Origin of the sequence: Neisseria sp. HMSC068C12, from assembly GCF_001814095.1 — a bacterium.
Classification (GTDB): Bacteria; Pseudomonadota; Gammaproteobacteria; order Burkholderiales; family Neisseriaceae; genus Neisseria; species Neisseria perflava.
The window spans coordinates 1-57,671 of record NZ_KV814808.1 but is presented as its reverse complement, the minus strand read 5'-3'; the positions used below and the strand labels follow the sequence as shown (position 1 = coordinate 57,671).

48 protein-coding genes and 1 tRNA gene are annotated in these 57,671 nt (G+C 48.9%); 20 read left to right on the top strand and 29 right to left on the bottom strand.

The features are described 5' to 3' along the window. The first annotated feature begins 243 nt into the window (after window positions 1-243). The 6 genes from HMPREF2952_RS04110 to HMPREF2952_RS04080 all read left to right on the top strand — a co-directional run bounded on the left by HMPREF2952_RS04110 (window position 244) and on the right by HMPREF2952_RS04080 (window position 6,535). On the top strand, window positions 244-570 hold the full coding sequence (locus HMPREF2952_RS04110) for a hypothetical protein (RefSeq protein WP_070646041.1): 327 nt from the start codon (window positions 244-246) through the stop codon (window positions 568-570). A gap of 199 nt (window positions 571-769) precedes the next feature. Next, window positions 770-985: a hypothetical protein gene (locus HMPREF2952_RS04105; protein WP_049344711.1), complete on the top strand. Its 216-nt coding sequence runs from the start codon at window positions 770-772 to the stop codon at window positions 983-985. Continuing rightward, window positions 982-2,082 carry a DUF7146 domain-containing protein gene (locus HMPREF2952_RS04100; protein ID WP_070695311.1) on the top strand — a complete coding sequence of 367 codons (1,101 nt, stop codon included), beginning with the start codon at window positions 982-984 and terminating at the stop codon, window positions 2,080-2,082. Before HMPREF2952_RS04105 ends, HMPREF2952_RS04100 begins: the two co-directional genes overlap by 4 nt. After that, complete coding sequence (locus tag HMPREF2952_RS04095) at window positions 2,079-3,824, top strand: DUF927 domain-containing protein (RefSeq protein ID WP_070629772.1); 1,746 nt, start codon at window positions 2,079-2,081, stop codon at window positions 3,822-3,824. Before HMPREF2952_RS04100 ends, HMPREF2952_RS04095 begins: the two co-directional genes overlap by 4 nt. A 229-nt stretch (window positions 3,825-4,053) precedes the next feature. Then, window positions 4,054-4,428 (top strand): CopM family metallochaperone, encoded by a 375-nt coding sequence (locus tag HMPREF2952_RS04090; protein ID WP_070440423.1) that lies wholly within the window; start codon window positions 4,054-4,056, stop codon window positions 4,426-4,428. A 766-nt stretch (window positions 4,429-5,194) separates the two neighbouring features. Beyond that, window positions 5,195-6,535: a DUF2868 domain-containing protein gene (locus HMPREF2952_RS04080; protein ID WP_049336242.1), complete on the top strand. Its 1,341-nt coding sequence runs from the start codon at window positions 5,195-5,197 to the stop codon at window positions 6,533-6,535. Between the two features lie 73 nt (window positions 6,536-6,608). Here HMPREF2952_RS04080 and HMPREF2952_RS04075 read toward each other — a convergent pair whose 3' ends face one another. The 3 genes from HMPREF2952_RS04075 to grpE all read right to left on the bottom strand — a co-directional run bounded on the left by HMPREF2952_RS04075 (window position 6,609) and on the right by grpE (window position 9,889). Further along, on the bottom strand, window positions 6,609-6,827 hold the full coding sequence (locus HMPREF2952_RS04075) for a hypothetical protein (RefSeq protein WP_049336244.1): 219 nt from the start codon (window positions 6,825-6,827) through the stop codon (window positions 6,609-6,611). Between the two features lie 268 nt (window positions 6,828-7,095). Beyond that, window positions 7,096-9,024 (bottom strand): molecular chaperone DnaK, encoded by a 1,929-nt coding sequence (gene dnaK, locus HMPREF2952_RS04070; protein WP_049336246.1) that lies wholly within the window; start codon window positions 9,022-9,024, stop codon window positions 7,096-7,098. Between the two features lie 304 nt (window positions 9,025-9,328). Continuing rightward, complete coding sequence (grpE, locus tag HMPREF2952_RS04065) at window positions 9,329-9,889, bottom strand: nucleotide exchange factor GrpE (RefSeq protein WP_049336248.1); 561 nt, start codon at window positions 9,887-9,889, stop codon at window positions 9,329-9,331. A gap of 150 nt (window positions 9,890-10,039) precedes the next feature. Between grpE and cysE the strand changes: the two genes are divergently transcribed. After that, window positions 10,040-10,858 (top strand): serine O-acetyltransferase, encoded by an 819-nt coding sequence (gene cysE, locus HMPREF2952_RS04060; RefSeq protein ID WP_004520667.1) that lies wholly within the window; start codon window positions 10,040-10,042, stop codon window positions 10,856-10,858. A 73-nt stretch (window positions 10,859-10,931) separates the two neighbouring features. Here cysE and HMPREF2952_RS04055 read toward each other — a convergent pair whose 3' ends face one another. Then, window positions 10,932-11,522, bottom strand: a complete 591-nt coding sequence (locus HMPREF2952_RS04055; RefSeq protein WP_070695310.1) for a tyrosine-protein phosphatase — start codon at window positions 11,520-11,522, stop codon at window positions 10,932-10,934. A gap of 123 nt (window positions 11,523-11,645) precedes the next feature. Between HMPREF2952_RS04055 and mnmC the strand changes: the two genes are divergently transcribed. Further along, complete coding sequence (mnmC, locus tag HMPREF2952_RS04050) at window positions 11,646-13,256, top strand: FAD-dependent 5-carboxymethylaminomethyl-2-thiouridine(34) oxidoreductase MnmC1 (RefSeq protein WP_070695309.1); 1,611 nt, start codon at window positions 11,646-11,648, stop codon at window positions 13,254-13,256. A 77-nt stretch (window positions 13,257-13,333) separates the two neighbouring features. Here mnmC and HMPREF2952_RS04045 read toward each other — a convergent pair whose 3' ends face one another. Next, window positions 13,334-15,706 (bottom strand): TonB-dependent hemoglobin/transferrin/lactoferrin family receptor, encoded by a 2,373-nt coding sequence (locus HMPREF2952_RS04045; RefSeq protein ID WP_070695308.1) that lies wholly within the window; start codon window positions 15,704-15,706, stop codon window positions 13,334-13,336. Between the two features lie 169 nt (window positions 15,707-15,875). Continuing rightward, window positions 15,876-16,499: a biliverdin-producing heme oxygenase gene (locus HMPREF2952_RS04040; RefSeq protein WP_036493824.1), complete on the bottom strand. Its 624-nt coding sequence runs from the start codon at window positions 16,497-16,499 to the stop codon at window positions 15,876-15,878. A gap of 404 nt (window positions 16,500-16,903) precedes the next feature. On the opposite strand from HMPREF2952_RS04040, the gene HMPREF2952_RS04035 reads away from it, so the two are divergent. The 3 genes from HMPREF2952_RS04035 to HMPREF2952_RS04025 are packed head-to-tail and all read left to right on the top strand — an operon-like array spanning window position 16,904 to window position 20,390. Beyond that, the gene (locus HMPREF2952_RS04035; RefSeq protein ID WP_079453695.1) at window positions 16,904-18,214 is read left to right on the top strand and encodes a paraquat-inducible protein A; all 1,311 of its coding nucleotides are present in this window, start codon (window positions 16,904-16,906) and stop codon (window positions 18,212-18,214) included. After that, window positions 18,211-19,872: an intermembrane transport protein PqiB gene (pqiB, locus tag HMPREF2952_RS04030; RefSeq protein ID WP_049336255.1), complete on the top strand. Its 1,662-nt coding sequence runs from the start codon at window positions 18,211-18,213 to the stop codon at window positions 19,870-19,872. Before HMPREF2952_RS04035 ends, pqiB begins: the two co-directional genes overlap by 4 nt. Next, complete coding sequence (locus tag HMPREF2952_RS04025; RefSeq protein WP_070695307.1) at window positions 19,872-20,390, top strand: PqiC family protein; 519 nt, start codon at window positions 19,872-19,874, stop codon at window positions 20,388-20,390. Before pqiB ends, HMPREF2952_RS04025 begins: the two co-directional genes overlap by 1 nt. Before the next feature lie 54 nt (window positions 20,391-20,444). Here the strand turns inward: HMPREF2952_RS04025 and HMPREF2952_RS04020 are convergent, their stop codons facing one another. Then, window positions 20,445-21,155 carry a GrxB family glutaredoxin gene (locus HMPREF2952_RS04020; RefSeq protein WP_070695306.1) on the bottom strand — a complete coding sequence of 237 codons (711 nt, stop codon included), beginning with the start codon at window positions 21,153-21,155 and terminating at the stop codon, window positions 20,445-20,447. Between the two features lie 88 nt (window positions 21,156-21,243). Here HMPREF2952_RS04020 and HMPREF2952_RS04015 point away from each other — a divergent pair, with 88 nt between their 5' ends. From HMPREF2952_RS04015 to putA, 4 genes are all read left to right on the top strand, one after another. Next, the gene (locus HMPREF2952_RS04015) at window positions 21,244-23,457 is read left to right on the top strand and encodes a RelA/SpoT family protein (RefSeq protein WP_070695305.1); all 2,214 of its coding nucleotides are present in this window, start codon (window positions 21,244-21,246) and stop codon (window positions 23,455-23,457) included. A 198-nt stretch (window positions 23,458-23,655) separates the two neighbouring features. Beyond that, on the top strand, window positions 23,656-24,450 hold the full coding sequence (locus tag HMPREF2952_RS04010; RefSeq protein WP_004520655.1) for a formate/nitrite transporter family protein: 795 nt from the start codon (window positions 23,656-23,658) through the stop codon (window positions 24,448-24,450). 452 nt (window positions 24,451-24,902) lie between these two features. Continuing rightward, complete coding sequence (gene putP / locus HMPREF2952_RS04005; protein WP_049336262.1) at window positions 24,903-26,429, top strand: sodium/proline symporter PutP; 1,527 nt, start codon at window positions 24,903-24,905, stop codon at window positions 26,427-26,429. Window positions 26,430-26,652: 223 nt separating this feature from the next. Further along, a complete protein-coding gene (gene putA, locus HMPREF2952_RS04000; RefSeq protein ID WP_049344640.1) occupies window positions 26,653-30,258 on the top strand; it encodes a bifunctional proline dehydrogenase/L-glutamate gamma-semialdehyde dehydrogenase PutA in 3,606 nt (1,201 codons plus the stop codon). A 57-nt stretch (window positions 30,259-30,315) separates the two neighbouring features. Here the strand turns inward: putA and nth are convergent, their stop codons facing one another. The 4 genes from nth to HMPREF2952_RS03980 all read right to left on the bottom strand — a co-directional run bounded on the left by nth (window position 30,316) and on the right by HMPREF2952_RS03980 (window position 34,581). After that, window positions 30,316-30,945: an endonuclease III gene (gene nth, locus HMPREF2952_RS03995; RefSeq protein ID WP_070695304.1), complete on the bottom strand. Its 630-nt coding sequence runs from the start codon at window positions 30,943-30,945 to the stop codon at window positions 30,316-30,318. Between the two features lie 136 nt (window positions 30,946-31,081). Next, complete coding sequence (nhaC, locus tag HMPREF2952_RS03990; RefSeq protein WP_039862424.1) at window positions 31,082-32,461, bottom strand: Na+/H+ antiporter NhaC; 1,380 nt, start codon at window positions 32,459-32,461, stop codon at window positions 31,082-31,084. A 180-nt stretch (window positions 32,462-32,641) separates the two neighbouring features. Continuing rightward, window positions 32,642-33,265: an alpha/beta fold hydrolase gene (locus tag HMPREF2952_RS03985; RefSeq protein WP_004520649.1), complete on the bottom strand. Its 624-nt coding sequence runs from the start codon at window positions 33,263-33,265 to the stop codon at window positions 32,642-32,644. 92 nt (window positions 33,266-33,357) lie between these two features. After that, the gene (locus HMPREF2952_RS03980; protein ID WP_004520648.1) at window positions 33,358-34,581 is read right to left on the bottom strand and encodes a sugar MFS transporter; all 1,224 of its coding nucleotides are present in this window, start codon (window positions 34,579-34,581) and stop codon (window positions 33,358-33,360) included. A 274-nt stretch (window positions 34,582-34,855) separates the two neighbouring features. Between HMPREF2952_RS03980 and HMPREF2952_RS03975 the strand changes: the two genes are divergently transcribed. Beyond that, window positions 34,856-35,269 carry a YqaA family protein gene (locus HMPREF2952_RS03975; RefSeq protein WP_004520647.1) on the top strand — a complete coding sequence of 138 codons (414 nt, stop codon included), beginning with the start codon at window positions 34,856-34,858 and terminating at the stop codon, window positions 35,267-35,269. Window positions 35,270-35,334: 65 nt separating this feature from the next. Here the strand turns inward: HMPREF2952_RS03975 and HMPREF2952_RS03970 are convergent, their stop codons facing one another. The 4 genes from HMPREF2952_RS03970 to HMPREF2952_RS03955 form a co-directional block, all read right to left on the bottom strand. Continuing rightward, complete coding sequence (locus HMPREF2952_RS03970; protein ID WP_004520646.1) at window positions 35,335-36,528, bottom strand: amino acid aminotransferase; 1,194 nt, start codon at window positions 36,526-36,528, stop codon at window positions 35,335-35,337. Between the two features lie 97 nt (window positions 36,529-36,625). Beyond that, a complete protein-coding gene (locus tag HMPREF2952_RS03965) occupies window positions 36,626-37,276 on the bottom strand; it encodes an HAD family hydrolase (RefSeq protein WP_004520645.1) in 651 nt (216 codons plus the stop codon). Window positions 37,277-37,345: 69 nt separating this feature from the next. Further along, a complete protein-coding gene (locus tag HMPREF2952_RS03960) occupies window positions 37,346-38,290 on the bottom strand; it encodes a cation diffusion facilitator family transporter (RefSeq protein ID WP_070695303.1) in 945 nt (314 codons plus the stop codon). 15 nt (window positions 38,291-38,305) lie between these two features. Then, window positions 38,306-39,136 (bottom strand): ferritin-like domain-containing protein, encoded by an 831-nt coding sequence (locus HMPREF2952_RS03955; RefSeq protein ID WP_070624822.1) that lies wholly within the window; start codon window positions 39,134-39,136, stop codon window positions 38,306-38,308. A 289-nt stretch (window positions 39,137-39,425) separates the two neighbouring features. Between HMPREF2952_RS03955 and lolA the strand changes: the two genes are divergently transcribed. Further along, window positions 39,426-40,046, top strand: coding sequence for an outer membrane lipoprotein periplasmic chaperone LolA (gene lolA, locus HMPREF2952_RS03950; protein WP_004520641.1), 621 nt, complete (start codon window positions 39,426-39,428; stop codon window positions 40,044-40,046). 93 nt (window positions 40,047-40,139) lie between these two features. Here the strand turns inward: lolA and glmM are convergent, their stop codons facing one another. Then, complete coding sequence (glmM, locus tag HMPREF2952_RS03945; protein ID WP_004520640.1) at window positions 40,140-41,477, bottom strand: phosphoglucosamine mutase; 1,338 nt, start codon at window positions 41,475-41,477, stop codon at window positions 40,140-40,142. 216 nt (window positions 41,478-41,693) lie between these two features. Further along, window positions 41,694-42,560: a c-type cytochrome gene (locus tag HMPREF2952_RS03940; RefSeq protein WP_070624823.1), complete on the bottom strand. Its 867-nt coding sequence runs from the start codon at window positions 42,558-42,560 to the stop codon at window positions 41,694-41,696. 285 nt (window positions 42,561-42,845) lie between these two features. On the opposite strand from HMPREF2952_RS03940, the gene HMPREF2952_RS03935 reads away from it, so the two are divergent. Then, window positions 42,846-42,921 (top strand) — tRNA-Arg (locus HMPREF2952_RS03935). A gap of 94 nt (window positions 42,922-43,015) precedes the next feature. Here the strand turns inward: HMPREF2952_RS03935 and HMPREF2952_RS03930 are convergent. Next, the gene (locus tag HMPREF2952_RS03930; RefSeq protein WP_070695302.1) at window positions 43,016-44,206 is read right to left on the bottom strand and encodes an amino acid aminotransferase; all 1,191 of its coding nucleotides are present in this window, start codon (window positions 44,204-44,206) and stop codon (window positions 43,016-43,018) included. A gap of 110 nt (window positions 44,207-44,316) precedes the next feature. Then, complete coding sequence (locus HMPREF2952_RS03925) at window positions 44,317-45,090, bottom strand: FadR/GntR family transcriptional regulator (protein ID WP_004520637.1); 774 nt, start codon at window positions 45,088-45,090, stop codon at window positions 44,317-44,319. 339 nt (window positions 45,091-45,429) lie between these two features. Between HMPREF2952_RS03925 and HMPREF2952_RS03920 the strand changes: the two genes are divergently transcribed. Continuing rightward, window positions 45,430-47,406 (top strand): TonB-dependent copper receptor, encoded by a 1,977-nt coding sequence (locus tag HMPREF2952_RS03920; protein ID WP_004520636.1) that lies wholly within the window; start codon window positions 45,430-45,432, stop codon window positions 47,404-47,406. Between the two features lie 127 nt (window positions 47,407-47,533). On the opposite strand, the gene HMPREF2952_RS03915 is transcribed toward HMPREF2952_RS03920, so the two are convergent. From HMPREF2952_RS03915 to HMPREF2952_RS03900, 4 genes are all read right to left on the bottom strand, one after another. After that, window positions 47,534-48,871 carry a sodium-dependent transporter gene (locus HMPREF2952_RS03915; protein WP_049344650.1) on the bottom strand — a complete coding sequence of 446 codons (1,338 nt, stop codon included), beginning with the start codon at window positions 48,869-48,871 and terminating at the stop codon, window positions 47,534-47,536. 266 nt (window positions 48,872-49,137) lie between these two features. Further along, window positions 49,138-50,043 (bottom strand): metal ABC transporter solute-binding protein, Zn/Mn family, encoded by a 906-nt coding sequence (locus HMPREF2952_RS03910; RefSeq protein ID WP_049323129.1) that lies wholly within the window; start codon window positions 50,041-50,043, stop codon window positions 49,138-49,140. Between the two features lie 79 nt (window positions 50,044-50,122). Next, window positions 50,123-50,998, bottom strand: a complete 876-nt coding sequence (locus tag HMPREF2952_RS03905) for a metal ABC transporter permease (protein ID WP_003747573.1) — start codon at window positions 50,996-50,998, stop codon at window positions 50,123-50,125. Window positions 50,999-51,074: 76 nt separating this feature from the next. Beyond that, on the bottom strand, window positions 51,075-51,800 hold the full coding sequence (locus HMPREF2952_RS03900; protein ID WP_188208635.1) for a metal ABC transporter ATP-binding protein: 726 nt from the start codon (window positions 51,798-51,800) through the stop codon (window positions 51,075-51,077). Window positions 51,801-52,070: 270 nt separating this feature from the next. Here HMPREF2952_RS03900 and HMPREF2952_RS03895 point away from each other — a divergent pair, with 270 nt between their 5' ends. After that, window positions 52,071-52,367, top strand: coding sequence for a DUF2288 domain-containing protein (locus HMPREF2952_RS03895; protein WP_004520632.1), 297 nt, complete (start codon window positions 52,071-52,073; stop codon window positions 52,365-52,367). A 63-nt stretch (window positions 52,368-52,430) separates the two neighbouring features. Here the strand turns inward: HMPREF2952_RS03895 and apaG are convergent, their stop codons facing one another. The 6 genes from apaG to hpnD form a co-directional block, all read right to left on the bottom strand. Further along, window positions 52,431-52,799 (bottom strand): Co2+/Mg2+ efflux protein ApaG, encoded by a 369-nt coding sequence (gene apaG, locus HMPREF2952_RS03890; protein WP_004520630.1) that lies wholly within the window; start codon window positions 52,797-52,799, stop codon window positions 52,431-52,433. A 98-nt stretch (window positions 52,800-52,897) separates the two neighbouring features. Further along, window positions 52,898-53,386, bottom strand: coding sequence for a phosphatidylglycerophosphatase A family protein (locus tag HMPREF2952_RS03885; RefSeq protein ID WP_039862448.1), 489 nt, complete (start codon window positions 53,384-53,386; stop codon window positions 52,898-52,900). Beyond that, entirely contained in the window at window positions 53,379-54,335 is a 957-nt protein-coding gene (gene thiL / locus HMPREF2952_RS03880) for a thiamine-phosphate kinase (protein ID WP_004520628.1), read from the bottom strand. Before thiL ends, HMPREF2952_RS03885 begins: the two co-directional genes overlap by 8 nt. A 187-nt stretch (window positions 54,336-54,522) precedes the next feature. Next, the gene (locus HMPREF2952_RS03875; RefSeq protein WP_003682583.1) at window positions 54,523-55,242 is read right to left on the bottom strand and encodes an SDR family oxidoreductase; all 720 of its coding nucleotides are present in this window, start codon (window positions 55,240-55,242) and stop codon (window positions 54,523-54,525) included. A 95-nt stretch (window positions 55,243-55,337) separates the two neighbouring features. After that, window positions 55,338-56,645, bottom strand: coding sequence for a hydroxysqualene dehydroxylase HpnE (hpnE, locus tag HMPREF2952_RS03870; protein ID WP_070695300.1), 1,308 nt, complete (start codon window positions 56,643-56,645; stop codon window positions 55,338-55,340). Then, entirely contained in the window at window positions 56,642-57,490 is an 849-nt protein-coding gene (hpnD, locus tag HMPREF2952_RS03865; RefSeq protein ID WP_004520626.1) for a presqualene diphosphate synthase HpnD, read from the bottom strand. Before hpnD ends, hpnE begins: the two co-directional genes overlap by 4 nt. Window positions 57,491-57,671 lie beyond the last annotated feature (181 nt).

Below are 57,671 nucleotides of genomic sequence, written 5' to 3'. Positions count from 1 at the left end.
AGAAGCAGAATTTAGTTTCTCTCTCAAATACGATTAGCCCAAATCAGCAGGGTAAACGCTGATTTTTTATCGCCATTTTCCCCTATGGCGTTTGAAGCCTATCCACAGGCTTTGGACGGCGTATCAAAGTTTATGGCGGTGTGTGGTAACGGCAACGTCCACGCCTGACTAATCGCAGGAGAGAGCACCGCCCCCTATTTCGGGCATTTCTCAAATCTCACTTTACGATTAGGAGCATTTCAAATGCAATCTTGCACTTCTACCCAAATCCAAACCATTCAAAATCAAGCCCAAACGGTAACCATCCCCTTAGAGCTGGCAAACCGCATTATGAACGCGCTGTACTACGGCGGCGAATTTATCGCCAATACGGGCGCAATCATCGACACCATTTGCGACAACATGGCCGACCATTCCGTCCGCGACACCCCCATAAGTGCGAGCGGAAGCACGGCACGACTTGCCACAGTCATTCAAACCCTAGTCCCCCATGCGGAAAACTTGGAATCTTTCGATTTGTCATCCGAGCTTGCGGGATACATTCAAACTGACCCCGTCCCCGCGCCCTGACGATTCAGACGGCCTGAAAGAATGGGCTGCTTACAGCGTAACCCACGCCGGTTAAGCCCACCTATTCCCTGAAATTTACCCGCCTTTATGCCGCCTATTTCAGACGGCATAGGGCAAACTTCGCCCTAGTGTTTTTATAACTTATTGATTTTATTAGATTCACGTTTTGAAACACTGGAGGCATAGCAAAGGATAAACCATGAAACAGACCAATAAATCAGACCGTTTCCGCCGGTATTTAAACCGCGCCTTGCTGGTGTTTTGGGTGTTGCTTTTGGCTTTGGTAGTCCGAGCCTGTAACCAGCCCGCCCACGCCGACACGGAGCAACTAGAGCCGGAAACGCCCGCAATATGGGAAACAGACCCGACAGCCGGAATCGTTTTAGAACCTGTAACAGAGGAGGCAGAGCAATGAAGCCAACATATCAAGACATTAAAGCCGCCGCACAATACCACTGGCCGGAAATACACGCGGCATTAGGCATAGACACGCGATACCTGAAAAACAAACACCAGCCCTGCCCCGCGTGTGGAGGGAAAGACCGTTTCAGATATGACGACAAGGACGGAAACGGCACATTCATTTGCAGCCATTACAACAACGGCGCGGGCGATGGTTTCGGCTTGGTAATGCACTTTTTCGGGTGTGATTTTCAGACGGCCTTAAAGCAGGTTTCAGGCGTTTTAGGCATGGATAATGCAGACCCTTTGCCGATACCGCCCAAACACCCACAAGCGCAACCATGCCCCGAAAAAGACCAAATCGAGAAACTGGCCGAATTGTGGAGAAGCACAGAACCTATCCGCCCCGATTCCCCTGTTATCCAGTATTTGAAATCACGCGGTTTGGACATGGCGCATTTGCCCGAAAACGTCCGTTTTCTACCTGAAAAAGACTATTGGACAACGGGCGCGAATAAGCCGCTTTTGCTTGGCCGTTTCCCCTGTATGGTTTGCGCTATCCGCGATATGGACGAAGAGCTACAAGGCTTACACCTAACCTATTTACAGCCTAGCTATGACAAGCCATGCGGAGAGGACGGACTACACGCCCCACGCTATCAGAAACTAGCAATCAAAGACCCTGAAACGGGCGAAACATTACCGGCAAAGAAAATGAGAAGCCGTAAGAAAGGCAGCATATCGGGGCAAGCCGTCCACTTGTTCCCGATTCCTGAAAATGGCCGTCTTGTCATTGCAGAGGGCATAGAAACCGCCCTTGCCGCCCGTGAATTGTACAAGGCTTACGATTGGGGCTTATACGCAGCCTTAAGTACAAGCGGCATGACTAATTTTCACTTTCCGAACGGTATAAAAGAAATTGCGATTATTGCCGATAACGACACGCCCCGCCCTGTTGGTTACAGAGCCGCTTGTGACTTGGCAATGCGAGCCTTTAAGCAAGGGATCAGGGCAAAAGTATTGAAAAGCAAAACGCCCGGCTATGACGCATTAGACGAACTGAACGAGAAGAAGCAATCAGACAACCATTTCGGAGGACAGACAGCATGAAAAATACCGAAACAGCGAAGCAGGAAAGCACCAACGATTACAACCTTGAAAATGCCGAGCCATTCCGCCCACGCCCTCACTTTGAAATCGATAATCGGGGCGTATGGTGGGTAAACGTTAGAACCGACAAAGACGGCGATATTATCGAAGCAGAGCCGCTATTTCTTTCCGACCCTATCGACATTATAGGCACGGGGCAAGACAATGACGGCGCGTATTATCAGATTATCAAGTTTAAAGACAAAATCACACGCCGGCATAAAACCGCCGCCCTACCACAAGCAGAAATCGGCACAGTTCAAGGCTGGCAGCGTTTGCAGAATTTCGGCCTAGTCATCATGAGCGGGCGGGCAAAAAGGGAAAAACTGGCAGACTATTTGCAGAAAGAGGGAAGCCAGGCGGCCTTTACCATTACCGACCGCGCCGGGTGGAACGGGGAAGCCTACATACTGGCAGGCGGGGAAACCGTTAACGCAGACGGCACAAACATTCTATACAACGGAGACACCAGCCAAAAAGACGGTTACACAGAAAAAGGCAGCCTCAAGGAATGGCAGGATCAGGCCGCGCGATACGCAGAGAACAATAGCCGCCTATGCCTGGCGCTAGGATTAAGCATGGCCGCGCCATTCTTGGCACTTTTGAACGAAGAGGGCGGCGGCTTCCATTTGGCGGGCGATTCATCAAAAGGCAAAACAACCGCCGCGCGGCTTGCCTTGAGTGTATGGGGAGACCCTGAAACCACTAAAGGCAATTGGGACACTACCCCGCTTGGCTTACAGAATTTAGCTTTAGCCCGTAATGATGGCTTGCTAGTGTTAGATGAAATCGGGCAAACAGCCGACCCCCGAAAAATCCCGCAAATGGTTTACAGCGTTATCAACGGCGTTTCAAAAACACAGGGCGCAAAAGATGGCGGCAACCGCAGACAGAAAACATGGCGCAATCTGATACTTTCGACCGGCGAAATAAACCCGGAAAGCCTGATAGGAGACCGCGCCCAATGGAAAGCGGGTAACCATGTTAGATTGCCTGACATACAAGCAGAGGCAAGATATGGCATTTACGACACGTTACACGGCTTCGCAGATGGCGCGAAACTGTCGGAGCATATCAACCAAGCCACAGCCAAGCAACGAGGAACAGCAGGCCGCGCCCTTATCCGCCAAATCCTCAAAGATGGAAAAGAAGCCGCCGCCCAAGCCGTAGAAGCTAGCCGCGCCCGATTCCTTGAGACCTTACCACCAATGGAGGGACAGGCGCGAAGAATTGCCCGCCGCTTCGCCCTTTTGGCCGCCGTCTTGGAATATGCCGCCCCTATTACCGGCATGAGACAAGGAGCAGGAGAAGCAGGAGTAAGGCAGTGTTTCAATGAATGGCTTGAAGAAAACGGCACAGGAAACCGCGAAGACCGCCGAATCATTGAGCAAGTAACCGCCTTTATGGACGTTAACGCCCTATCTATGCGCTTTTCAGACTGGAACGCCCAAACCACAAACCAAAATCACGCAGGTTATCGGAAACAAGAGGGAAGCATAGATGAATATTGGATAATCCCCTTTACCTTTGAAAATGAAGTCTGTAAAGGATATAGCCTGCGTAAAGTGTGTGAAGTCCTACATGATCACGAATGGTTAAAAAAAGCCGATAACGGCAGATGGCAACACCAGCGCAAACGCAACGGCAGTGCAAGCCGATTCTATGTTTTGATGGGAGAAGCCCCGCCCGACTTTGACGAATAACCAAGAGCAAGCCCGCTATTACCGACAATGGCGGGCTTTTTTACGTCCAAACATTCAGGCAGACCAACCAAGAAAGCATAAAATCAACAGGAAGCCCCTAAATTTCAAAAATTAGGACTGTTTGCCCCTTTCCTTATACCAACCCTTGTGTATCGAAATAAATATTGACTTTAACCCTAGGTCAAAGTTTATGATTTGTGTTCCTTTAGTTATCACATAGGCGAAAAACATGAAAAAACTTATGACTTTTATCACACTTAGCGCTATTGCAATTTCAAATTATGCCCAAGCTAATGAGCAACCGCATCAAGCACACATGAATATGCAAATGTCGACAGGTTCTGCAATGCAACAAGAATTAATGCAAGGTATGGATCAAATGAATCAAGACATGATGGCAGCTGCGCAATATAAAGATCCTGATGTTGCTTTTGCAGCAGGTATGCTGCCACACCATATTGGCGCAGTAAAAATGGCGGAAGTTGAATTAAAATACGGAAAGGATCCTGAAATGCGTAAGCTTGCTGAGGATATTATTAACGCACAACAAGCGGAAATTGAACAAATGCAAAAATGGCTTAAAGCACACAACAAAAAAAAGTAAGCCGTAGCCTGCATCCTCGCTAACCGCGTTCTTTAAAACCAAGGTGTAGCAACTGTATTTTTCACCCCGTCTGGCAAAAATACAGTTGCTACCCAATCAATGAAACACGTTTACAGCGCAATTTTAGTCTATTTACGCCATATCTACCCAAAAGGCAGGCAGTGGAATAAATAATTTCGACACCAATACGCGCGCGCGCGTAATAACGCAGTCCCTAGATTTTTGCAAGTCCATGAAAAGAAAGCAAAAGGCGGCGGGTAACCACTTAACCGGCACTGGTAACCAATGACAAGAGCATAACTTGTTACCGCATTATCGTTGATTTATAAAGGTTTTTAGGGGCTGGTAACCAAGTAACCAGAGTAACCAGTGCATTTTGTATATATATATAGCGTTTTAAATTTGAGATGGAAGCCGCCGGCCTAATCACTCAAATAACAACACGCACCAAAAAAAGTTATAATGACCGGCACTAGACTGCTAAATTATTTTTTGACCTTTGCAAAATGTGGTGATATTTGTGGGGATATTTGAATTGCTTTATTATTTTTATAATATAAAACAATGAATTATCTCTTTAGTTCATGTCCCTCCGTCCGCACCACACTCAAAATGAGCAGCTTTCGGGCTGCTTTTTTTACATCTATTCCACTATATACCCTATTCAAAATCAAAACTGCTTTTAATTTTTTGACCTTTGCAAAAAAGGGGTTTATTTGGGGGTATAACAGACGTTTCCACTTATCTTTCAGACGGCCTATCATTTATGTTGAATCCATCGCAAAAACTTGTCGAATTGGTCCGTATCCTTGAAGAACGTGCCTATATTTTTCCGGGAGATCCCGTTCAGGCGACGGAAGCGTTGCGACATATTGATGGCGGCAACGAGGAAAAACTGATACACCGTGCCCAAATTATTGACCGCGACCAGCATTTGAAATATGTGTTGCAACAGGTGGAGACAGGCTCGTTTTGGCTTTGGATTGTTGCGGCGACGTTGTTGTTTACGGTCGGTTTTTCCAGTACTTATCTTTTGATGGACAATCAGGGGCTGAACTTTTTTCTGGTATTGGCCGGGATTTTGGGCATGAATACAGTCATGCTGCTGGTGTGGCTGGCGACTTTATTCCTGCATTTGAAAAATGTGCACTTTATCAGCAGTCCGGCAACTTGGTTCCGAGGCAAAGATCCTGTCAATCAGGCAATTTTGCGGCTTTATGTGGATGAATGGCGCAAACCGCAAACGCGTTGGCTGATTGGTGCAACTTCACACGGTCTGTGGCTATGCACGCTGTCGGGAATGTTGGTTTCTGTTTTGCTGCTGCTTTTGGTGCGTCAATATACGTTCAACTGGGAAAGTACGCTTTTAAGTAATACGGCATTGGTGAAAACGGTTGAGGCTTTGTCATGGCTGCCGGAACGTTTGGGCTTTCCTGTTCCCGACAGTCAGGCAGTAATTGCAGGCCGTCTGAACAATCATATCGAAGATGCACGCGCTTGGGCGGGTTTACTCATCGGCAGCATTATCTGCTATGGCATTCTGCCGCGCTTGCTTGCTTGGCTGGCTTGCAAGATTACTTTAAAAACCCTTCGCGAACGTTTGGATTTGAATCAGCCCTACTATCAAAACATCCTCCGCACATGGCAAACGAAAATTGTCGACGCCGATGATTTTCAGGAAAACATCGTTCCCGTTTCATCTAAAATTACGCTGAATAATGCGCCCAAATGGGCTGTTACACTGGAAACGGAATGGCCTGATCCGCTTTGGTTTTCCGGCGTTTTGGCGCAAGAATGGATAGACAAAGGCGTGGCCGCCGGCAGAAAAGATTTGGAACAATTAGAAGCCGAATTGAAACAAACTCCGGCGCAACTTCTCATCGGCGTACGCACGCAAACTGTTCCCGACCGCGGCATTTTGCGTCAAATCAGCCGCTTGGCCGAAGCTACGGACGGCGGCGTTATCATTCAGCTTTTGAATCAAGACAGTTTCTCTGAAGATTTGGATACCAAACTGGATTATTGGCGCGATGCGCTGGCAGAGAGAAACATTGCCTGGCTGGAGCCGACCCGTTTGGCACAAGAAAAACGGCAAAGCGCTATTTGACAGATAAACCGAAGGCCGTCTGAAAACTGATGTTTGGGTTTCAGACGGCCTTATTTATTGTTGAGGGTTCATCTTAATGATGTTCGTGGCGATGCTCTTGATGATGTTTGGGCTTGGCTGCGTGGTGTTTGGCTTTAGGTGCAGGTTTTTTCATTTTTTGCAGTTTGGCTTTTTCGTGCATACGCTCTTGTTTCGGATGCATTTCGTGTTTGCCGTGTGCAGAAGCGACAGGAGCAAATACCAAGCCGGCAGCCGCAACCATCAAAGAGGTCATTTGAATCAGTTTTTTCATATTTATCTTCTTTCAAGGAGTTGATTTGAGGTAAAAATAAGAATTTATTCGCACTCAAGCGATGGACAAATATTAATGGCTTTGACTGTCAGCTGCTGTCAGCATTCGGCGAAATCTGTTCAAAATTTGGCAATAGAAGTATGGCGACACAATGATGTAGCAAGGTTTTGAAAGTTTACCGTCAATTTTGACAAAACGTCTTTACACATTTCCCAAACGACAAAAAGCGCGAACCTTTCGATTCGCGCTTTTTTTCAGATGGCATCAATTATTTTTTGTCGTCTTTTACTTCTTCAAAGTCGGCATCTACAACGTCGTCGTCTTTCTTAACTGAAGACTCGGCTTGTGCGCCCTCGCCTGCTTGTGCTTCGGCTTGCGCTTGAGCGTAAACCATTTCGCCCAATTTTTGGCTGGCTGCGCCCAAAGCCTCGGCTTTGGCATCGATAGCGGCTTTGTCGTCGCCTTTAACTGCTTCTTCAGCTTCTTTCAACGCAGCTTCGATTTTTTCTTTCTCGGCAGCGTCGAGTTTGTCGCCGTAGTCAGCCAGAGATTTTTTCACAGAGTGAATCAGAGCTTCGGCTTGGTTGCGGGAAGCGACCAATTCAGTCAGTTTTTTATCTTCTTCAGCGTTGGCCTCGGCATCTTTTACCATGCGTTCGATTTCCTCTTCGCTCAAACCTGAAGAACCTTGGATGGTAATGTTGGCTGCTTTGCCAGTACCTTTGTCTTTGGCAGAAACGTGCAAGATACCGTTGGCGTCGATGTCGAAAGTAACTTCAATTTGTGGCATACCGCGTGGTGCAGGTGCGATGTCGGTCAAGTTGAACTGACCCAAAGATTTGTTGGCAGAAGCGCGTTCGCGTTCGCCTTGCAGTACGTGGATGGTTACTGCGCTTTGGTTGTCTTCGGCAGTAGAGAACACTTGAGACGCTTTAGTCGGAATAGTAGTGTTCTTTTGAATCAGCTTGGTCATCACACCGCCCATGGTTTCGATACCCAAAGACAGAGGAGTTACGTCCAGCAGCAATACGTCGCTACGGCCGCCGCTCAATACTTCGCCTTGAATCGCTGCACCTACGGCAACAGCTTCGTCAGGGTTCACGTCTTTACGAGGCTCTTTACCGAAGAAGGCTTTAACGGCTTCTTGTACTTTCGGCATACGGCTTTGACCGCCGACCAAAATCACGTCGTCGATGTCGCTGGTGCTCAAGCCGGCATCTTTCAATGCAACTTTACAAGGCTCGATAGAACGTTGGATCAAGTCTTCAACCAGGCTTTCGAATTTGGCGCGGGTAATTTTCATGGCCAAGTGTTTCGGACCGGTTGCGTCCATAGTGATGTATGGCAGGTTGATTTCAGTTTGCTGACCGCTGGACAATTCGATTTTAGCTTTCTCAGCAGCTTCTTTCAGACGTTGCAGAGCCATTACGTCTTGTTTCAAATCAATGCCTTGTTCTTTTTTGAACTCGTCAATGATGTAGTCGATCAAGCGTTGGTCGAAGTCTTCACCGCCCAAGAAAGTATCGCCGTTGGTAGCCAATACTTCAAATTGTTTGTCGCCGTCGAGGTTGGCGATTTCGATGATGGAGATATCGAAAGTACCGCCACCCAAGTCATATACGGCTACTTTGCGGTCTTTGTTGTCGCCTTTGTCCATACCGAATGCCAAAGCGGCAGCGGTCGGCTCGTTGATGATGCGTTTTACGTCCAAACCTGCGATGCGACCTGCGTCTTTAGTCGCTTGACGTTGACTGTCGTTGAAGTAGGCAGGAACGGTAATCACGGCTTCGGTGACTTTCTCACCCAAGTAAGCTTCAGCGGCTTCTTTCATTTTGCGCAGGACCTCTGCGGAAACTTGCGGCGGAGACAACTCTTTGCCTTGCGCTTTCACCCATGCGTCACCGTTGTTGGCTTTGATGATTTCGAAAGGCATGGATTCGATGTCGCGTTGGACTTCTTTGTCTTCAAATTTATGACCGATCAAACGTTTTACAGCGTAGATGGTGTTTTTAGCGTTGGTTACGGCTTGGCGTTTTGCCGGTGCGCCGACGAGGACTTCGCCGCCGTCCAAATAAGCGATAACGGAAGGAGTGGTGCGTGCACCTTCTGCATTTTCGATGACTTTGGTTTGACCGTTTTCAGAAATGGCCAAACAAGAGTTGGTTGTACCTAAGTCAATACCGATTACTTTTGCCATATTATGTTGCTCCTAATAAATAAACTTTTCTAAATTAATAATCCTGTGGAACATTTCGTTCCGATGGCTTGTAAATAAGGTTGCTTCATTTTTTTTCAAGGCTTAATTTGAATTTTTTTTTAAATTAAATTCAAGTATTTGATTTATTTATCCACAAGCCGTTTATTCTTTTTTCAGATGGCCGGCTTTAATTTTCCGATTCCGGTTTATCGGAATGATTTTCCAATAGCGGAACATCAGGCTTTAAAACCAGATAAGGCCGTCTGAAGATTTTATGCTTGATAAACTTTATCAAGCGGTGCCTTCAATCTTCTTTTTTCGCCACGACAACCATCGCAGGACGCAGCACACGGTCAGATAGTGTGTAGCCTTTTTTCATCACGCTGACGATGGTATTCGGCTCTTGCTCGCTGACGACTGCCTGCATCGCTTGATGTTGGTGCGGATCGAGTTTGTCACCCGGCTGTGGGTTGATTTCTTTAATGTGTGTGGCATCAAATGCTTTTTGCAGCTCGTTCAAAGTCATTTGCACGCCCATTTTCAGGGCATCGAAATTACCGCTTTGGTCGAGCAGCGCCATTTCAAGATAGTCTTTGACAGGCAGCATTTCGGCCGCAAATTTTTGTCCGGCGAATTTATGGGTATCGGCAATTTCTTGCTGATGGCGGCGGCGCAGGTTTTGCTCGTTTGCCAAACCGCGCAACTCGCTGTCTTTGAGTTGGCCTTCCAACTCGGTGACACGCGCCTGAAGCTCTTCGTAAGTCGGTTCTGCTTGTTCGGTTTCAACGGTTTCGGCAGTTTCTACGGCTGCCGCTTCTTCTGCTTCGTGTTGATGTTGTTCGTTATGCTCCGTCATTTCTGACATCCTTTTAGCGTGTTGATATTCGATGTTTCATATATAAGGCCGTCTGAAAAAACTTCAAGCATTTGAACGTCGATTATCAAATGCCTTGTTAAAAGACGTTGGAAAACGGTAAGATAGCCATCTGATTTTATTCTTCAGACGGCCTCGAATATGAAAAAAGACCATTTGAATTCAACCGATTTTAATCTGTGGCACACCATCCGCGAAGAAACCGAAGCTGCCGCCGCGGCCGAACCGATGCTGGCAAGCTTCCTGCATCAAACCGTGTTGCGCCACGATTCGCTCGATTCGGTACTTGCCTACCATCTTTCCAGCAAGCTCGGCAGCCCGATTATGGATGTGCGCGCGCTGTTTGAAATTTATCAGCAGGCTTTGAGCGTGGACACCCGTATCAGCAAATGTGTCGAGGCCGACTTGAAAGCCATTTACGAGCGCGATCCGGCTTGTGACGAATATTCGCTGCCGCTGTTGTATTTCAAAGGCTTCCACGCCGTACAGGCACACCGCATCAACCACTGGCTCTATCAAAACGGCCGTAAAACGCTGGCGTATTTCCTGCAAAACCGCATGTCGGAAGTCTTCGGTGTCGACATTCACCCGGCCGCCCGTTTCGGTCACGGTTTAATGCTCGACCATGCCACCGGTTTTGTGGCCGGCGAAACCGCCGTCTTGGGCAACAATATTTCCATCCTCCACGGCGTAACGCTGGGCGGTTCGGGCAAAGAAAGCGGCGACCGCCACCCAAAAATCGGCAATGGCGTGATGATTGGTGCGAACGCTTCGATTCTGGGCAACATCCGCATCGGCGAAAATGCCAAAATCGGCGCAGGCAGCGTGGTGGTTGCCGACGTGCCGTCTTCGATTACCGTTGTCGGCGTACCGGCCAAACCGGTCGGCCGCTCTTCCAAAACTCCGTCTGCCGATATGGATCAAAGCATTCAATTATCGACTACGGATTTTGTAATTTAAGCAATCTGCCATTTAAAAGGCCGTCTGAAAGATTTGTTCTTTCAGACGGCCTTTTATGATTTAAATCTTAGTGTCAACCGCGTTTGCGCAAGGCTTCCAAATGCGTTTTAACCTGCTTGACTTTCTCTTCGGTAAACAGCTTGGCAATGTTTTTCCAAATGCTGTGATAACCGTAAGGACCATGTTGCATTTCGGCTTTTGCTTCTTCCACCGGCCAGCCTTGATAGATGATGCGGTACATTCCGGCAATCAAACCGGTGCGGTCCGCGCCGTGATAACAATGGATAAGTACCGCGCCATTTTGCTGTTGTTTTTCAATCAGGTATAGGATTTCCGCAATCTCTTTCGGCTTAATGCTCCATGACAGCAACGGACGGTTTAGCAAGGTTAAACCATACGCCTTCAAATGGTCGTCATCGTTGCGGTCGAAAAAGCGCAGGTTGATCACGCTTTGAATGCCCAGCTTGACAATGGCTTCGCCATCTTCGGCAACGGGCTGCTCGCTGCGGTAAAGCTTGTCATCGATGCGATAAAGGTTGGCATCGTGTTTGACGGGCGTTGCCCAACGTGCGGACTGAACGGCTTTGCTGCCGTTATCCGGCGGCGCGGACGAGCAAACAACGGGCAAGCCGGAAGCGAGAAGGCACAATAAAAGACGGCGCATAAAATTCCTGTATGAAAATCAATGGGAAAACAAATATCGAAAGATTTTATCAAAACCCATCCGGATATTCTATCCGCGCAAACCGCGTTACAATAAAGCCTCTTTTTCAGACGGCCTTTCATCATGACCTGCCTTGCTTGGAACACCACACCCACCCTTGCCGACCTTTGCCGCGCCATCGAACACCATACCGCGCCGCTTTATTTGATTGTCTGCCTGCCTGAAAACCATATTCCCGATTTTCCATTATCGAATCAGCCATCCGAGCTTGAAGGCCGTCTGAACAACCGCCTCGTTCAAGCCATGAAATGCCTTCAGTTCAACAGCGTCAATGTTTTGGAAAACCTATTGCCTGACGTGCACCTTTGGCTGGTTCCGCCACACCGCGCCGACCGCTTACACGAACATTTCCCTCATATCGAATGGCAAACCGAAGCCATACCCCAATCCACCCCCATTACTCTAAAACCTTGGTTCAGACGGCCTGAACATCAAGCCGCACCCGAACACGTCCTGATCATCGGCGCAGGCATTGCTGGCGCAGCGACCGCGCGCAAACTGGCGGAGCACGGCGTACGCGTTACGGTTTTGGAGGCAGGCAAAGCGGCGCAGGCAGGCAGTGGTAACCGCCAAGGCTTGCTCTACGCCAAAATCTCGCCACACGATACCGAACAAACCGAGCTGTTGCTGACAGGCTACGGCTACACGCGCCGATTGTTGGAAGACTTGCTGCCCGACTCCGACGTATGGGGCGGCGACGGCGTATTGCATTTGAATTTTGACGAAAGCGAACGTAAACGCAATCAAACCTTGGGTTTGCAACACCAGCATAAACACCTCTACCGCAGCGTATCTGCCGAAGAGGCTGCGCACATTGCAGGCATAGACGTATTTTCAGACGGCCTTTACTGGCCGCAAGGCGTATGGCTGAATCCGCCCGCCGTCGTGCATACCTTATTGAATCATCCGCTGATTGAGTTGCACGAACACTCGCCGCTGACCGCCGTATCGCATGACGGCACACAATGGACGGCACACACACCGGATGCGCATTTCAATGCCAGCCATATCGTTTACTGCATGGGCGCGCACAGCCCGACTGCCGCCGACACCAACGTCTCCGCCCTGCCTTTCCGCCAAATCCGCGGACAAACCGGCGTTGTATCCGCCAGCCCGTTTTCACAAAAACTGCGTTGCGCCATTTCCGGCGAAAGCTACATCAGCCCGAGCTGGCAAGGCCGCCACTGCTACGGCGCGACATTTGTCCTCAACAGCAACGATGAAACTTGGTATCCAAACGAAGAAATCGACAACCGCGCCGCCCTTCAACAACTCAATCCCCCATTGGCACAATCCCTGTTTGATCAAGATTCGTTTTCAGACGGCCTTCACGATACACAAGGCCATGCCGCCCTGCGTTGCGACAGCCTCGACCACTTGCCCGTTGTCGGCGCGCTCGGCGACATCGCCGCCATGCAGTCCGCCTACGCCAAGCTGGCATTGGACAAAAACTACCGCCTCGACAATATCCCCTGCCCTTACCTGCCCAATGCCTACATTAATACGGCACACGGTACGCGAGGCCTGGCGACAGCCCCCATCTGCGCCGCCGCCATTGCGGCCGAAATACTCGGCTTGCCCCATCCGCTATCGCAAAGGCTGAAAACCGCGCTACACCCCAACCGTGCCATCATCCGCGCGATTGTTCGGCAGCAGCCGTTGTTATCCGTTTAAAGATTTCGTTTTAAATAAAAAAGGCCGTCTGAAAGTCATCAAAACTTTCAGACGGCCTTTAGCTATCCGTTAACTGCTTAGAATTTCCATTCCAGCGATACAGCGTAATTGCGGCCTGGGGCGCGGTAGCGGTCTAAGCCTTTGCCGTCTTTATCCACAGAGTTCGTGGTGCTGTAGCTGTACAGGCCGCGCAGGGAATCCCAAGTGGTGTATTTGCGGTTGAACACATTATACACGCCGGCGCGCAAAGTCAGGTTTTTAGCCGGTTTGTAGAAGCCGTACATATCAAACACATAAGCCGATTTGTTCAGCCATGGGTAATCTTTTACCTTTTTCTGCAAAGGCGTACCCCAGCCGTTGTCTTCATAAACGGTATATTGTGCGTCTTTGGCCTTTTTCGCTCCCAGATAGGTCAGGCGGGAGAACACGCCCCATTTTTCGCTCGGGCTTTCGTAGTCGATGCCGGCAATCACTTTCAGCGGTTGGGTGGACAGAAGGCTGTTGTCGCCCGACAGTTTGCTTTTCGCGTAGCCCAGCGAGCCGAACAGTTTCCAGCCTTCAGGTACGAAAGAAACCACTTGACCCAAATTCAGACGGCCTGTCAGCTCAAGACCACGGATTCGGGCCTTGTCGATGTTTTGCATCTGCCATTCCAGTTTTTCGGAATAAGGATTGCTGCATATACCGTAGTAAGCATTTTCCTCAGTACAGCCAGGTTCACCGCTAGTGGTCAGCTTCTGCTCTTCCGACAAGAAGTTACGGTAATTGCTTTGATACAGGTTGGCATCCAAAGTACCTTTTTCGCTGCGGCCTTGCAGAGAAAGGGTATGGGTGGTGCTGCGCTCGGCTTTCAGGTTCGGATTAGGCAACCATTTACCTGAGCGGTGGTTGTAAGTGAAATACACTTCAGACGCATTCGGCACGCGGAAACCGGAAGTTACATCGTAACCCAAACGCCATGTCTGACTCAGCTGTGCAGCCAAGCCGACAAAACCGCTCCAGCCTTTATAAGTGTTGGCTGCAGGTGGTGTTTTGTCACAAGCATGACACTCGGCATTCAGTTGCTGCGGCGTCATTTTGGTGTAGTCGTAACGGATACCTGCGCGGCTGCTGAACACGTCGTTCCATTGGATTTGATCAGACAGCGAGAAACCGTAGTTGTTGGTTTTCACCGGATGCTGAATCGTGCTGGACGTGCGTAAAATACGGCCGCTGAAGTAGTAATCGTCGCGGTTTAAGTTTTCAAACTCACGTTGGCTGGCGAAAGTTTTAAACGACAGGCGGTGTTGCCCGCCCAGTTGCAACGGCTGGCTGTCCATACGCAGCGTAATGCGTTTGAAGGTTGTATCCATGCTGCGGTTGTAGATTTCGTCCAAATCCTTCTGGTTGTAGTTGCGCGTCCAGGTGGAATAATCCATCGGGAACGAGCCTTTGTTGTTAACCGCCGCCACTTTGGTTTTCTGATAATCGAAGTCTGCCTTCAACAACGACAACCAATTTGAATCAGGCGTCCATTCGTAAAACAGGTTGGCATTGCGCCGTCTGTTGACATCGTCGGCTTCGCGCCAGGAAGAATCGGTCAGGTTATAAGACTCTTCAACCGTGTAATTATGCCCCTGCTGACCGTTGAGCGATGCGCCGATACGATGGTTGTCGTTGATTTGATAAGCAATCTTACCCAAGAAGCTGTGGTATTTATGTTTGGACGGATCAGGAATACCGCGCGCAGAACCACGGATATTCGCTCCGCTGCCGGCACCCTCTACCGGATAGCCACGCTCGCCCGCACTTTCGGTCTCATGACCGCGACGTTGCGAATACAGCAAAGCAGCATCCACGCGGTCGTTGCTCACGCCGAAACCAAGTGTATTTGTCCATTCGCGGTTGCGGCTGCTGTAACCGTTTTTCATCATCACGCCGAACTGACGCTCAGGCAACAGCAAATCATGACCTTGCAGGGTTTGGTAATTTACGCCGCCACCCAATGCGCCGCTGCCGGTATTGAAAGAGTCAGCGCCCTTCACGATTTCAATGTTGCGCACGAGTTCGGGGTCGATAGACAGACGCGAACTGTTGAAGTTGCCATAACGGGCATACAGTGAGTTTTCTTCAGAATCAGGCAGGCTCACGCCATCAATGCTGACACCGACACGGTTGCCTTCCACGCCACGAATGGCAAAGCCTTTTTGATGGCGGCCGCTGTCGCTCAAGCCGACATCGGTGGAGTAACGCACCAAGTCTTTGTTGTCGCGTATCATTTCCTGTTGAATGCGGCCGAGGTTGACACGTTCCACGGTTGCAGGCGCATTACGCTGGCCTTTAACGCGGACTTCTTTTATCTCTGCTTTAACGGGTGTGGTTTCAGTTACAGCTTTATCCGCTGCCAAGACTGGATTGCCGAAAATACTGCCGACCAGCGCGGCAATAGGAAGCATGTGTAATGGTTTCATATTATCAACTCAAGGTGTAATGGATTGTTCATCCATCAGTTAATGCATAATAAATTTTCTGATAATCATTAATATTTAATAAGACAGCAACCCGTACAAATAAATCTGTGTCGTGTAATTAAAGGTCTCTGCAAACATCCATGCCGAGACCTTGTTTGTTTCATTATTTTTAGTGTCTGTGCGGCATCATGCCTTCGGGGGCTTCTGTGCCTTCCGGCAAACCGAAGGTTTCACGCAGAATCACTTTATAGAAGGCAAACGCTTCCTGCGCTCCTTGAATGGCTTCTGCTTCTGCTTCCGGAGTTAAGTTCAGGGCATTCAGGTGCTCGACGAAGGCGCGCCAGTGTTTGCCGCGGCCGTTGGGATGCGGGGCCAGGTGGCGTGCGCCGTGTTCGCCGTTGTATTCGAGTTTTTGAGCGTGTTTGAACAAGAAAGCAGCACCCAAATTTGAACCTTCGGCGCAATAGAGCCAGCCGATGGCTTTATTGCCTGTTTCATGCGGCAATTCTTTGTCGAATTTGTAAGGCTCTTCACCCAAGTCTTTTAGGTCTTGGGTTACGGCATCGTAACGCGCCATGTATTCGAGTTCGGGAATGGCTTTGTTTAATTCGGCATCTTTATAGATGTGATCGACAGCTTTGTGGAAGACTGATTGGAGTTTCAAAAATTTGATGTAGTTTTCTTTGCTGACGAAAGGCTGAACAAACATAACCAAGTTATCAACGCTGTCGTGTGTAACTGTGGTTTGCTCTTTCAAGCGTTTGGCGAAAGTCAGCTCTTGTGTTTCACTCATGATGTTTCCTTTGAATTAAGAGACTAATGGTTTCAGACGGCCTTTATAGTTAAAAATACCGTCTAATTTGAAAAGAATCGTTTTAAAAACAAAGAAGATAATTTTTAACCTGCTTCAGATTCGTTGACCGCGTACCTTCCACAGATCTACAAGACTCATCGTGTTTTTAAATATTGAGAATATATATTATTTTTAATATAATAACAATAAACCAAACTAAGACCTATTAATAAAATTTAACAGCCCATAGCAATAACCTTCTAAACCCTTTTCAAACTTTTCAGACGGCCCAAACCTTATTAAGCAGCCGCCATTCAATCAAATATCGACCTAAATTTGGGCTATCCTTCTGTTTTCCTTTATAATGCGACATTCTTTGCACCTTCTTTATCCCCTGCCGAACCATGAAACGGATTCCTGCCTACCATCGCTGGTGGCGCTACAAGTCTTATCTTCCTGATGCGACGCTGCCTGCACATACGGTGGAATGCCCGGATTGCGGCTGCCGTATGGATATTCCGCGCCTGCGTCAGGGACAGGAAGCGCATTGTCCGGTGTGCAACCATGAAATTGTGGAGGTGGAAAACAATCCGTATATCGCGCCGATTGCCTATGCGCTGACAACCTTGATTCTGATGGCGTTCGCGTACAATATGGTGTATATCCGCGTGGATTTGTTCGGCGTAACATCGATTTTGTCGTTGCCGCAAATGATGCGGCTTTTGATTTCGCTGGATTACGGTTTTCTGGCGGAAGTGATGTTTATCCTCACCTTCGGCGCGCCCTTACTGTTTCTGCTGCTCTGCCTTTATGTTTATACGGCTTTGATACGCGAAAAGGCCTACCCTGCGCTGCGCTTTGCAACGCGTGTATTGGTTCGGCTGCGTCATTGGATTATGGTGGATGTGTTTTTCATTTCCACTTTGGTGGCATATATCAAGCTCTCGTCCGTTGCTACAGTGGAATTCGGCTCAGCGTTTTATCTGATGTTTCCGCTGTCGGTCATGCTGATTCGGACTTCGGTATCGATTCCGCAGCATTGGGTTTATTATAAGATTCACCGTTTAACCGGCGGCCATGCGGTTCAGACGGCCACTGAAGACAAAATCTGTTGCAGCCGCTGCCTGTATTTCCGCAATAAAGACGAGCAGCCTTGCGGCGTATGCGGCGCAGACTTATACCGCCGCCGCCCGAAAAGCCTGAGCATTTCGCTGGCGTTTTTAATGGCGGCGTTTATCCTGTATTTCCCTGCCAACATCCTGCCGATTATGATTTCGTCCAATCCGACGGCTTTGGAGATCAACACGATTTTCAACGGCATTGTTTATATGTGGGACGATGGCGATCGGTTGATTGCCGTGATTATCTTTAGTGCCAGTATTATGGTGCCGGTTTTGAAGATTATTGCGATGGCGGTTTTGATTTATTCCGCATACTTCAAACCCGTGATGAGCGCGGAAAAGATGTCGGTTTTGTATCGGATCACCGAATCCATCGGCCGCTGGTCGATGATTGATATTTTTGTGATTATTATTTTGATGAGTTCGTTCCACACCAATATGGCGCGCGTCGTGCCGGGTGGTGCGGCGATTTACTTCTGCCTGGTTGTTATTTTGACCATGCTTTCGGCCTATTATTTCGATCCCCGTCTGATTTGGGACAAGCAACAGCAGCTTTCAGACGGCCTTGATTCTGACCAGACCTTAACACAATGAAAAAACACGATTCTTCACCCAATTATCATGCCCCAGCGCGTGTCAAGAAAACCAATGTCTTCACGTCTATCGTGTGGCTGATTCCGCTGATTGCGCTAATTGCCGGCGGCTGGCTTTTGGTTAAAGACATCCGCAACCGCGGCCCTGTCGTTACACTGTTGATGGACAGCGCCGAAGGCATCGAAGTCAACAACACCGTTATTAAGGTGTTGAACGTCGATGTCGGACGCGTTACCCGCATCAAATTGCGCGACGACCAAAAAGGCGTGGAAGTTACTGCCCAGCTCAGCGCCGACGCCAAAGACCTTATCCGCAGTGATACCCAATTTTGGGTGGTCAAACCGCGTATCGACCAAAGTGGCGTTACCGGCTTGGGAACCTTGCTTTCCGGCTCATATATTGCATTTACACCGGGCAAAAGCCAAGAAACCAAAGATGTATTTGTCGTCCAAGACATTCCGCCGATTGCCGCCATCGGTCAAAGCGGCCTGCGCCTGAATTTGATCGGCAAAAACGACCGCATCCTCAACGTCAGCAGCCCTGTTTTGTATGAAAACTTTATGGTCGGTCAAGTAGAAAGCGCGCATTTCGACCCGTCCGACCAAAGCGTGCATTACACCATTTTCATTCAAAGCCCCAACGACAAACTGATTAATTCCGCCAGCCGTTTTTGGCTGGAAAGCGGCATTAATATCGAAACCACAGGCAGTGGTGTCAAACTCAATTCCGCCCCTCTGCCTGCCCTGCTGTCCGGTGCGATTTCGTTTGATTCGCCCAAAACAAGCGACAGCAAAAACGTCAAAAGCGAAGACAGCTTCACGCTTTATGACAGCCGCAGCGAAGTCGCCAACCTGCCTGACGACCGCTCGCTGTACTACACCGCATTCTTCAAACAATCCGTACGCGGCCTGTCTGCCGGTTCGCCTGTCGAATACAAAGGCCTGAATGTCGGCGTGGTTTCCGATGTCCCTTATTTCGACCGCAACGACAGCCTGCATTTGTTTGAAAACGGTTGGATTCCCGTACGCATCCGCATCGAGCCTTCCCGTTTGGAAATCAATGCCGACGAGCAAAGCAAAGAACATTGGAAACAACAATTTCAGACGGCCTTAAACAAAGGCCTGACCGCCACCATCTCCAGCAACAACCTGCTGACCGGCAGCAAAATGATTGAGTTGAACGATCAACCTTCCGCCTCGCCTAAGCTGCGACCGCATACCGTTTATGCAGGCGATACCGTTATCGCGACCCAAGGCGGCGGTTTGGACGATTTGCAGGCAAAAGTGGCCGATTTGTTAGACAAGTTCAACAATCTGCCATTGGATAAAACCGTTGCCGGCTTGAACGGTTCGCTTGCCGAGCTCAAATCCACACTCAAATCTGCCAATGCTGCTTTAAGCTCTATCGACAAACTGGTCGGCAAACCGCAGACACAAAACATTCCGAACGAGTTGAACCAAACCCTGAAAGAGTTGCGTCAAACCCTGCAAGGCGTATCGCCTCAATCGCCTATCTACGGCGACGTACAAAATACGCTGCAAAGTTTGGACAAAACCTTAAAAGACGTTCAACCCGTGATTAATACTTTGAAAGAAAAACCCAACGCGCTGATTTTCAACAGCAGCAGCAAAGACCCTATCCCGAAAGGAAGCCGATAATGCGCCTCTTCCCGATTGCCGCCGCCCTGACGCTTGCCGCCTGCGGCACTGCTCAAAGCACACAATATTTCGTCCTGCCCGACAGCCAGTACATCCGTCCGGCTGCGTATGGCAACGAAATCGCGGTCAAAGTCAACCTTGCCGAACCGCTTGCCAACGGCGGCCTCGTTTACCAAACCGATGCCTATCATGTGAATCTGGCGAAAAACCACCTTTGGGCGGCACCACTCGATGGCGCGTTGGCGGCCAACCTCAGCAACAAGCTCAACCGCCTCAATCCGCGCCATACTTTCGTCCCTGCTTCACGCAGCCAAAGCAGCCAAACCCTAAAAGTCTATATCGAAGCCTTCCAAGGCAGCTATCAGGGGCAGACCACCATCAGCGGTTATGCACAATGGCCGGACGGACGCAGCAAACCGTTTAACGCCGTCACGCCGCAGCAAGGCGACGGCTATACCGCCATGCTCGAATCGTTGGAAAACGGTTTGTCACAGGTTGCCGATACGATTGCTTATTAAACGAAAGGCCGTCTGAACATTTTCAGACGGCCTTTTTTATGTCTCAAACATTCATTACAACGCGCGGTCAAAATACAGAGCCACGCCGGATCGCTCGCTCATCGCCAGCAAATAATCCATCAATTTTTGCGGCCATTGAATACCGCGCACAACGGTCAGGTTGCGCAAAATAGGGAAAGTCAGGATATCTTCCAAACTGATTTCACCGCCCAAGCCCTCGCCTTCGCACACCAGCGCTTCCAGTTCTGCCAAGTCTTGATGCAGACGCTCCAGATATTGCGCCGTTTTGTTCAGATTAGTCTCGAAATTGCCGATACTTTTCTCTTTTTTGTCGATAAAGTATTTTTTCGCTTCATCAGTCTCAAATTCGGGCAGGCCGATTTTGACCATGCGCGGCTGTACCAATTTGTTATTGTATTCACCCACTTTGTCCAACCAAGCCTGTACTTCTGGACGAACTTCTTCTTTCAGACGGCCTTGATCGATGTAACGGACAATATCCAAACTCTCGCCCATAAACGAACCGTCTTCTTTTTGCAAAATCGGCACTTGTTTTGAACCAATCATGCCAATCGGCGTAGCTTCATCATCGTTTGCTAAGACGACCTCTTCCACCGCCACATCGCGCAAGCCGAAAATCATCCTTGCACGAACGCAAAACGGGCAATGGTCGTAAATATACAGTTTCATCAAAATACTCCTTAAAATTTCAAAACGGTTAACCATAACACCCAAGGCCGTCTGAAACAAGGCTTCCTGAAACATAGTGCCACCTTCGCATACAAATCTAGGGCTGCCGGCAATAAACTGTTACAATGGCAACGTTTTTATCAAAAAGAAAAAAACGCACGCCATGACCACTATTCGCCAAACGCCCCAAACATCGAGCGTAACGCTGGAAGGCCTCCTCGCATGGTTCGACAGCTATGTTGCCGCGCTGCCTGATCCCGATAAAAACCTGATTCAGACGGCCTTTGACCTGGCTAAAGAACATTATCCCGCCGATGCCCTAACGACTTACGGCGAGCCTTTAATGGAACATTTCCTCGGCTCGATGCAAATCGTCAGCGAACTCGACTTATTGCCCGATGCCGTGGCGGCTACGATTTTGTCCGACATCGGCAAATACGTTCCCACTTGGCAAGAATTGGTTGCCGAACGCTGCAACAGCACCGTTTGCGAGCTGGTCAAAGGCGTAGACGAAGTACAAAAACTGACCCAATTCGCCCGCGTGGATAGCCTTGCCACGCCGGAAGAACGCAGCCAACAAGCCGAAACCATGCGCAAAATGCTGTTGGCGATGGTTACCGACATCCGCGTCGTCCTGATCAAACTGGCGATGCGCACGCGCACCCTGCAATTCTTAAGCAACGTTCCCGACAATCCTGAAAAACGCGCCGTTGCCAAAGAAACCCTCGACATTTTTGCCCCGCTCGCCAACCGCTTGGGCGTGTGGCAACTCAAATGGCAGCTCGAAGACTTGGGCTTCCGTCATCAAGAGCCGGAAAAATACCGCGAAATCGCCCTACTTTTGGACGAAAAACGCACCGAGCGCCTCGAATACATCGAAAACTTCCTCAATATCCTGCGTACGGAACTGAAAAAATACAATATTCATTTTGAAGTTGCCGGAAGACCGAAGCACATCTACTCCATTTACAAAAAAATGGTGAAGAAAAAGCTCACTTTCGACGGCCTGTTCGACATCCGTGCCGTACGGATTTTGGTGGACACCATTCCCGAGTGTTACACCACCTTGGGCATTGTCCACAGCCTCTGGCAGCCGATTCCGGGCGAGTTCGACGACTATATCGCCAACCCAAAAGGCAACGGCTATAAAAGTTTGCACACTGTCATCGTCGGCCCGGAAGACAAAGGTGTGGAAGTCCAAATCCGCACCTTCGACATGCACCAATTCAACGAATTCGGTGTTGCCGCCCACTGGCGTTATAAAGAAGGTGGCAAGGGTGATTCCGCCTATGAACAGAAAATCGCTTGGTTGCGCCAACTCTTGGACTGGCGCGAAAACATGGCCGAAAGCGGCAAAGAAGACCTTGCCGCCGCTTTCAAAACCGAGCTGTTCAACGACACGATTTATGTTTTGACTCCGCACGGCAAAGTCCTCTCCCTGCCTACGGGCGCCACCCCCATCGACTTTGCCTATGCCCTGCACAGCAGCGTAGGCGACCGTTGCCGCGGCGCAAAAGTCGAAGGACAAATCGTGCCGCTGTCAACGCCGTTGGAAAACGGACAACGCGTTGAAATCATTACCGCCAAAGAGGGAAATCCTTCCGTCAACTGGCTCTACGAAGGCTGGGTCAAATCCAACCGCGCCATCAGCAAAATCCGTGCCTATATCCGCCAGCAAAATGCAGATACCGTGCGCGAAGAAGGCCGCGCCCAATTGGACAAACAGTTGTCAAAAATCTTCCCAAAACCCAATCTGCAAGCATTGGCGGAAAAACTCGGCTTCAAAAAAACCGACGAACTCTATACGGCCATCGGTCAGGGCGAAGTTTCCAACCGCGCCATCCACAAAGCCTGCGGCGCGCTGAATGAACCGCCTCCCGTGCCGATTGATGAAACCAATATCGTCAAGCAGTCCAAAATCAAAAAAGGCGGCAAAAATGGCATTTTGATTGACGGCGAAGACGGCCTGATGACCACGCTTGCCAAATGCTGCAAACCAGCACCTCCTGACGACATTATCGGTTTCGTTACACGCGACCGCGGTATTTCCGTCCATCGCTGCACCTGCCCTTCTTTCCGCCACCTCGCCGAGCAGGCTCCGGAAAAAGTGTTGAATGCAAGCTGGGCAGCCTTGCAAGAAGGACAAGTATTTGCCGTCGATGTCGAAATCCGCGCTCAAGACCGCTCCGGTTTGCTGCGCGACGTTTCGGATGCGCTGGCGCGTCATAAACTCAACGTTACCGCGGTGCAAACCCAATCGCGCGATTTGGAAGCCAGTATGCGCTTTACCCTTGAAGTCCGCCAAGTCAACGACCTGCCGCGCGTATTAGCCAGCTTGGGCGACATCAAAGGCGTTTTAAGCGTAACGCGCTTATAATTCCCATTCCCCCATCTAAAGGCCGTCTGAAAGTATTGCTTTCAGACGGCCTTTCACACATCGGCTGCCAATATATAACCTACGCTTCTATCCTTACAATCAGCCGTTATTTCCTGTTTGCCATATTCTCAGGCAAACTCGCCATCCGCATGATAAAGAAAGATATTTTTATTCTTATATTAACCTTAAGGAAACTTCATGGACACACGAGACCTGTTCCCTCATGAAATTTTGCAGGACGCCATCGGCAAAAGTTGCGCCAAATCTGAATTCAGCATCAAGATGTTGGTGATTTTGAGTTTCTTGGGCGGCGGTTATGTCGGCTTCGGTTATCTTGCCTGCCTGCGCGTCATCAGCGGCATTCCTGCCGAATGGAACGGTCTGGCCGCCCTGTTGGGCGCATCCGTGTTCCCTATCGCACTGATTTGTATCTTAATCGGCGGCGGCGAGTTGGCAACAGGCAATATGATGATTATGGCTTTGGGCAGATTAACCGGCCGTGTCAGCACCTACAAACTGGTACGCAACTGGCTCATTGTCAGCTTGGGCAATCTGGCAGGCGCCGTTGCCATGGCCTATTTCCTCGGCCACTACGTTGGCCTTGCCGAAGGACCGGCCGCAGCGAAAACCATTGCCATTGCCGAAGCTAAAGTCAATATGGACTTCGGCCGCGCATTCGTTTCTGCCATCGCATGTAACTGGATGGTGTGTATGGGCATCTGGTTTTACTTCGGCGCACGCCATACTTCAGGACGAATCTTAGCCATGTGGTTCCCTGTTATGATCTTCGTATTAATCGGCTTTCAACACTTTGTTGCCAATATGTTCATCATTCCGGCCGGCATTTGGGCGGGCGCAAACGTCAGCTGGGGTCAATTTTTCTACAATATGATTCCCGTTTTCTTAGGCAACGTCCTGGGCGGGTCATCCTTTGTCGCAGCCTCTTATCTCTTTGCTTACAAACACTTACTAAAAGACGATTTTTCTATTTAATGTAGTCTTTTTTTCTAAAAATCCCGTATTTGCCCGACACAGATACGGGGTTTCTGCACAAGGCCGTCTGAAAGTCCAAGTCGTTTAATTACTTTTTCTCTTTAATCCCCAAAAAACATCAGGAAAGATAGTTTCACACACTTTCCTTCGTCATCATCGGTAAAAATTTATATATTTTTATGTTTTTAAATGACTTAGCCAAAAGGCGGCATCAATTTCGAATAAAGGCTGAGTTCTTCGCTTTGCAAAAGCGACTTTTTACGGTATGCTGGTTTAAATTATTTACAATTTAATGCATTAAAATTTCGTATTTTATTGTATTTGAAAATAATTTATCCTGTCTCTCTCGCAAAAAACAGGATTTTTAAGCTGTATTTTTATTAGAAAAAAGTTTGGGTATGAATTGCTTGCAATTTCAAACCCGTTTTAAAAGTTAGATGAGGAATAAGTACATGAATCCCATGTATATCACTTTCGCGATCTATTTGGTCGCCGTATTACTGATCGGCCTCGCCGCCTATTTTTCAACACGAAACTTCGACGACTACATTCTCGGCGGCCGCAGCTTAGGTCCGTTCGTGACCGCGATGTCTGCCGGTGCTTCCGATATGTCAGGTTGGCTTTTGATGGGTTTGCCAGGTGCCATTTACCTGAGCGGTTTGAATGAAGCTTGGATTGCCATTGGTCTGATTGTGGGTGCATACCTCAACTGGCTCTTGGTTGCAGGCCGTTTGCGCGTGCATACCGAATACGCCAACAACGCACTGACGCTTCCTGATTACTTCTTCCACCGCTTCGGTGCCGGCGGTCACTTGATGAAAGTGGTTTCCGCACTGATTATCTTGTTCTTCTTCACTATTTACTGTGCTTCAGGCATCGTAGCCGGTGCTACCCTGTTCCAAAGCCTGTTCCACGGTATGTCTTACACTCAAGCCATGTGGCTGGGTGCCGGCGCGACCATCGCCTACACTTTCTTGGGCGGTTTCTTGGCAGTAAGCTGGACCGATACCCTGCAAGCTTCTTTGATGATTTTTGCATTGGTACTGACTCCTGTCATGGTGTACTTGGGTTTGGGCGGTGCTGATCAAATGAACGCTGCCATCCAACAAGTTGCCGCTTCTACCGGTAAAGAATACGGCAGCCTGTTTGCCGGTACTACTTTCATCGGCATTATCTCTACCGCCGCTTGGGGCTTGGGCTATTTCGGCCAACCACACATTTTGGCCCGTTTCATGGCTGCTGAAAGCGCTAAATCTCTGGTTTCTGCACGCCGTATCGGTATGACCTGGATGGTTCTGTGTATGGCCGGTGCCGTGGCTGTCGGCTACTTCGGTATCGCTTACTTCGGCGCCAACCCTGCCCACGTTGATGAAATGAACGGCAACCACGAACGTATCTTCATCGCTTTGGCTACCCTGCTCTTCAACCCTTGGATTGCCGGTATCATCTTGAGCGCGATTCTCGCCGCCGTAATGTCTACCCTGTCTTGCCAATTGTTGGTTTGCTCCAGCGCGATTACCGAAGACTTCTATAAAGGCTTCCTGCGTAAAAAAGCACAACAAGCTGAATTGGTATGGATTGGCCGTCTGATGGTATTGGCGATTGCCGTGATTTCCATCCTGATTGCTTCTGATCCTGAAAGCAAAGTATTAGGCTTGGTAGCTTACGCATGGGCTGGCTTTGGTGCCGCATTCGGCCCGGTCGTTATCCTGTCTGTACTGTGGAAACGCATTACTGCCTACGGCGCACTCTCCGGCATGATTGCAGGTGCACTGACTGTAGTAGTTTGGGCTGAGTGGATCAAAAAACCTGCTTTGGCCGCACAAGAAACAGGTTTCGCTACTGTCTATGAAATCGTCCCCGGCTTTATCATTTGCACACTCGTGATTGTTTTGGTGTCCCTGATCGACAAAAAACCTTCACGCGAATTGCAAGAACGTTTCGAAAAAGCAGACGCAGAATACCGCGCCTCTAAATAAGACGTTTTCAGACGGCCTGCATGATTCCGTGCAGGCCGTCTTTACGACATAAACTGTTTCAAAATAATCTGAGCCTTATCAGAAAAAACAGCAATTTATGCGGATGCATCTTGTATCCGCATCATAATTTTATTACGATATTACTATCCTTCAGAATGCTTGTTTTAGCAGTCTTAATTCAGGCCGTCTGAAACCATGAAAAAACCTTTGGAGAACATAAATAATGTTTAACTTCGCTTTTCCAACACAAACTCCTCTGCGTCAAGCTGTAACTGATGCCTACCGCCGCGATGAAATCGAGGCCGTTCAGGATATGTTGCAACGTGCACAGATGACCGACGAAGAACGCAATGCCGCCTCCGAGCTTGCCCGTCGTTTGGTTACTCAAGTCCGCTCCAGCCGCACCAAAGCAAGCGGCGTAGATGCCTTGATGCACGAGTTCTCTCTCTCCAGTGAAGAAGGTGTTGCACTGATGTGTCTGGCCGAAGCCCTGCTGCGTATTCCGGATAATGCAACCCGTGACCGCCTGATTGCCGACAAAATCTCTGAAGGCAACTGGAAAAGCCACTTGAACAATAGCCCTTCCCTCTTCGTTAACGCGGCTGCATGGGGTCTGCTGATTACCGGCAAACTGACCGCGACAAACGACAAACAGATGAGTTCCGCATTAAGCCGTCTGATCAGCAAAGGTGGCGCACCTCTGATCCGTCAAGGTGTGAACTACGCCATGCGCCTGTTGGGCAAACAGTTCGTAACCGGCCAAACCATTGAAGAAGCGCTGCAAAACGGTAAAGAGCGCGAGAAAATGGGTTACCGCTTCTCTTTTGATATGTTGGGTGAAGCCGCATACACCGAAGAAGATGCCAACCGCTACTACAACGACTACGTTCAAGCCATTCACGCCATCGGTAAAGATGCCGCAGGCCAAGGCGTTTACGAAGGCAACGGTATCTCCGTTAAACTTTCCGCCATCCACCCACGCTATTCACGCGCCCAACACGAACGCGTTATGAGCGAATTGTTGCCACGCCTGAAAGAATTGTTCCTTTTGGGTAAAAAATACGATATCGGTATCAACATCGATGCCGAAGAAGCCAACCGTCTCGAATTGTCTTTGGACTTGATGGAAGCTTTGGTTTCCGATCCTGACTTGGCCGGCTACAAAGGTATCGGTTTCGTTGTTCAAGCCTACCAAAAACGTTGCCCGTTCGTTATCGACTATCTGATCGACCTGGCACGCCGCAACAACCAAAAACTGATGATCCGTTTGGTTAAAGGTGCATACTGGGACAGCGAAGTGAAATGGGCTCAAGTAGACGGCATGGAAGGCTATCCGACTTACACCCGTAAAGTCCATACCGACATCTCCTATCTCGCCTGCGCACGCAAACTCTTGGATGCGCAAGATGCCGTGTTCCCACAATTTGCCACCCACAACGCCTACACTTTGGGCGCAATCTACCAAATGGGTAAAGGCAAAGACTTTGAACACCAATGTCTGCACGGCATGGGCGAAACCCTGTACGACCAAGTGGTCGGCCCGCAAAACTTAGGCCGTCGCGTACGCGTGTATGCCCCGGTCGGCACACACGAAACCCTGCTTGCCTACTTGGTACGCCGTCTGTTGGAAAACGGGGCGAACTCTTCTTTCGTGAACCAAATCGTTGACGAAAACATCAGCATCGACCGCCTGATTAAGAGCCCGTTCGACACCATCGCCGAACAAGGCATCCACCTGCATCCGGCATTGCCTCTGCCGCGCGATTTGTATGGCAAAGGCCGTCTGAACTCCCAAGGCGTCGATTTCAGCAACGAAAACGTATTGCAAAACCTGCAAGAAAAACTCAACCAAGCTTCTTCCGAAGACTTCCACGCCGCGTCTATCGTTAATGGCGAAGCGCGTAACGTGGGCGAAGCGCAACCCGTCCGCAACCCTGCAGACCACAACGATGTTGTCGGCACTGTCAGCTTTGCCGATGCGGCATTGGCTCAAGAAGCTATTGGTGCAGCCGTTGCCGCCCTGCCTGAGTGGAGCGCCAAACCTGCTTCAGAACGCGCCAACTGCCTGCGCCGTTTTGCCGATTTGTTGGAACAACACACGCCTGCATTGATGATGCTGGCCGTCCGCGAAGCCGGTAAAACCCTGAACAACGCCGTTGCCGAAGTACGCGAAGCCGTTGACTTCTGCCGCTACTATGCCAACGAAGCTGAGAACACCCTGCCTAAAGATGCCAAAGCCGTCGGCGCAATCGTTGCCATCAGTCCATGGAACTTCCCATTGGCCATCTTTACCGGCGAAGTGGTTTCTGCATTGGCAGCCGGTAACACCGTTATTGCCAAACCTGCCGAACAAACCAGCCTGATTGCTACTTACGCCGTTTCCCTGATGCATCAAGCCGGTATTCCGACTTCTGCACTGCAACTCGTACTCGGCGCAGGCGATGTCGGCTCTGCCCTGACCGGCGATGCCCGCATCGGCGGCGTGATCTTTACCGGTTCTACCGAAGTAGCGCGCCTGATCAACAAAGCCCTGTCCAAACGCGACGACAGCCCTGTCCTGATTGCCGAGACCGGCGGTCAAAACGCGATGATCGTGGACTCTACCGCCCTGCCGGAACAAGTCTGCCTCGACGTATTGAATTCTGCCTTCGACAGCGCGGGCCAACGTTGTTCCGCCCTGCGTATCTTGTGTGTTCAAGAAGATGTTGCCGATAAAATGGTCAACATCATCAAAGGTGCAATGGACGAATTGGTTGTCGGCAAACCGACCCAACTGACCACAGACATTGGCCCTGTCATCGATGCTGAAGCCCAACAAAACCTGTTGGCCCACATCAACAAAATGAAAGGCGTAGCAAAGGCTTACCACGAAATCAAAACTGCCGCCGACGTTGATGACAACAACTCTACCTTCGTTCGTCCAATCCTGTTTGAATTGAATAACCTGAACGAGTTGCAACGCGAAGTGTTCGGTCCTGTACTGCACGTTGTCCGCTACCGCGCCAGCGAATTGGATCAACTCATTGACCAAATCAACGCCAAAGGCTATGCTCTGACCAGCGGTGTACACAGCCGTATCGAAGGCACTGTTGACCATATCCGCGACCGCATCGAAGCTGGTAACATCTACGTTAACCGCAACATCGTTGGTGCTGTTGTCGGCGTACAACCTTTCGGCGGTCACGGCTTGTCCGGTACCGGTCCAAAAGCAGGCGGTTCATTCTATCTGCAACGCCTGGTTCGTACTCCTGAATGGGTTGCCCCAACCCTCAGCCGAATCGGCCAAGCAGACGAAGACGCGCTCAAACGTTTGGAAACCCTGGTTCACAAACTGCCGTTTAACGCAGAAGAGAAAAAAGCCGCAGCCGCAGCTTTGGGTCACGCACGCGTCCGTACCCTGCGCAAAGCCGAAACCGTATTGGTCGGCCCGACCGGCGAACGCAACTCATTGAGCTGGCGCTCTCCAGAACGTGTTTGGGTACATGGCGGCAATCTGCTGCAAGCCTTCTCTGCCCTGACCGAGCTGGCAGCCGCAGGCATCCAAACCGTTGTTGAGCCAAACAGCCCACTGGCTTCCTACTCAGCCGATTTGGACGGTTTGTTGCAAGTCAACAGCAAACCCGAAAACGCAGGCATCAGCCATGTTGCCGCTATCGAGCCTTTGAGCAGCGAGCGCAAACAAGAGTTGGCCGGCCGCGACGGTGCGCTCATCCGCATCCTGCCTTCTGAACAAGGTCTGGATATCCTGCAAGTATTTGAAGAAATCTCTTGCAGTATCAATACTACCGCTGCCGGTGGTAACGCCAGCCTGATGGCAGTTGCCGACTAATCGTAGCCAAATCAAAGGCCGTCTGAAATTCAGACGGCCTTTTTTATGTTTTTTTATTTACATTTTTGCCGGATATTCGCACAAATCGTTAATCAAACATTTGCTGCATTGCGGTTTCAAAGCCTTACACGTATAGCGGCCATGCAAAATCAACCAGTGATGGGCATCCATCAAAAATTCTTTGGGAATAAAGCGCATCAGCTTGTCTTCAACTTCACGCACATCCTTGCCCGGCGCGATTTTGGTGCGGTTGGCCACACGGAAAATATGGGTATCGACCGCCATAACAGGTTGCCCGAATGCAGTATTCAACACCACATTGGCTGTTTTACGGCCAACACCGGGCAAAGATTCCAAAGCCTCTCGGTCGGCAGGTACTTCACCGTTATATTTCTCCAGCAAAATATGGCAAGTCTGCATGATGTGTTTGGACTTGGTTTTGTAGAGGCCTATGGTTTTGGTGTATTCCATCACGCCGTCCAGCCCCAAATCCAACATAGCTTGCGGCGTATTGGCAACGGGAAAGAGTTTGGCAGTCGCTTTGTTCACGCCGACATCAGTTGCTTGTGCAGACAATAAAACGGCGATAAGCAGCTCAAATGGCGAGCTGAAATTCAACTCGGTAGTCGGATGAGGATTGGCAGCGCGGAAACGCTCGAAAATTTCTTGGCGGATTTGTTTGTTCATTGTTTGGATTATTTTTTTATTGGCGCAGCAATTATAGTGAAATCATGTTGATACGGCTACTTTAAGTAAACAAGGCCGTCTGAAGTTGTTTTCAGACGGCCTTGTTTTATAAAAGCATTGCTATTTTAAATGCTGTTTACTTCTTACTCAAAGTCAGTCCTGTCCAGCCAAACACCAGCGTCAGAGCCAAGCTCAAGTAGCAGAAGAAGGCGTAAGGCAGATATTCCCAAACGGGCACACCCAAGGCATGGCTGATAAATACGCCGCAGACGCTCCAAGGCACCAACGGGTTGATGACAGTACCCGCATCTTCAAGCGTACGGGCAAGGTTGCGCGAATGCAGACCAAGCTTGTCATAAACCGGCTTAAAGGTTTCGCCGGAAAGCAGAATACTCAAATATTGCTCGCCAATCAGGAAGTTAACACCAACCGATGTCATGGCCACGCTGAAAGTAGCGCGTCCGGCATTGGTCAGGAACGCACGAATGGCCTCCAACAAAGACGGAATCACACCGATGCTAAACAACAGGCCGCCCAAGCTCATGCCGAGTATCACAATAGTTTGCGTAAAGAACATGCTTTCCAAGCCGCCGCGAGAAATCAAACGGGCAATGTCTTTAAATGCTTCGCCTTCGAGTTTGTATCCGCCGTAAAACCACGCGCCCAGCTGTTTCAAATCAGGCGTACTATGGAAGTAAGTCACAATCAGCGCCACCACAACGGTAAACAACATGGCCACAATGGCATTGACGCGCATCAGGGCGAGGACAACCAGCAAGGCAAACGGAATCAGCGAATAGGCATGCACCAAACCGGTTGCTTCCAATTGCGCGCGGAAAGCTTCGACGCTGTTCATATCATGCGCGGCAACATTAGGCAAGAGCCACAACATCAATGCTGCACTGATCAACCACGCAGGCACAGTGGTGTACATCATGTTTTTGATGTGTTCGAACAAATCAATGCCGACAATCGAAGCGGAAATACCGGTCGTATCGGAAAGCGGCGACATTTTATCGCCAAAGAACGCACCCGACACAATCGCACCTGCCGTCATCGCCATATCGGCATGAAACGCAGCCGCCATACCCATAAATGCCACGCCGACAGTTGCACAAGTCGTCAAACTACTGCCGATGGAAATACCGATGACCGAGCAAAGCGCAAACGCCGAGAAATAAAAATAAGTCGGCGAAATCAATCCGAAACCGTAATACATCAGCGTCGGAATCGCACCACTCATCATCAGCGCGCTGACCATCAGGCCGATAAAGAAAAACAGATAAATCGCGCCCATGCCCTGCCCGACCGCGCCGATCATACCGTTTTGCATGTCTTGATATTTCAAGCCACGCATCAAACCGTACAAAAGCAAGACCACGATCGCCGTCACAATCGACATATGCGGCAGCCATTCAAGCGAAATAATCGTATAACCCATTGCTGCCACCAAAGCTAAGGCCACCGCAATGGCCTCAAAGCGCGGCATATTAAGTAAGGATTTGAAAGCAAACATTGTTCTTTGCCTTTTAAATAAGTACTTAACAGATTTTAGCATAACAGGCCGTCTGAAACCCGATTCTCAGACGGCCTGCCTGTTATTTTATAAAAACAGCTCCAGTAAAACTGCGACACTTTCTTTAAAATATATTAAATTATTAACATTAAATACTTTTAAATTAGAATAAATGAAATTTTATTGCTTTTTAAAACGTCCATCATGCAAAAATGCCACCACTTGCTCGACCGTTTTACGGTTAAACAACATACCGCTATGGCTGACAGGCAAAACGACATGATCACGCATATTCGGACAATGCGTTTCGCTGACCAAAACCGTACCATCATGTTCACCATGCAAACCTAAAACACGGCCCAGCCCATACGGTTTATTGCCGGCGATACTGCCCAACTCAACGCATTCTGGCAATTCAGGCATACTGCCGTCCAAAGCGCCTTTATACGAGCCGCCCAATACCGGCTTTTGCAAACCCAAATTGAGCACACGTTGCGCAGCCCGGCTGCCTTGGTGCGGCGTACCCATAGTAACGATACGGCCGCTGACTTTATTCGGATATGCAGCCGCAAAATTGCGTAAGACCAACCCGCCCAAACTATGGCCGACAAAGTGCAGTGTTTCATCAGCATGGTTCTCATCAATCCATCGCGCCAAATCTTCAACATGTCGGTTCATCGAATGCAAAACACTGTAATAATCGAACAGCGCAACTTCAAAACCTTCTTGTTCCAGCAAATACGCCAGCGGTTTCATTACCCATGAATGCATGTGCAAGCCATGCAGCAAAATGATTTTGGCCATTTTTTCCTCCTGTCATTTAAATCATTATGCCACAAAGTAAAAAGGCCGTCTGAAATCCCATAAGGTTTCAGACGGCCTTTTATCATGATGGATTATTCGTCAGCTTTATAGCCTTTTATAGCAAAGAAGACGATGTATACATAACAAATCGCCGATACAACGAAAGAAATCATCAGGCCGTAAGTATCTGCAGCCCAACCTTGTACCACAGGCACAACCGCACCGCCGACAATCGCAGTACACAATACGCCGGAAGCGCTGCTGGTAAATCGACCCAGACCTTTGGTTGCCAAAGAGAAAATGGTTGGGAACATGATGGAGTTGAAGAAGCCGATAGCCAACAATGCCCACATCGCAATATCCGCACTGGCTTTACCTGCCAACATAGCAACGCCCAACAAGGCAACAGCAGCAGTAGCGTTAAATGCCAAATAGCGGTTAGGCGCAATTTTCGCCATGATGGCAGAGCCTAAGAAACGGCCGACCATCGCGCCGCCCCAGTAGAACGACAAATATTTCGCGGCAGATGCGTGGTCCAAACCTTTCAGATAGCCCAACACGCTGACCAATAAAGAACCGATGGATACTTCCGCACCGACATAACAGAAAATACCGGCCGCACCAAAAACCAAATGACGGTATTGCCATACGCTGTGTTTGCCATCATGGTTGTGTTCGCTCTCTTCTTCAGCAATTTTGTTTGCGTCAGGCAGACGAATCATTTTGACGAATACAGCCAAAATAATCAGCAGACCGGCCAAACCTAAATATGGAATTTGAACAGAAGAAATTTGCTCGGCTTTGCTGACAGTTTGTGTCGCATCAGCCAAAATCAGGAATGCGCCGATTTGCGGAGCAATGGTCGTACCCAAAGAGTTAAATGCCTGAACCAAAGTCAGTGTTGCAGATTCTTTACCCGGTTTGGACAGCAAAGTCACATAAGGGTTACCCGCCACTTGCAACAGTGTTACACCTGAAGCCAAAATAAACAATGCACCCAAAAAAGTTGCATAAGAATGACTGCCAGCAGCAGGATAAAAGAGTAGACAGCCGATGGCAGTCAATACGAAGCCGCTAATCACGCCGTTTTTATAGCCGATTTTGCCGACCAAATAGCCCATCGGGATCGACATAATCGCATAAGCGGTAAAGAAACAGAATTGAATCAGCATCGCCTGAACATAAGTTAGGTCGAAAATATCTTTCAAATGCGGAATCAAAATATCATTCATGCAGGTAATGAAACCCATCATGAAAAAGAGTGTGGTTAGGACAACCAGCGCAGGAGTATGATTTTGTTGTGAATGCGCAGACATGATTTGCCTTTCGTTTTGTTAAGATTTGCTGGAAAAATGAGCTTAAATCAGTTCATTAAACTTAACACCCATTAACAGCCGCCCGTATCATACTGATAATCCGTCACTTTGAAAACTATTTTCTAACAGCCGACTACATTATCCTTCAGACGTTTAATTTTAAAAATTTCAATAATATTGGATTTATCTTTTATTAGATTAAAAAATAAAGGCATAATCCTCTTACTAAGCCTATTATTTCTTTTTTACAATATCACTTGATGTAACTCAAAACATGCCACCTCTTTACGCTTACCTTGCCCTGATTGCTTCTGCCTTCACTTCAGCCACACTACTTCCGGGTACATCCGAGGCGGCATACGCCGCATTTGTGTACCAATATCCGCAACATGCCCTCGGCGCATGTTTGTGTGCCGGTTTGGCGAATGGCTTGGGCAGTATGGTTTCGTATTACATGGGCAGAATGTTTCCGGCCAAGAAAAGGCCGTCTGAAAAAGTATTGGCGCGTATACAAAGATGGGGAATTTGGCCGCTATTATTTGCATGGTTGCCGATTATCGGCGATGCCCTCCCCCTTGCCACAGGCTGGCTCAGGCTTAATGCTTTGCATTGCGCCATCATTCTGATTGCAGGCAAACTGCTGCGCTATGCCATGATTTATTGGGGAATGAACATAGTTGCCGGATAAGTTTCCACAGTCAAAAATAAAGGCCGTCTGAATGATTCAGACGGCCTTTGCCTTTAATTCGACAATTACAAGACTTTCACAATACTTTCGCACAGGTAGTCGATATTGTCATCGGTAATGCCTGCAACATTAATGCGGCCGGAACGGACGGCATAAATGGCAAACTCGTTTTTCAAACGGTCAACTTGTTCGGGAGTCAAGCCGCTGAAAGAGAACATACCGTTTTGTTCGATAATGAAATCAAAGTCTTGGGTTGCACCTTTGGCCTTGAGCAACTCAACAAATTTTTGGCGCATGGCTTTGATGCGGCCGCGCATTTCATCAAGTTCGGCAATCCATTGTGCTTTCAAATCATCATTTTTCAACACCAGCGCAATGGTGTTCGCACCGTGTGAAGCTGGGTTGGAATACAAGGTACGGATGATGGTTTTGACTTGGCTGTGGGCGCGGGCTGCAGTTTCTTCATCTTCGGCCACCAAAGTGAACGCGCCGACGCGCTCGTTGTACATACCGAAGTTTTTGGAATAAGAACTGGCAATCAGCAATTCTGTATTGTGTTTCAAGAACACGCGCAAGCCGTAGGCATCTTCTTCCAAGCCATTGCCGAAGCCTTGGTAGGCAAAGTCAAACAGTGGCAACCAGCCTTTTTCGGCAGAAAGTTTTGCCAAAGTTTCCCATTGTTCGGGCGTAGGGTCGATGCCGGTAGGGTTGTGGCAGCAGCCGTGCAGCAGGACGATGTCGCCTTTTTGCGCTTGGCTCAAGTCTTCAATCATGCCATCCCAATCCAAACCGTGTTTGGCGGCATCATAGTAACGATACGGTTTGTCTTGGATACCGACCGCTTTGGCGATGGCGTTGTGGTTAGGCCAAGTCGGATTGGAAATCCAGATGGTTTGCGCGTTCAACTGGCGTTTGACAAATTCGGCCGCAATGCGCAATGCACCTGTACCGCCAAGGCTTTGCGCTGTTTTGGCGCGACGGCTGGCAATGATTTCGTGGTCTTTACCAAATAACAGGATTTGGGTTTGCTCGTTGTAATCGGCAACGCCGTCGATGGTCAGGTAATTTTTAGTTGTCTCGCTTTCCAACAGGCGTTTTTCAGCCTCTTTGACGGCTTTGACAATAGGCGTTGCGCCGGATGCGTCTTTGTACACGCCGATACCGAGATTGACTTTTTCGGGACGGGTTTCGGCTTTAAACGCTTCGCCCAAACCTAAAATCGGATCAGCAGGAGCTGCTTCGATATGCTTGAAGAACATGATTTTTCTCTTTACAAGTGTAAAACGGTTGAAAAAATACAAATTTGTGTAATTTTACGCCGTTTCAGGCCGTCTGAAAACGGATTATTACAGGGTTTTAACGCAAGATTGCCAACAAATCCAAAGGTGTGGCAATACGGAAATCGGCGAACCAGTTTTCGGTTTGGTCTTCGGCAGAAATATAACCCCAATCGGCAAGCACGGTTATCATTCCTGCATTTTTGCCTGCCTGCATATCGCGCTCGGCATCGCCGACATAAAAACATCGCTGCGCCTCAACGCCAATCTGTTCGCACGCATAAAACATAGGCTTCACGCTGGGCTTGGGTTCATCGCAGGTATCGCCGCTGACAATGACGGCGGGAGGCGCGGCAAACCCGAGCTTAGGCACGAGGACATCGGTAAAACGCATGGGCTTGTTGGTAATAATGCCCCATTGGATACCGCGTTGAACTAAGGCTTCCAACATTTCGTTTACGCCGTCGAACAAAATGGTTTGATCGGCATAACAGCGGCTGTATTCATCCAAAAACTCTTTACGCCATTGCATATAGTCCGGATGGTCGGGCGTAATGCCTGCACCAAGTTTGAGCAAACCGCTCGCACCGTGGCTGGCCTGCGGACGGATTTCATCCATGCTTTTTTCTGGCAAACCGTGTCGGCGCAATACCGTGTTGAGCGCACCACCCAAATCAAGTGCGGTATCGGCAAGCGTGCCGTCAAGGTCGAATAATACGGCTTGGGTCATAAGTATTCCTTTGATGATTTTAGAAGGCCGTCTGAACAATCCAACAAGTTTCAGACGGCCTGAATATGGTTAATGGTGATGGTGTTCGTGCATTTCCTGCGAACACAAAACTTCATCTTTATGCGGATGCTGTTCGCTTTCAATCTGAATCGTACAATGCCCGATGTTATGATGCGCCAATTCATGTTCGATGCGGTAGGCGATTTGTTCGGACTCTGCAACCGTCATGTTGCCATCTACGACAATATGGCAGGATAAAACGTGGATATTGCTGGTAATCGTCCAAACATGCAAGTCGTGAACGGATTTTACGCCCTCCATATTGCGGATAACGCTGAGCAACTCATCGGTATGGATGTTTTCCGGCGCGCCTTCCATCAAAATGTGCAAAGTCTGTTTAAACAGCTTCCAGCCGCTGCACCCTACCAAAGCCGCCACCAATACGCTGGCAACCGTATCCGCCCATTGCCAGCCATACGCCATCATCAGTACCGCTGCGACAATCGCCCCTATCGAGCCGAACAAATCGCTGATTACGTGCAGATACGCGCCGCGCATATTGACGTTTTCTTCGGTATCGCCATTCTTCAACATATAAACGGCGACGCCGATGTTGACCAGCAAACCGATGATACTGACCACCAACATGCCGCCCGTCAAAATTTCCGGCGGATAAAACAATCGTTTGACTGCTTCATAAAAAATCATCGCCGCAATCAACACCAGCGATAATCCGTTAAACATCGCCGTCAAAATTTCAAAACGCTTGTAACCGAATGTCTTTTGCAGCGTGGTCTGTTTCTCGCCAAGTTTGAATGCCGACAATGCTACGCCCAGCGAAAACGCATCGCTGAACATATGCCCCGCATCGGAAAGCAGGGCCAAAGAGTTGGTCAGCCAACCGCCGACCGCCTCAACCAGCATAAATCCGATAATAACGAAAAATGAAATGCGCAATACCTGCTTGTTGGCGGTATGCGTGTGCGCGTGCGAATGATCGTGATGATGTGCCATAATGATTTTACCGTTTCAGACGGCCTTTTTATCCTGTTTCAAACTTTTCTCAAAATCTTCCAACATATCCAACTCAAAACGGCTGAATCCCGCGCGTTCCCGTGCTTCGATATTGACGTAACCGCGGAAGATAAACATATCGTAACGCGCAATCAGGCTGCGGAACAAGGCAACCGGTTCCAAACCGCGCTCACGGCAAAGATGCTGATACCAATGATTGCCGATGGCGACATGCCCTACTTCATCGCGATAAATAATATCCAACACATCGCAGGTTTCCACATCGCCGCGCTGTGCCACTTTTGCACGAATACCCGGCGTGACATCCAAACCGCGCGCTTCCAACACCCGCGGTACCAAAGCCATGCGCAACAAAGGATCGTAAGCAGTTTTATATGCCATATCCCACAAATGCCCGTGCGCTTCAAAATCGCCGTAATCGTAGCCCAAGCTGTTCAGACGGCCACGCATCAAGCCGAAGTGAAACACTTCTTCTTTCGCCACCCTTACCCAATCGCGTACAAACTGAAACGGCATATTGCGAAAACGATACGCCGCATCCAAAGCCAGATTAATCGCATTAAATTCAATGTGCGCAATCGCATGCAACATGGCCGCATAGCCTTCGACCGTATTCATCTTGCGCGGCGTAACCTCCGAAGGCGCAACTAAACGCGGACGCAACGGATGTCCGGCAAAACGGCAATCCACGGGTTTCGACTCCTCAACCGTCAAACCTTCCGCCTCGCCCAACTGCGCAAACAAGGTCTGCGTCAACCTTCCCTTTTCATCCGGATTGTCCGACAGCAAAGCCTGTTCCAATAAAGGATAAGGATTCAGATACATACAAAACCATTGTTTTAAAAAGACAAATATTATAACCGTTTTAAAAAGCAAACAGAAAGACTATAATTTCAAGCTTTCCGTAAAATGACATTAAATACCACACCAAGCCCTTATGCGTTTCATTAAAAAAACGTCAAAACCAAATGCAGGCCATCTGAAGAAATGAAATTATTTCAGTCACTTGATTGGATTTTTCATATTTACACAAATTAAACCCTCCATTCAACCCCTTGTCTGTTACACCATAACGTCTATACTGAACCCATCTCTCCGAACAAGGAACCAAAACATGAAAACTACCCGACTGTTCACCCTGACCGCTGCCGCGCTGCTTTCTTCAGCTATCGGCTTTGCACAAGCCGACGCAGTGGACGCCCTGAAAAAATTCAATAATGACGCCGACGGTATCAGCGGCAACTTCAGCCAAACCGTTCACAGCAAAAAGAAAACCCAAACCACACACGGTACATTCAAAATCCTGCGCCCTGGCTTGTTCAAATGGGAGTACACCAAACCCTACAAACAAACCATCGTCGGCGACGGCAAAACCATTTGGCTCTATGACGTAGATTTGGCACAAGTAACCAAGTCCTCACAAGACCAAACCATCGGCGACAGCCCTGCCGCCATCCTCTCCAACAAAACGGCATTGGACAGCAGCTACACGCTGAAAGAAGACGGTTCTGCCAACGGTATCGACTACGTTTTGGCTACACCTAAGAAAAACAACGCCGGCTATCAATACATCCGCATCGGCTTCAAAGGCGACAACCTCGCCGCCATGCAGCTGAAAGACAGCTTCGGCAACCAAACCAGCATCAGCTTCAGCGGTTTGAACACCAAGCCTAACCTTTCCAGCGGTATGTTCAAATTTACCCCTCCTAAAGGCGTTGATGTCTTGAGCAACTAAGCTTCTAATGAAACACAAAGGCCGTCTGAACAACAGACGGCCTTTTATAACAGACGGCCTTTTATTTAGTTCAATTCAAAATCAAACACACTGTTACTTTTGACCTTGAATGGCCGCGGCAATTTTTTCTGCGCCTTTTTTCGCCCAGTCTGCCTGCTTGGCTTCCACCATCACGCGCACGACAGGCTCGGTACCGGATGCGCGCAAGACCACGCGGCCTTTGCCTTCGAGTTCTTTTTCCACTTCAGCCAAAGCCTCTTTGGAAGCGTCCTGCCAGTTTTGGCCTTTTTTGATGCGGACGTTGATCATGGTTTGCGGATACGGCTGCCAATCGGCGCAAACGGTGGCAAGGTCTTGATTCAAGGTTTGCAATGCGGCCAAAACTTGCAGCGCGGAAATGATGCCGTCACCGGTATTGTGTTTGTCCATACACAAAATATGACCGCTGGCTTCGCCGCCAATCAGCCAACCGCGTTGGTGGAGCTGTTCCAACACATAGCGGTCGCCCACTTTGGCGCGGCAGAAATCAACGCCCTGCTCTTTCAAAGCAACTTCCATCGCCATATTGGTCATTACCGTACCCACCACGCCGCCGATCTCCACGCCTTCGTGCGCGCGTGCTTTGGCAATCACATAAATCAAGCTGTCGCCGTCATACACTTTGCCATTGCGGTCAACCATCATCAAACGGTCGCCATCGCCATCCAAGGCAATGCCGTAATCGGCTTCATTTTGCAACACAGCCGCTTGCAAAGCTTTCGGATGGGTCGCACCACATTTCTCATTGATGTTGTAGCCGTTTGGCTCATCACCGATGCTTACTACTTGCGCACCCAATTCGTGGAATACTTTAGGCGCAACTGCATAGCCCGCACCATTGGCGGTATCGACCACCAATTTCAGACCGCGCAAGTCCAAATGGCTTGGGAAAGTGGATTTACAGAACTCGATATAGCGGTCATCCGCACCATTAATCCGGCGCGCACGGCCTAAACGGCTGGATGGCTGTGTTTTCATTTCCTCATCGATTTTGGCTTCGATTTCCAATTCGATTTCATCGCTCAACTTCACACCGCCTTCGGCAAAGAATTTAATGCCGTTGTCAGAATAAACGTTATGGGACGCAGAAATCATCACACCGGCAGACAAACGCAAAGCACGGGTCAAATACGCTACGCCCGGAGTCGGCAGAGGGCCGGTTTGAATAACATTGACACCGGCGGCGGTAAAACCGGCAATCAGCGCAGCTTCCAGCATATAGCCTGAAATACGCGTGTCTTTACCGATCAAGACGGTTGGTTTGATTTCGCCTTCGTGCTGCACCAAAACCTGACCTGCCGCATAGCCTAATTTCAAGACAAAATCAGGATTGATAGGAAACTGACCGACTTCGCCACGCACACCGTCAGTACCGAAATATTTTTTTGCCATGAGATAACTCCGTGGTTGTTTTGTCGTATGTGAATATGGTTGAACTTCTTTAAAAGAATCTTGATTGTATTCGAAGGCCGTCTGAATCTTTCAGACGACCCTTGATCATGAGAATAATTTACTACTTCAGTATTATAGCAAGATCCAGATTTCCTGCACAAAAAAAGCGCATCCTTTTGCAGAATGCGCTTCCTATTCGAGATTCAAAATCAAATCTTAGAATTTAGCACCAGACTGATTAGCCATGTAATCAACTGCAGCTTTCACTTCATCATCGCTCAGGCTACCGTTACCACCTTTGGCAGGCATTGCGTTAAAGCCTTCGAGTGCGTGTTTGTGCAGGGTGTCTTTACCTTGTTTGATACGAGGAGCCCAGTCTTCTTTTTTACCTACATGAGGAACACCTGGAACTGCGCCGCCGTGACATGCTTGGCAGTTGGCTTCGTAAACTTTTTTGCCGTCTGCACCGCCGGCTGCTGGAGCTGCCACACCTTTGTCATCTGCTTTGGCCACATCTGCTTTAGGGGCTTCTGCAGGAGCTGCACCTTCAGCCGCCGGAGCTGAAGCGGCTTCACCGGAAGCGGCTGCATCGGCAGGAGCTGCGGCATCAGGATCAGGGAAAGTACCGCCGGCTTTGTTGGCCATATAAGTAATGGCGCGTTTCAATTCTTGATCGGTCAAATCAGCCGCACCGCCTTTGGCAGGCATTGCGTTGAAACCATTCAGAGCGTGTTGGAACAAGGTATCGAAACCTTGTGCAATGCGAGGCGCCCAATCGCCTTTGTTTTCAAATTTAGGCGCGTTAGGAACGATGCTGTCTGCCGCGTGACATTGAATACAGATTTTGTTGAAAATCTGATCGCCTTGACGCTCGCCGACTGGAATACCATCGCCCAATTTCAGTTGGCCGACTGGCTGGATACGGGTTTGAGTCGCAGCTTCGGTTGTTTCGGCAACATCGCCGAATGAACCGCTTCCCGCCAGTTTGATCAGGAAGTAAATCACTGCAATGACAATAACGATACCGCTCACAAGGGTGAACAATGCAGAGCCTTGGGCTTTGTGGTCGCGGAGTTGTTTCATTTGGTAGGCCTCGCCGTTAGGTTAGGTTGTGCTGTAAGTTATAGTTTATGTGTTAAACGCAGTTAACAATATTTTGCTGGATTATACTGAATTCGCAAAGGCTTTCCAATCCATCTTGAGAAAAAGATACGCAAAAATCCTCAAAAGGCCATCTAAATTCTGCTAAGCCTTTGTAGTTAATTGATTATTCCAGCTATGCAAAAAAGTGACCGCCAATGCCACTTTCAGACACTTTCAAGATAAACTTTGCCAATAAAGCCAATATGCGTTAACCTTACGGCTTTCGCACCCATAGCTCAGTTGGAAGAGTGTCAGTTTCCGAAGCTGGAGGTCACAGGTTCGATCCCTGTTGGGTGCGCCAATTATAAATAGGCCGTCTGAAAGATGAAAATTTTTCAGACGGCCTTTTGATTTACTTCAAATAAAACTACATTCAATTTCAGATTGAACGGCTATTACAACACTTTGGCAAATGCTTCGGCCACATAATCGATATTCGATGCATTCAATCCTGCCACACACATCCTACCCGAATCCAGCAGGTAAACGGCAAACTCGTCACGCAGGCGGTGTACCTGCTCTACGGTTAGGCCTGTATAGCTGAACATACCGCGCTGTTTGATGAAATAGCTGAAATCACGATTGGGGATTTTGGCCGTCAAAACATCATAAAGTTTCTGACGCATGGCACGGATGCGGTCGCGCATGGCGTAAACCTCGTTTTCCCACAAAGCGCGTAGCTCATCGCTGTTCATCACATCAGAAGCGATGTATGCGCCATGCGCGGCAGGACTGGAATAAATGCGGCGGACGGTAAATTTCAACTGTCCGAACACCAGCTCTGCTTCTTCCTTATTGGGACACACTACGCTCAAACCACCGACGCGCTCGCCGTACAGCGACAGGTTTTTCGAGAAAGAGTTGCTGACAAACAAAGGCAGACCCATTTCGACGGCTTTGCGAATTGCATACGCATCGCTGTCTAAATCTTCGCCGAAACCTTGATAGGCAATATCCATAAACGGAATCAGCTTGTGCGTTTTGATAATATCCAACACTTCATCCCATTGCGCTTTCGACATATCTACGCCGGTCGGGTTTTGACAGCATGGATGCAAAATCAAGACGCTGTTTTCCGGCAATGTTTTGAAAAACGCAGTCATTTCTTCAAATTTCACGCCGACGGTTTCAGGGTTGTAATAAGGATACGTCCCCACTTCAAAACCTGCGCCTTCAAAAATGCCTTTATGGTTGTCCCAAGTCGGATCGCTGACATAGGCTTTTGCATCAGGGAACCAACGGCGCAAAAAGTCGGCACCGACTTTCAACGCCCCCGAGCCGCCTAAAGTCTGTACGGTCGCAACGCTACCTTCTGCCAATGCCGGATTATCCTTGCCAAACAACAAACGCTGAACGGCACTCCGATAAGTATCCAAACCTTCCATCGGCAGATAAGGAGAGGGGCGCGGTACGGCCGCACGCTCTGCTTCTGCCCGGCGGACAGATTCCAAAACCGGCATTTTGCCTTCGTCATCAAAATAAATGCCTATGCTCAAATTGACTTTTTCAGGACGCTCGTCGCGTTTGAAGGTTTCAACCAAACTCAAAATCGGGTCGCCCGGATAATACTCGACATGACGGTACATGGTGCTTCCTTTGTTTTCAGACAGAATTAATGAAGATTGTGGCACTAAAAGGCCTTATTTGCAAAATCAGGCCGTCTGAAAAATTCAGACGGCCTGATTATTTTTAAACGCTACCAATCTACTCGTTTCAAATCGTTTTGTGCCAATACATCCGCATGCTCGCTGCGGCTTTGATATTCCCTGTCCTGCAAAATGCGGCGGGCGACATAATTCAAATGCAGTTTGGCCGCTTCCGCCGCCTCAGCCGGTTTGGCCTGGGCAATGGCTTCAAAAATAGCGCGGTGCTGGGCAATTAGCGTCGGGCGCGGGTCTTCGGTTTGATGGATATAGATAATGCCGCTGCGTGTTTGCTGATAAAGCATTTTGAGCAGGCTGCTGGAAAGGTGGCTGAACAGGATATTGTGTGCGGCATCAGCAATAGTTTGATGGAAACTGACGTCTGCCTCGGCTTGATGTTCCAAATTTCCGCTTTCACAGGCCGTTTCAAACTTCTGCTGCCAGAAGTCAATACGTTTCAAATCGGCGTCAGTCCGTCTTTCGGCGGCCAGCGCCGCCATACAGCCTTCAACGTGACAACTGAAATCGAATACGTCTGTTTCCCAATTGGTATGTTTGCCGAGCAACTCCTGCCAGCTTTGCAAAAAATCCTGCTGCGGCTTGACGGAAACATAATAGCCATCGCCCTGCCGCGCTTCCAAAACCTGCTTGGCAATCAAGATATTCAATGCCACCCTGACTGACGGACGCGATACGCCGAATTCTTCCGCAAGCGTACGTTCGGGAGGCAATTTACTGCCTTCTTCATAAATGCCGGTCGCGATACGTTCTTCCAAAACGGCTAAAACCTGATCGCTGATTTTTTGCGGACGAACCAATTTCGTCATGTTGTATTCCTGATGATTGAAGGACAGTTGTATTCAAACGGCCATAAATTGGATTGACCAATTGGCCGCTCATTCTAATCAATCCCCTATTTTTTCGTCAAGGAATGCCATTCTTCCCATCGCAAGCAGTTTAATTCAAACACATTCATTTTTATCAAGTAACCTCACCAATGCCTTCAAATCAATATTTTGGTATGACCAATCTTAATAAACAACCTATGCGCCCAAAATCTGAAAATATTGATTTAGATTAAAATCCCGCTGCTTCTATTTAACTAGACTTTATGTATAATACTTAGGTATTAGTTAACATAATTCCTAATAATAGAGAGAAACAATATGAAATACCCACCATTACTTATCTTACCCATTACCTTAGCCGTATCCCAAACATGGGCAGATACCGATCCTACACCTGAAGAAACGGTTACCCTTTCCCCTGTCACCGTCACCGGCACACAACAACAAAAAGCCAACCGCGTTACTTTCAACCCCAAAGCTGCTTTGCAACCCCTCCCTGCCGGAGACGGGGCAGACCTTTTACAATCCGTGCCCAACATGAGCATCATCCGTAAAGGAGGTAGCTCGGGCGATCCGCTGTTCCGTGGTTTGGGCGGCTCGCGCCTCTCCGTCAATGCCGACGATCAGTTTATTTATGGCGGTTGCGGTATGCGCATGGACCCGCCGACTGCCTATATCCACCCCAATTCATTTGATAAAGTCGTGGTTACTAAAGGCCCGCAAACCGTTACCCAAGGCATGGGTTTGGTCAGCGGCTCAGTGCAATTTATCCGTACAGATCCTGATTTCACTGAGAAACCTTACAATATTAACGCCACCCTGACAGCAGGCAGCAACGACCGCCTTGACGGCTCGCTGGAAGCCGAGTTCGGCGGCAAATACGGCTATGTCCGTACCAATATCTCCCATAACGAAGCCGACGATTACAAAGACGGCGACGGCAACCGCATTCACTCCCACTTCAAACGCGACAGCCAAATGTTGCAACTGGGTGTTACTCCGACAGAAAACACCACCATTGCCGGCACATACGAGCGCAGCAGAGCCAAGGTTGCCTACGCCGACCGCATGATGGACGGCAGCAAATTCGACCGTGATGCGTGGAATATCCGTTTTACCCAACGCAACCTCACACCATGGTTCAGCGAGTTGGAACTGCGCTACGGTAAAAGCGAAATCGACCACGTGATGGACACATACAGCCTGCGTACCATCTACAATCCTGCCGGCAAGCAGATTAAAAATGCCAACAACCCTAAACGCAATACCGATACAGGCCGTCTGAAAGCCACTTTCGATTGGGACAAGCTCAACCTGCAAACCGGTTTGGATTATTTGGACGACGTCCACGTCGCGCGTCATGAGCGTGGCGGCGACGGCTACAGCCACAAGCCTTACATGCCCAACCAAAGTTTCAAACAATGGGGTATTTTCACCGAAGCCTCTTGGCAACAAACCGACAATCAACGCTGGGTAGCAGGTTTTCGCCATGACCAAGTCAAAGCGCATTACGATACCGCGCGTGTTACCGACCCCGTTTTGAAACATCAGAAATTCAATTTGAACTCAGGCTTCCTGCGTTGGGAAAGAAATACGGACAACGGTCTGAAATACTATGCCGGATTCGGCATTGCCGAACGCGCGCCTGACTACTGGGAACGCCTGCACTCTGAAAACAAAGCCATCCGCGCAGAGCAAAACCGCCAAATCGATGCAGGCGTAATCTGGAAACGTCCTAATCTCCACGCATCCGTATCCGTATTCGGCAGCGACATCAAAGACTTCATCATGATGGAGAGCAAAGACAAGATTTTCAACGTGCGCAACATCAACGCTTCACGCTTTGGCGGCGAAGCCGAAGTCAAATGGACATTTGCGCCTAACTGGGAAGTCGGCACCAGCCTCGCCTACACCCACGGCAAAAACCGTACCGACGGCAAACCTTTGGCACAAACGCCACCGCTCGAGTGGAACAACACCCTCGCCTTTGACAACGGCAAATTCAGTGCGGGCGCATTATGGCGCGTCGTGGCCAAACAAAACCGTTACAGCAAAGGCCAAGGCAATATCGTCGGCCAAGACATCGGCGCTTCTTCGGGCTTTGGCGTACTCTCGCTCAACGCTGGTTGGAAATTCAGCAAATACGCCACATTACAAGGTGGCGTGGACAACGTGTTCAACAAAAACTATGCTGAATTCGTCAGCCGCGGCGGCGACCCGTCTGCCGGTACACAAACCATGCGCGTGAACGAACCCGGCCGTACTGCATGGCTGAGACTGCAAGCGAAGTTCTAATCAGCCTCATGCGTATATAAAAAGGCCGTCTGAAAAATTTTCAGACGGCCTTAATATTTTTAATGATGTTTTTAAACAAACAGTCCGGCGAAACAATGCAACGCCGGACTGTTTGCTCTCTATCGGATTAAATCAAACCCAAAGAGTTGATGAACACGACAATAATCGCAATCGGCGCAAGATAGCGAAGCGCACCCAACCACAGGTAAAGCAGCTGTTTCGGAATGGTGCTGCCCATGCCCGCATCACGCAGGACAGACTGTTTGTCCTGAACCCATGATGTAAACACGGCAACGCTCAATGCGCCAATCGGCATGATGACGGCAGAAATAATGAAGTCCCACAAATCAAAAATAGTTTTTCCGAAAATCTTAAAATCGCCCCAAACGCCAAATGACAGCGCCGAAGGAATACCAACTATGAAAATCGCAATACCGGTTACCCAAGCGTGGCTGCTGCGCTTTTTCTCGTCTTGGCGGATGGTTGCCGCGATAACGGTTTCCAGCATGGAAAACGCGGAAGTCAGCGTCGCAAAGACAACCAACAGCATAAACACGGCAAACAAATACGTACCCATCGGCATTTTCATGAAGACCGCAGGCAACACGACAAAAATCAAACCAGGGCCTTGGCCGGGTTCAAAACCGAAGGCAAATACCGCAGGGAAAATCACCAAACCGGCCAGCAGCGACACAAACAGGTTCATCCACATAATCATATGGCCGGAGCGGAACATATCCTGATCCTTACCCAAATACGAGGCATAGGTAATCATCGCGGACACGCCAATACTCAACGCAAAAAATGCCTGACCCAAAGCAGTCAGCATCGTACCCGGTTTCAAATACGACCAATCCGGTTTCAACAAGAATGCCACGCCCTCCATTGCGCCGGGCAAGGTCAGCGAACGGATAGCCAGCGCGATAAAAAGGATAAACAAACCCGGCATCAACACGCGGTTTGCCTTTTCAATGCCGTCTGAAATGCCGCCTTTAACCACCCAAATGGTAATCAGCATGAACAAGCCTTGGTAAAACAGCGAACCAAACGGTGAAGAAATCGTGTTGCCGAACAAGGCTTCAAAGTCTGCGCCGGCATGAATTTCACCGGTAAAGCTGTGCACGACGTAGTTCAATACCCAGCCGCCGACCACGCTATAAAACGACAGCAAAATAAAACACGCGGCCACACCCATGCGGCCGACCCACGGCCACTGCGAACCCGGGCGCAATACTTTAAAGGAATCAATGGCGTTTTTACCGCCTGTACGGCCGATGTAAAACTCAGCCAGTTGAACCGGTAAAGCCACCAAAATGGTGAAAATCAAAAACAAAAGAAAGAATACGGCGCCGCCGTTGGTACCGGCTGTATAAGGGAATTTCCAAATTGCACCCAAACCGATGGCCGAGCCTGCCGCAGCAAGCACAAAGCCGATTTTGGATGACCAAGACGAATGATTGCTCATGATGTAAGTTTAAGAAACGTGAAGATGCCGAATTGTAACAGGGTGAAGTCAAGCCGTGAGTGGCTGACGGACAGCCGATAAGCAATTCGCACGGATGGTGCGTACTTATCAAGCAAATTGGCATGAATTTTTGATAATTAAGCTTTTAATAGCACAAAACTAATTTTTATATTTTAAATTTGACGATTTGTTTTAAAAATAAGCATATAAAAGGCCGTCTGAAACCTTGTTTCCAAGTTTCAGACGGCCTTTATCTTGAAACCGTTTTATTTTTTCATGGCATCAGTCAAAACTTTGACATTGTAGCGGTACATGCCGATGTAACTGTTGGCCGGTGCGCCACCCAGTGCATCGGAATACAAACGTCCGCTGACATTGACGCCGGTTTCTTTGGCGATACGGTCAATCATGCGCGTGTCTTTGATGTTTTCGGTAAAGACGGCTTTAATGCCCTCGCGTTTGATTTGACGGATGATGGAAGCCACTTGTTTGGCAGACGGCTCGGCTTCGCTGCTCACGCCTTGAGGGGCGATGAATTCAATATTGTAGCGTTTGCCCATGTACGTGAACGCATCGTGTCCGGTCAAGACTTTACGCTTGGCGGCAGGTACGGCATTAAAGGCAGCCTGCGCATCGCTGTGCAATTTTTTCAGCTGCATTTGATAGTTGCCCAAACGTTGCTGATAGTAGGTTTTGCCTTCAGGGTCGGCTTGAATCAGCGCATTGGCAACGTTTTGCGCATAAGTACCCATCAAGACGGGGTCGGTCCAAACGTGCGGGTCAAATTCGCCGTGATCGTGATGATGGCCTTCATGATCGTGGTCATGATGATGGCCGCCCTCTTCTGCTTTCAAAGCCTGAATGCCTTTGGTCGCTTCGGCGAAAGGCACTTTGCTTTGTTTAACTGCGCGTTGTACATCGGCGGCTTCCAAGCCCAAGCCGTTGAGCAATACCAATTTTGCGCTGCGGATTTTTTTGATGTCGCCGCTGGTCATGTGGTAGGCATGGCTGTCTTGGTTGGCACCCACCAAGCTTTGAACGGCCACGCGGTCGCCGCCAATCTGTTTGGCCACGTCGCCCAAAATGCTGAAGCTGGTGACAACAGGCAACGGAGCGGCATAAGCGGCACCGGTCAATAATGCGGCAACGATGCCGAGTTTCCAATGTTTCATATTCTCTCCAGTGATATAACGTAACATTAACATCATCATAAGACAGACTGTCTGATTATTCAAGCGGCCGTCTGAAAAATCATGCCGTGCGGTGTTTCTTGCGGCGCAGCCATTTTGCCAAAATGCCGCCTTCCCAACCGAACACGACGGAAATCAGGTAAAGCGTGCCGCAGCATAAAATAATCGCCGGGCCGGACGGGATTTCGATATGGTAGGAAAACAACAATCCTGCCAAGCCGCAAAGCAAAGCCAATGCGACCGACAAAATCATCAGCCAACCCATGCTTTTCGCCCACAGTCTGGCAGTAATCGCCGGCAACATCATCAAACCGACCGACATCAGCGTACCCAATGCCTGAAAACCGGCAACCAGATTCATCACGACCAGTACCAAAAACAACACATGCCAAAAGCCGCCCTTACCGCCGACAGCCTTGAGGAACAAAGGGTCTATGCTTTCCAACACCAGCGGGCGGAACATGACCGCCATCAGCAAAATAGTGACACTTGCAGAAACGGCAATCAGCTGCAAAGCCGGAATATCCACCGCCAAGACCGAGCCAAACAGCAAATGCAGCAAATCGACGCTGCTGCCGTTTTTGCTGACCAAAACCACACCGATGGCGAGGCTGCTCAAATAAAATGCGGCAAAGTTCGCATCTTCTTTCAATGAAGTAAACCGGCTGACTAAACCGGCCAACAAAGCCATCAGCAAACCGGCTGCAAAACCGCCAACACTCATCGCAGGCAAACTCAAACCGGCAAACATATAGCCAATGGCCGCACCGGGCAAAACCGCATGGCTCAAGGCATCGCCCACCAAACTCATGCGGCGCATCACCAAAAATACACCGACAGGCGCCGCGCTCAATGCCAGGCAGAAAATCGACGCCAGGGCATAGCGCATAAAGTCGAATTCGACGAACGGCGCGACGACCAAATCATATAAATCCATGTTTTATCGCTTTTTTATTAATCTCTGAAAGCCTGAGGCCGTCTGAAAAACACTTACTTTCAGACGGCCTTGTCCATTAAACCGCGCACCAATCGGCCGCTTCCTGCTTCTGCATCATTCGGTTGGCCTGTGCCAAAAATTCATCGGTCAACACATTTTCCGTCGCACCGGCTGTCACTTTTTCACGCGCCAAAAGCAGCGTGTTGGCAAAATATGCCCGCACCTGCTCGTAATCATGCAACACGGCAATCACTGCCTGACCGTCCTGATGGCACTGGCGCAAAACTTCCAACAGCGCATAAGTCGTCCGCGCATCCACCGCGTTAAACGGCTCATCCAGCAGCAAAAATTTGGCATCCTGCACTAGCATCCGCGCAAACAATACGCGTTGGAATTGGCCATTGGACAAGTGCGCGATTTGGCGCGTGGCAAAATCCTGCATTTCCACGCGTTCCAAAGCCACCATCACGCGCTTTTTCTGCGCCGCGTTCACACGCCCGAAAAAGCCGATTTCATACCACAGCCCCATCGCTGCCAGTTCAAACACCGTCATCGGCTGGCTGCGGTCAATGTCCGACTGCTGCGGCAGATAGGCAATATCCTTGCGTGCCATATTTTCATAGCGCACGCTGCCCGTATCCGTCTTCTGCAAGCCCATAATGGCTTTGAGCAGGGTCGATTTACCCGCGCCGTTCGGCCCGAAAATCGTCCACATTTTGCCATCTTCAAACACCATATCGACATGGTGCACCACCGGCCTGCGCTGATAGCTGACCGTCAGATTTTCCACCACGATACTCATGGCGATACCGCCCAAAAATATACAGCCCACAACGCCGCCAATGCGACAAGCGCAATCAGCAGCCTTTGCAGCAATCCGGTCAACAATACAGAATTCATAAGCCTAAAACCGCCCTTGTCCAAATACGGACAACAGGCCGTCTGAAAGAAAATTAAAACATTAAAATGATACTGTATAACGTTAACCCTGTAAATTTCTTTCGTTTTCAGACGGCATCGGGCAAAAGGCCGAATATCGGTTACAATCCGTTTTTTATTTGATGATTGTCCTATGTCTATTCCACTCTTAAACGAAAAACTCAATACCGAAACCGCCCGCATTTCATGGGAAGAGCTGCAACCCCACTTCGCACGCGGTGCCGCCGTCTATGTTGCGCCCGATTTGGATTTGATTGCCGTCGCCCGTCATGTTGCCGAAGATGAAGCCGCGCCATTGAAACAATGGATGGAACAAGGCAAATTCGGTGCCATCAGCGATGATATGGCACGCACATTTTTAGCGGATAAGCAGGAAATGTGGGCGGTTGTCGTAGCGCCGTGGGTATTGGTACAGCCTTGCAAAGACTGATAAGGTCGTCTGAAAAATAAAACCGGAACATTTCCCATGTTCCGGTTTTATTTTTCAGACGACCTATTGCAAAGTAAAGCCTGCTTTGAATTCAAGCTTCGGCACCCCGATAACGAAACGTTTGCCGATGCTGTCTTCAAACTCATACGCGCCTTCGATACTGCCCCAAGGCGTGCTGATTTGCGAACCGCTGTTGTACTCATAGGCTTCGCCCGGGTACAAAACAGGTTGCTCTTCAATCAGGCCAACATGACCGACCTGCTCTGTCTCACCGTGTCCGTCGGTGATTTCCCAAAAACGCTGACGCAAAGTAATGATTTTATCACTGCGGTTGCAGATGGTGATCAGATAATTGAAGGCGTAACGGTCGCGATAGACGTCGCTCTGACCGGCCATATAACGCGGCTCCACGTTAATCTCGATTTCATTCATAATTGTTTACCCCGTATGGTATTTATTTTATTTCAATATCCGGATAATTCCGGCGTGCCCGCCCTATTTTTGCAAAGGGTCGAAACACTTAAAACGCATCACGCGATCCAATAAAACAGGCCCAAGACCATCAAGGTCATCACAGCCGCAATCAAATCATCAAGCATAATGCCTAAACCTCCATGAATCCATTGGTCAAACCATTTTATCGGCCATGGTTTCAACGCATCAAACAAGCGGAAAATAACAAAAGCCGCCAGCCACCAGCTCCATTTAAACGGAATCAGCGACAGCACCAACAGCATCGCGACAATTTCATCCCAGACGATACCGCCGTAATCCTGAATACCCAGCTCCCTCTCGGTATAACCGCAAATGCGGATACCCCAGAAGAACAAGGCGATACACAATAAAAGCAATATCCAGCCGTCTATGCCCAACAGGCACAATACAAAAGCCAGAGGTAATGCTGCCAGCGTTCCGGCCGTACCCGGAGCAACCGGCGACAAGCCGCTGCCAAAACCGAATCCTAAAAAACACAATGGTTTGTGCAACAGCCAAGAAAAAGTAGGTTTACGTTCAGCCAAAATGATCAAATCCTAAAGAAGTCAGTTCCAATACGCCGCCTTCGGCATCCAAAATATTCAGACGGCCTGAGTCAGTCATTTTACCAATTCGGGCGACCGGTACGCCACTTTGTTCCGCTACCTGATAAACGCGTTCCCTATCTTCTGGAGCAGCAGTAAAAATCAGTTCGTAATCATCGCCGCCGGCTAATACCGCCGACAACCATTGTTCGCGCGACAAAACGTTTTTCAATTCAGGCAACGACGGCACACAATCGGCAAATATTTCCGCCCCGACAGCAGAGGCTTTTAAAATATGCCCCACATCTTGAGCCAGGCCGTCTGAAACATCTTGCGCGGCATGGGCAAACGGCAACAATGCCTGCCCCAATGAAACGCGCGGTTCCGGACGGAGCAATTTATCATCGCAAACTGCCATGATTTCAGACGGTAATTGATAATGCCCCAGATGTTTGTTCAAAGCAGCGGCAGCCAAACCCAACCGACCCGATACCCAAATATCGTCGCCGACTTCGGCCGCATCACGCCGCAGGGCATTCCCTGTCGGAACTTCACCTACTATTGTTACATTAAAGACCAAATCGCCTTTGGTGGTATCGCCACCAATCAACACCGTATCAAAACGCGCGGCCAAAGCAAAAAAGCTATCGCAAAAACGTTTGAGCCAGTCTTGATTCAATTCAGGCAGCGCAGCACTGAGCAACACCCAACGTGGTTTGGCACCCATAGCGGCCATATCGGATAAGTTTACTGCAAGCATTTTCCATGCCAAATCTTCAGGTGAAACATCTTCAAAAAAATGTCTGCCCTTAACCAACATATCAGCGCTAAAACATAAATCAAATCCGTTACTTGGGCGAATAATAGCGGCATCGTCCCCTATGCCCAAAATCAAACCTTCCGATTTTTGTCGCTGCAAATATTGTCTGATAAAGTCAAATTCCGTCATATTTATCCAATACAACTATAACTTAGATTACTATATCTAATTTTGTGCCAGCCTGATGTTTGCCTGCTAAAACGTCAAACATTACACTTCAACATTATTTAGATATAAAACTCAATAAGTTAAAGGCCGTCTGAAAATATAGATTTCAGACGGCCTCATGTTCTCAAACCACTCTGAGCAGGTAGATTTACAGATAGACGATTTCGCCTGTCCGCCCCCTGCTCTCTTGACTTGCCCACCAAATAAATTGCGGCAGGACATCTTCGTAGTTTTTACGTTCGCTTTTCGATTCGCCCGGATGCGATTTAATACGTTGCGGCGAATTGATGGCGCCCGGCACCAAAACATTGGCACGCAGGTTGTCAAAACGTTCCCACTCGTCCGCGGCCACTTTACACAAATAATTGAGCGCAGCTTTGGAGGCACCGAAACCGCCCCAATAGGCTTGCGGTTTTTCGCCGTGGCTTTCGCCGACAAAAATCACAGAAGCATCTTCGGATTGCTTCAACAATGGGAACAGCGCACGGGTCAAACCCATAGGCGCAACGGTGTTGATACGGTATTGGTTGACCCATTCCGATACGGTTTGAAAATCCAATGGCGACAAGGCATAGAAATAGCTGGCACAATGTACCACGCCATCCAATTTTCCGCCGGTCGCTTCATCAATAGTCTCCGCAAATTGCTTAAACTCTTTCTCCTCCGCGCTCATCAAATCAAAGCAGATGGCAAACGGCTCAGGGCTGCCCGCAGCCACAATGGCATCATATACTTTTTCCAAACGCTTTTGATGACGCGCCACCAAAATGACAGTCGCTCCGGCAGCCGCATAGGCTTTGGCAACCTGCTCGCCCAAGCCTTGGGATGCGCCGGTAATCAAGATGGTTTTGTTCGCTAATGTCGTCATGACTTTTCCTTGAACTTTATGGTTTTGGATATTGTATCGGCTTGGTAAGTTTTGTAAAGTCAAAAAGGCCGTCTGAACATTCAGACGGCCTCAGTTTATTCAACCCGCAAATCCAGCATAAGTTTTTCAGCCGCAGCAAAGCCCGACTGAACCGCAGCTTCCAATGTTGCCGGATAACGCGGATGGAGATAGTCGCCGGCTGGATAAATACGGCGATGATGCAACCATGAGAAATCAGGTTGTACAAAATCAACCGTTGCCGCCGTAGTCGCGCGTTTTTCAGTAATAATGCGTACGGCTTCAGGCGTACCCAAATCCGGACAAATCCGCTTAATGTCCGCATGAATTTTCTCGGCTAAATCTTTATCCTTCCGTGCCTCGGTGTAATCGGAAACGCTGATGACGACCGCGACTTCATTATCCGGCAAACCCAACGCCCCCCGATGTAACACCCATTGCGCCGCACCATCAAAAAATCCCGTTAAAGGCTCAGGTAGTTTGACTGCTTGTGCATAACGCAAATAAACCGTAGTAATCGCATGGTAATGCAACGATTGATAGGCCGTCTGAATATAGTCAGGCGTATCTTCAGGCAGAAGTGCGTCAACATGATATGGTGCAATAGCCAAAACAACCGCATCAAATACTTCGCCATTGATTTCAACTCGGCCATCGATATGATGGTTTAAATGGGAAATACGAGTTTCAAGATGTATTTCTGCACCATGCTTGTGCAGAAAATCCAAAGCCGGTTCGGCTACGATCCGCCCTAAATCCTGCTTAGGCAAAAGATAATCGCTGTTCGCCTTTTCAGACCACACGCCATCATTCAATACATTACATAAAATGCGCAACGATGCCTGTTCTAACGGCGTATTTAAAGCACCCCAAACCAAAGGTTGCCAAAATTGCCCAAGCAGGCTGCGCGGAACATTTCGTGTTCTCAACCACTTTGCAACCGTCAAATCGGTTTTATGATGATCAGCCCAACGTTGCAATGCCGACATATCCGACAGCAATTTGATTTTCAATGAAAAAGAAAGATTTTTAGCACGCAGGATACCGACAAGCAAATGCCAAGGCGCAGGCAGAGAGGCCGTCTGAAACTGCAATCCCTCATGAATGTACCATCGCAAAGGCTGGCGTAAAAAGGCTGATTCAGGTTGAACGCCGATATGTTGCATCAAAGTTTGAACACCATGATACGCACCCAACAAGATATGCTGCCCATTATCCAAAAAGCTGAATCCACCATCTTTCCCAGCTATGCTACGCGCCCTACCGCCAGCCTGTCTCCCAGCCTCAAACAAAGAAATATCGGCTCGATGAATCAGGGAAACCGCCGCAGACAAACCTGCCCAACCGGCACCAATTACAGCAATTTTTGGACGCTTAGTCTTCATGGTTTAAATCCAAACAGCCAAGTTTTCAAAGCAATACGTTTTTTACGGGGAGAAGGAATCGCAATTTTATAAGTCAACACATTTTGCGCACCATCACGGTCAATTTCATTCAACAACGCATAATAAATAGCCGCCATAATCAGGCCGACTTTTTGTGATTTCTTATCCTCAGCCGGCAAAAGCAACATCGCTTCACGATAAGTTTCACGCGCCCTATTCACTTGAAACTGCATCAATTGTGCAAAATTTTCTGTCGGTTTGCACTGCATAATTACGTTGGCAGGTACGTCAAACTTCTGCATTTCCTCTATCGGCAGATAAATTCTTCCTTGTCGCGCATCTTCGCCCACATCACGAATAATGTTCGTCAACTGCAAAGCCAAGCCCATTTTGTCCGCATATTCCAAAGTTTTCAGATTGGAAAAACCTAAAATCCGCGCAATAAGACGCCCCACAACTCCGGCAACACGGTGACAATACAGCTTTAATTCATCAAAACTACCATAACGAGCCTGCTCCAAATCCATCTGCATGCCATCAATCAAGGCCTCAAATTCATTCTTCGGCAAGTCAAAATTTTCCCGAATATCTTTTAAAGCCTGATGAACGGGATGCTCAGGCATCTCATTATTAAACACTTTCTCCAAATCACTGCGCCACCAGTTCAACGTTATCTGAGCTACATTTGGATCGGTACAGCTATCAACTACATCGTCTAGTTCGCGACAAAAAGCGTATAAAACAGTGATCGCATTCCGTTTTTCTACCGATAAAAAACGAAAGCCGGATAAAAAACTGGAATGGCTTTCGGCAACCTTTTGATGACAATAATCCAAAGCAAGCACTGTGTATCCTAAAAATATCGTTATAAATAATTAGCAGGGATTTTATCTGTATTTAAAAAAGTACGCCAATATCAAAAATTCATCTTACAACAAGGCCGTCTGAAAGCTAATCTTAAGTATCTTTCAGACGGCCTAATATCTTACGTCGCCAAGATCGAAACCAGCAGCATCACCACCAGCA

Excerpts from the sequence above, each read along its gene's own strand:
- HMPREF2952_RS04110 (WP_070646041.1), top strand. The coding sequence starts at position 244 with ATGCAATCTTGCACTTCTACCCAAATCCAAACCATTCAAAATCAAGCC.
- HMPREF2952_RS04105 (WP_049344711.1), top strand. The coding sequence starts at position 770 with ATGAAACAGACCAATAAATCAGACCGTTTCCGCCGGTATTTAAACCGC.
- HMPREF2952_RS04100 (WP_070695311.1), top strand. The coding sequence starts at position 982 with ATGAAGCCAACATATCAAGACATTAAAGCCGCCGCACAATACCACTGG.
- HMPREF2952_RS04095 (WP_070629772.1), top strand. The coding sequence starts at position 2,079 with ATGAAAAATACCGAAACAGCGAAGCAGGAAAGCACCAACGATTACAAC.
- HMPREF2952_RS04090 (WP_070440423.1), top strand. The coding sequence starts at position 4,054 with ATGAAAAAACTTATGACTTTTATCACACTTAGCGCTATTGCAATTTCA.
- HMPREF2952_RS04080 (WP_049336242.1), top strand. The coding sequence starts at position 5,195 with ATGTTGAATCCATCGCAAAAACTTGTCGAATTGGTCCGTATCCTTGAA.
- HMPREF2952_RS04075 (WP_049336244.1), bottom strand. The coding sequence starts at position 6,827 with ATGAAAAAACTGATTCAAATGACCTCTTTGATGGTTGCGGCTGCCGGC.
- dnaK (WP_049336246.1), bottom strand. The coding sequence starts at position 9,024 with ATGGCAAAAGTAATCGGTATTGACTTAGGTACAACCAACTCTTGTTTG.
- grpE (WP_049336248.1), bottom strand. The coding sequence starts at position 9,889 with ATGTCAGAAATGACGGAGCATAACGAACAACATCAACACGAAGCAGAA.
- cysE (WP_004520667.1), top strand. The coding sequence starts at position 10,040 with ATGAAAAAAGACCATTTGAATTCAACCGATTTTAATCTGTGGCACACC.
- HMPREF2952_RS04055 (WP_070695310.1), bottom strand. The coding sequence starts at position 11,522 with ATGCGCCGTCTTTTATTGTGCCTTCTCGCTTCCGGCTTGCCCGTTGTT.
- mnmC (WP_070695309.1), top strand. The coding sequence starts at position 11,646 with ATGACCTGCCTTGCTTGGAACACCACACCCACCCTTGCCGACCTTTGC.
- HMPREF2952_RS04045 (WP_070695308.1), bottom strand. The coding sequence starts at position 15,706 with ATGAAACCATTACACATGCTTCCTATTGCCGCGCTGGTCGGCAGTATT.
- HMPREF2952_RS04040 (WP_036493824.1), bottom strand. The coding sequence starts at position 16,499 with ATGAGTGAAACACAAGAGCTGACTTTCGCCAAACGCTTGAAAGAGCAA.
- HMPREF2952_RS04035 (WP_079453695.1), top strand. The coding sequence starts at position 16,904 with ATGAAACGGATTCCTGCCTACCATCGCTGGTGGCGCTACAAGTCTTAT.
- pqiB (WP_049336255.1), top strand. The coding sequence starts at position 18,211 with ATGAAAAAACACGATTCTTCACCCAATTATCATGCCCCAGCGCGTGTC.
- HMPREF2952_RS04025 (WP_070695307.1), top strand. The coding sequence starts at position 19,872 with ATGCGCCTCTTCCCGATTGCCGCCGCCCTGACGCTTGCCGCCTGCGGC.
- HMPREF2952_RS04020 (WP_070695306.1), bottom strand. The coding sequence starts at position 21,155 with ATGTTTCAGGAAGCCTTGTTTCAGACGGCCTTGGGTGTTATGGTTAAC.
- HMPREF2952_RS04015 (WP_070695305.1), top strand. The coding sequence starts at position 21,244 with ATGACCACTATTCGCCAAACGCCCCAAACATCGAGCGTAACGCTGGAA.
- HMPREF2952_RS04010 (WP_004520655.1), top strand. The coding sequence starts at position 23,656 with ATGGACACACGAGACCTGTTCCCTCATGAAATTTTGCAGGACGCCATC.
- putP (WP_049336262.1), top strand. The coding sequence starts at position 24,903 with ATGAATCCCATGTATATCACTTTCGCGATCTATTTGGTCGCCGTATTA.
- putA (WP_049344640.1), top strand. The coding sequence starts at position 26,653 with ATGTTTAACTTCGCTTTTCCAACACAAACTCCTCTGCGTCAAGCTGTA.
- nth (WP_070695304.1), bottom strand. The coding sequence starts at position 30,945 with ATGAACAAACAAATCCGCCAAGAAATTTTCGAGCGTTTCCGCGCTGCC.
- nhaC (WP_039862424.1), bottom strand. The coding sequence starts at position 32,461 with ATGTTTGCTTTCAAATCCTTACTTAATATGCCGCGCTTTGAGGCCATT.
- HMPREF2952_RS03985 (WP_004520649.1), bottom strand. The coding sequence starts at position 33,265 with ATGGCCAAAATCATTTTGCTGCATGGCTTGCACATGCATTCATGGGTA.
- HMPREF2952_RS03980 (WP_004520648.1), bottom strand. The coding sequence starts at position 34,581 with ATGTCTGCGCATTCACAACAAAATCATACTCCTGCGCTGGTTGTCCTA.
- HMPREF2952_RS03975 (WP_004520647.1), top strand. The coding sequence starts at position 34,856 with ATGCCACCTCTTTACGCTTACCTTGCCCTGATTGCTTCTGCCTTCACT.
- HMPREF2952_RS03970 (WP_004520646.1), bottom strand. The coding sequence starts at position 36,528 with ATGTTCTTCAAGCATATCGAAGCAGCTCCTGCTGATCCGATTTTAGGT.
- HMPREF2952_RS03965 (WP_004520645.1), bottom strand. The coding sequence starts at position 37,276 with ATGACCCAAGCCGTATTATTCGACCTTGACGGCACGCTTGCCGATACC.
- HMPREF2952_RS03960 (WP_070695303.1), bottom strand. The coding sequence starts at position 38,290 with ATGGCACATCATCACGATCATTCGCACGCGCACACGCATACCGCCAAC.
- HMPREF2952_RS03955 (WP_070624822.1), bottom strand. The coding sequence starts at position 39,136 with ATGTATCTGAATCCTTATCCTTTATTGGAACAGGCTTTGCTGTCGGAC.
- lolA (WP_004520641.1), top strand. The coding sequence starts at position 39,426 with ATGAAAACTACCCGACTGTTCACCCTGACCGCTGCCGCGCTGCTTTCT.
- glmM (WP_004520640.1), bottom strand. The coding sequence starts at position 41,477 with ATGGCAAAAAAATATTTCGGTACTGACGGTGTGCGTGGCGAAGTCGGT.
- HMPREF2952_RS03940 (WP_070624823.1), bottom strand. The coding sequence starts at position 42,560 with ATGAAACAACTCCGCGACCACAAAGCCCAAGGCTCTGCATTGTTCACC.
- HMPREF2952_RS03930 (WP_070695302.1), bottom strand. The coding sequence starts at position 44,206 with ATGTACCGTCATGTCGAGTATTATCCGGGCGACCCGATTTTGAGTTTG.
- HMPREF2952_RS03925 (WP_004520637.1), bottom strand. The coding sequence starts at position 45,090 with ATGACGAAATTGGTTCGTCCGCAAAAAATCAGCGATCAGGTTTTAGCC.
- HMPREF2952_RS03920 (WP_004520636.1), top strand. The coding sequence starts at position 45,430 with ATGAAATACCCACCATTACTTATCTTACCCATTACCTTAGCCGTATCC.
- HMPREF2952_RS03915 (WP_049344650.1), bottom strand. The coding sequence starts at position 48,871 with ATGAGCAATCATTCGTCTTGGTCATCCAAAATCGGCTTTGTGCTTGCT.
- HMPREF2952_RS03910 (WP_049323129.1), bottom strand. The coding sequence starts at position 50,043 with ATGAAACATTGGAAACTCGGCATCGTTGCCGCATTATTGACCGGTGCC.
- HMPREF2952_RS03905 (WP_003747573.1), bottom strand. The coding sequence starts at position 50,998 with ATGGATTTATATGATTTGGTCGTCGCGCCGTTCGTCGAATTCGACTTT.
- HMPREF2952_RS03900 (WP_188208635.1), bottom strand. The coding sequence starts at position 51,800 with ATGAGTATCGTGGTGGAAAATCTGACGGTCAGCTATCAGCGCAGGCCG.
- HMPREF2952_RS03895 (WP_004520632.1), top strand. The coding sequence starts at position 52,071 with ATGTCTATTCCACTCTTAAACGAAAAACTCAATACCGAAACCGCCCGC.
- apaG (WP_004520630.1), bottom strand. The coding sequence starts at position 52,799 with ATGAATGAAATCGAGATTAACGTGGAGCCGCGTTATATGGCCGGTCAG.
- thiL (WP_004520628.1), bottom strand. The coding sequence starts at position 54,335 with ATGACGGAATTTGACTTTATCAGACAATATTTGCAGCGACAAAAATCG.
- HMPREF2952_RS03875 (WP_003682583.1), bottom strand. The coding sequence starts at position 55,242 with ATGACGACATTAGCGAACAAAACCATCTTGATTACCGGCGCATCCCAA.
- hpnE (WP_070695300.1), bottom strand. The coding sequence starts at position 56,645 with ATGAAGACTAAGCGTCCAAAAATTGCTGTAATTGGTGCCGGTTGGGCA.